This is a genomic window from Aquirufa sp. (assembly GCF_044342065.1).
Classification (GTDB): domain Bacteria; phylum Bacteroidota; class Bacteroidia; order Cytophagales; family Spirosomataceae; genus Aquirufa.
Window position 1 is genome coordinate 1 of record NZ_JBIIQN010000001.1, and the last position, 57671, is coordinate 57671.

Genomic DNA, 57671 nt, shown 5'->3' on the forward strand with positions numbered 1-57671 from the left:
TGTTCTTTTTAGGAATTTTATTGGCGATCGGGGCTTTGGAGTCCTTTGGCTTTTTGGGTCAACTCGCTACGTACCTGGAGTCAAGTCTTGGCAATCAATTTGTCATTGTAACAGCCATTGGCATTGCTTCCTCAGTGGTCGATAATGTGCCTTTGGTAGCTGCGGCAATGGGGATGTATCCTTTGGCTAATTTTCCCATGGATCACGCCATGTGGGAGTATTTAGCTTTTTGTGCTGGAACCGGTGGAAGTATTTTAATTATTGGATCTGCAGCCGGGGTTGCCGTCATGGGGATGGAAAAAATCGACTTTATTTGGTATGCCAAACGCATTGGCTTTTTAGCGCTTATTGGCTATCTTGCAGGTGCTGCAACCTATTTGTTGCTACATTAAAATGCATAACTCAATCGGGCGGCATAGAAGTTTGGCGCAACGATAGGCTCCCATTGAAGCGTTGTTTTTTTTACTGATTTCTGGAGTTTGGGATATAACCAATAGGCAAATTCTGCTGAAGCAATCCCAACCGCGGCTCCCATGGCCACATCGCTTGCCCAATGTTTATTGTTGGCCATTCTTAATGCTCCCGTCGCTGTGGCAAGTGCATACCCACCGATTGCAATCGCAGGATATTTTTTACCATAAACACGATCAAGCATTCGGGCGCCAAAAAATGCCGTTGTTGTATGCCCTGAGGGAAAGCTGTATTCCGTGCCATCCGGTCGAATTTCGTTAATGCTTCGTTTTAGACCTTTGGTAACGATGGCATAGGTTCCTGTGCCGATTAAAAAGGTAGCGAAAGTCTCTTTGCGTTTATGTTCATCTTTTAGACCTGCTACATGTAGACCGATATTAAGTAAGGTAGGGCTATATTGTAAGATATTATCTGCGGAGGATTTAAATCCAGCAAAGTGTTCTTGGTAAATTTCCCGCTGCGCTTCTTTGGCAAAATCGGTATATAAAATGGCACTTATACCGGTTAAACCGGCCACGTAATACAAGGATTTATTTTGAGCCAAGCCACTTAGGCTCAGGCACAAAAAGAAAATGCAAAGAAATTTATTTTTCATTCAAGAGGTTTTGAATCGTTTGTTCAAACTCATGAATCCAGTCTGTATAATAAACACCCGTTCCAGGTCCTGAAAACCCGGTATGTATTTCACGCACTTTCCCTGTTTTGTCTAAGATAAAGGTTGTCGGGTAACCATTGATTTTATGTAACATCGGTAGCACCTGAGCTATCGTTTCATCGTTCGGTTGGCCGGCAAAAAGGATTTCATAATCTACACCTAAACGCTTCTTGAAGTTTTCAATTTTAGGACCAGAGATGCTTAATTCTGGTGAATATTCAAAGGCTAATCCAATGACTTCTACTCCTTGATCTTTCATTTTTTTATAAAATGGAGAAAGGTAGCGGGATTCATCTAAGCAGTTAGGGCACCAGGATCCCATCAGTTCGATAACCACAACTTTATTCTGGTAACGATCATCTAAAAGGCTTATGATTTTTCCGGCTGGATTTGGTAAACTAAAGTTGATGCGATCAAATCCCGGCTTCAAATACGTTAATTTTTTAAGATCTGGTAGGCTAGCCTTGTCGTCTTTGATTGCTGTAAAGTTTCTTTTCCCTGCCAAACCTGCAAAGTGTAGACCTTCAATTTGATTGCCAATTAATTTACTGCGGAATTGCATGATGCCACTTCCATCAAAATAGCTTAACAGTAAACTATCTCCACTGACGTTCCCTTGCAAAAAGCGATAATCCCCGCTTGTTTTTAACACCGTTCCGGTTACCTCATTCCCTTTTTGATTTAATAGCATTACTCCTGGGCTATGATTATTCTCGTCCGACCAAAAATCTGCTGCATATTTTCCGGTCAAATTGATTTTTGATGGAGACAAGTTTTCAAAACGGTCTTTACTGCCGGCTTTGGCTTGAAATGGGATTCGAAACAATAACTTTCCATTACGTTTTTTTTGCCAAAACCCGATTAAGGTCTTGCTGTCTTTCACATGACCAATTAATTCAGAGTCGTATAATTCAAAAGGGACAACGATTGAATCGCCGCGAAAATAGGCATCACCTTGTGTTGCGATTTCAGATCCATTTTGAATACGGATATCCACTTTGGTTTTTGAGGCCTGAGCGCCTACGATGAAATTGAATGGAAGCTTCCCACCAAAATGATCAAGTTCTCCCCGCCAAGGTCCACTTGTGGGTACTTGGGCCAGGCAAAAACTACTGGAAAATATCGCTAATATTAATGTAAAGATTGATTTCATAAATCGCATTTATTTTTACAAAGATAGGGGATAAACTTTGTCACAAAAAAATCAGCTTTGTATTAAAAAAGCCTATGCTTGCCAACAGATAATTTGTAAATTTGAAGAATGTCTGAAAGTACATATCACACCTCGGTTTTATTGCATGAATGTTTGGCTGGTTTAGCGATTAAGCCGGATGGAATATACGTGGATGTAACGTTTGGTGGAGGTGGACATTCAAAAGCAATTCTCGAAAAATTAGGGCCAAATGGTAAATTGTTTGCCTTTGATCAGGATCCAGATGCATGGAAACAAGCGGATTTAATTGATGATGAGCGCTTGACTCTGATTACAGCAAATTTCAGATACCTTGAAAAGTATTTGCGCTTACAAGGGATGAAGCAGGTTGATGGAATTTTAGCGGATTTTGGGGTTTCATCATTCCAATTGGATGCAGCAGCGCGTGGATTTTCTACCCGTTTTGATGGGCCGCTCGACATGCGTATGGGACCATCCGCTCCATTATCGGCAGCAGAGATTTTAAATACCTATTCGGCAGCTGATTTACAGAAGCTTTTTGGTATGTATGGCGAAATAAAGAATGCGAAAACCTTAGCTTTGGCAGTTGTGCAGGCCAGGACGCAAAAACCCTTAGAAACCACGGGGGAGTTTAAGGAGATTTTATTTAAATTAGCTCCGCGCAACAAGGAGTTCCGATATTTTGCTCAGGCTTTTCAAGCGATACGCATTGAAGTCAATCAGGAATTAAAAGTTATCGAGGAATTTTTGGAACAAACTCCTAACGTTTTAGTGAATGGGGGCCGATTATGTATAATTTCTTTTCATTCTTTGGAAGATCGGTTGGTGAAAAATTTTATCCGAACAGGGGATTGTTTTGGTAAGGAAGACAAGGATCTTTTTGGAGTGGTACATAAACCCTTGGAAAGTGAAATTCGTAAACCCATAACGGCCTCAGAAATTGAATTGAAAGAGAATCCAAGGTCAAGGAGCGCAAAATTGAGAATCGCAAGTAAAATATAACATGGCAAATGCAGTAAAAAGTAATTCGAATGAATCCAAGACAAAATCGAAAGGTGGTATCATGGATTTATTATTTAACATCGATTCCTTAACGGGGGGAGAACTGCCCTTCGATTTGTTGAAAAAGATTTTCTTTATTTCAGGTCTCATTATGGTCTACATTTATTACACCATGATGGCTGAGAGTAAAATACATCGAATAGAAAGTGTAAAAATGGATTTGGAGGAGATTAGGGCTGATTATACCACACAGAAAGCCGAGTACATGAAGGTGGGCAAGCAAAGTTATTTGGCGCTCGCCATGAAGAAATACAATTTGGAGTTGAGTTTAACTCCACCGATTAAATTAGTAGCAGATAAAGAAAAAGAGCAATAGAAATGGCGAAGTCATCAACCCAGAATATTCGGCAGATTATCACCAAGCGGTTCAACATTTTCTTTATTTTAATGTTATTCGCCTTTATTATACTCCTTGTTTTCCTTGTTAAGTTGGTATTTGTGGATGGACCATCGTTAAAATTAGATGCATCAGCAAAATATTTAAAGGAGCGTTCGATTCCGGCAGTCAGAGGAAATATATATGCGAGTGATGGCAGTCTATTGGCCACGTCTCTTCAAAAATATCGATTAGGAATGGATTTTTCGGTTTTTAAAACCCCGAAAATGAAAGAAACGTATGAAAAGAATTCACGTGCATTGGCGGAACATTTAGCGGCTTTTTATATGGATCGCACAGCTGATGAATACTTCTACATGATGAAAAAAGCGTTTGATACAAAAACGAGGTTTATCATAATTAACAAGCGCTTATTGGATTTTCAAGAACGAAAAAAAGTCCTAACCTTTCCCATTTTTAATTTACATCCTAATAATCCTATTAAAACAGGGGTCGTTTTTGAGAAAAAGGATGTACGTTATGCGCCTTTCGGGCAGACGGCTTATCGGACAATTGGTTATTTCAAAGATAAAAACAAGGTTGGCTTAGAAGGCGCATTCGATAAAGAGCTGTCGGGTATACCGGGGCACGGTATTTTTGAAAAAATGGATAAAAACTTGTGGCGGCCTGTGGATGGAAGTAAAGAAGTTCTGCCCCAAAAAGGCTTGGATATACATACGACCTTGGATGTGGATATTCAAGACATCGTAGAGTTGGCATTAATGAAATCACTGGATGCCTACAAAGGGGATTATGCGACGGCTATTGTTATGGAGACAGCAACAGGTGAGATAAAAGGTATTTCCAACTTAAAAAAGGATGCGAATTCACCTACGGGTTATTCAGAAGCCCAAAATTTTGCTATCGAGGTTTCTGACAATGATCCAGGTTCTGTGTTCAAATTACCTGCTATGATGGCCATGTTAGAGGAATCAAATATGCCATTGACGGAGAAAGTGACTACAGGTGGGAAATATACGATTTTTAATAAAACTATGACGGATTCGCATGATTATGGAACCTTGACGGCCCAGGCAGTAATCGAGCGGTCGTCTAATATTGGTATGATTAAATTGATGCAACGGGTTTTTGGTTCTAAGCCGAGAAAATGGTATGATTATTTGAGAAGTTTTCACATGCTGGATCCGTTGGATTTTCAAATCAAACCCGTAACAGCAAAACCCAAATTTACGGTTCCAGAAAAATGGGATAAGATTACATACATGTGGACCTCGGTAGGTTATTCATCCAATACCTCACCGCTCCATATTTTAGCTTTTTATAATGCGATTGCCAACAATGGTTATTGGGTTCAGCCCATTATCGTGAAGAAAGCAACGCAAGGGGAGGAAGTGATAATCGATTATACGAAACTGCAGAAACGAGATGCTAAACCGATATGTTCCAAGGAAACGCTCGAAAAACTTAAGATTATGTTAAAGGGTGTAGTAGAAAGAGGAACGAGTGATAATTTATATGGTACCGTATACGGTATTGCTGGAAAAACAGGAACAGCGCAGCGGCATCCAAAAGGGCAGTATATTTCAGGTACGTATTACGTTTCATTTACGGGGTATTTCCCGGTCAATAACCCCAAATATACGGTTATGGTGGCGATGGATTATCCAAAAGGTAGTGCAGAATCAACCTATGCTCGTCAAGTTACCGCTCCCGTTTTTAAAGATATTTCAGAACGCATTTATGCCCGTGACGTAAAATTGCAACGTCAGTTGACCGGCTATCTACCCGACTCATTGAATAATGCTTCGTTGCGTCATTTGATTCATCCTTTGGATCATGGGATTTTATATTCGAATTTTGGCTTCCCAAGAATCGAGGAAGATGGTCGTTGGCTTTCCTTTCAGTTAACTAAGAAGGATGTAAAGAATTATGGAGTCAGTTTTGTGCCGAAAAAAATACCTAATGTGGTTGGAATGAATTTACGAGATGCACTTTTTGTTTTAGAAAATCAAGGATTGAAGGTGCGTGCTAATGGATTAGGGTTTGTAAAATCACAATCTATTCCTGCCGGGTCTCCACTTCAAAAGAATGCACTCATAAACATTCAACTTCAATAGTATGGAACATTTGTCTTCGCAGCTAATTGCATCTGTTGACAAGCTCCAACAAGTTGGAGAGGATCAAGCAATAAGCCATTTATGTTTTGATTCTCGTCAGGCTAAACCGGGGTCTTTATTTTTTGCCATTCCTGGGACCCAAGCAGATGGTCATCAGTTCTTGCCACAGGTTTTTGCCCAAGGATGTACTGCCTGCGTAGTTGAAATAATCCCCGAAGTTATTCCTGACGGTGTGTGGCTTTTGCAAGTACGCGATTCTAATGAGGCAATGGCTCAGGTAGCATCTGTATTTTATGGGAACCCTTCGGCGCACCTTAATTTAGTAGGGATTACGGGAACCAATGGAAAAACGACGAGTGTAACCTTGTTATTCGAACTATTTAAATCCTTAGGCCATCGATGTGGATTGATCTCTACCGTTCAGAACAAGATTGAGGATCGCATTATTCCTGCTACGCACACGACACCAGATGCTTTAAATTTAAATGCGCTTTTAGCTGAGATGCGGTCTGCGGGTTGTACCCATGTTTTCATGGAAGTTAGTTCACATGCTGTCGTTCAAAAGCGCATTTTTGGGCTAACATTTAAAGGTGCCATTTTTTCAAATATCACACGAGATCATTTAGATTTTCACGAAACATTTGATGCCTACATAAAAGCAAAAAAAGGGTTTTTTGATGCATTACCGAAGAACGCATTTGCTTTAATTAATGTGGATGATAAGCGCGGTATGGTGATGTTGCAAAATACCAAGGCGACGAAATCGAGTTACGGCATTCTTGAATCCGCCGATTTCAAAGCCAAGGTTAAAGCCAACGTACTCTCGGGTTTGCAATTGGAATTGGATGGTCAAGAGATACATGCGCAATTGATCGGACAATTTAATGCTTATAATTTGTTGGCGATATATGCGACAGCCATCCTATTGGGCGAGCAAAAAGAGGAGGTTTTGATTGCATTATCAGGACTTAAAACGGCTACAGGACGTTTTGAACAAATGCATGGACCTGATCAAAAAATGGCAATTGTTGATTATGCTCATACCCCCGATGCGCTTGAAAATGTATTGAAAACCATTCAAGCTATTCGACAAAAGCAGCAACATATCATCACGGTAGTAGGCTGTGGGGGCAATCGTGATGCAGGCAAAAGGCCCATTATGGCTGCTATTGCGGCACAATATAGTGACCACGTGGTATTGACTTCGGATAATCCCAGGTTTGAAGATCCTGAAATAATTTTAGATCAAATGCAAGTTGGGATTACCGCAGAAACTAAATCACATATTGTTCGTATATCGGATCGGAAACAAGCCATTCTAGAGGCTATTCAGACGTTGGCACATGCCGGGGATATCATCTTGGTTGCAGGTAAGGGGCATGAAACCTATCAAGAAATTCAAGGAGTAAAGCATGATTTTGATGACAAAAAGGTCATTGCAGAAGCATTTGCGAAAGTTTGATTTAGCCGTAAATTTTTGCAAATTTGCTAATTCGTTGATTTTTTCACCCACTCCACCAGCAAGGCATGTTTTATTACCTTTTTGAATACCTCGATAAAACCTTAAACATTCCGGGTACTGGAGTTTTTCAATACATCACATTTCGTGCGGTTGCTGCCGTAATTACATCCTTAGGTATTGCCGCGATATGGGGAAAGGCGGTTATTTATCGTTTGCAGCGATTGCAGATCGGAGAAGAAATACGCGATTTAGGTTTAGAGGGCCAAATGGCAAAGAAGGGAACCCCAACAATGGGTGGGTTCATCATTTTGCTCTCCCTATTAATTCCAACGCTTTTGTTTGCCAAAATTACCAACGTATATATCGTCTTGTTATTAACCTCGGCCGTTTGGTTAGGTGCTGTTGGCTTTGCTGATGACTACATTAAGGTATTCAAAAAGAACAAAGATGGTTTATCAGGCAAGTTCAAAATTGTAGGCCAAATAGGCTTAGGGATAATTGTTGGTCTGACCATGTACTTTAATCAACACATTAAGGTACGTGAATTCGCAGCTAATGGGACTTTTGTTGATCACAAATCACTTCTTACCACGGTTCCTTTTATGAAAGGCAACTCGTTTGATTATAACATGTTGTTGCCTGATTTCTTACCGGATGAATACGTCTGGATTGTGTATGTTTTGGTGGTGATTTTTATAATTACTGCTGTTTCAAACGGCGCTAATATTACGGATGGAATTGATGGTTTAGCTGCAGGGACTTCAGTGATTATTGGAATTGCGCTGGCGATATTGGCTTATGTATCCGGAAATAAAGTGATTTCACAGTATTTAAATGTGATGTTTATTCCAAATTCTGGGGAGTTGGCCGTTTTTTGTGCGGCGTTTGTTGGGGCTTGTATTGGATTTCTTTGGTATAATGCATATCCCGCTCAAGTTTTCATGGGCGATACGGGAAGTTTGATGCTGGGCGGTGTTATTGCAACACTCGCTATTGTGATTCGAAAAGAGATGCTTATTCCCATTTTGTGTGGAATCTTTTTGATTGAAAATTTGTCGGTGATTATGCAGGTAGGCTATTTTAAATATACCAAAAGAAAGTATGGAGAAGGTCGACGAATCTTTTTGATGTCGCCTTTGCATCACCATTTTCAAAAGAAAAATTATCACGAAGCTAAAATTGTTACGCGCTTTTTAATTGTAGGCATCATTTTAGCCGTTATATCATTAGTAACTTTAAAATTACGCTAAGCGTATATCCGTTTTGAGTCAAATTCGCCTTTATCCTCGTTCACAATCGTTTCAAGAAATCATCCCGTTACCCTCCTCAAAATCAGAGAGTAATCGAGCGTTAATTATTAACGCGTTGGCAGGAGGAAGCATCGATAACTTATCAAATTTGGCGGAGGCTCGAGATACACAAACCATGATTCGCCTTTTAGCGGATGACGCTAATCCGGTTGCGGATGTTTTAGATGCAGGTACAACCATGCGGTTTTTGACGGCTTATTATGCTATAATGGGTTCGTCCAAAAAAATGACAGGAACTCCTAGAATGTGCGAACGCCCTATTGGAATTTTAGTTGATGCATTACGCGCTTTAGGAGCATCGATTTCATATGAACATAATGAGGGCTATCCTCCATTGAAGTTATCAGGCTTTCACTATGCCGGTAAGCGTGAATTAACAATCCGAGGGGATGTAAGTTCACAATTTATTTCAGCAATTTTGATGATTTCGCCCTTATTGCCTGATGGTATATTACTGCATATAACAGGTTCTTTAGGTTCGAAGCCTTATGTTGAAATGACCTTGGCTCAAATGGCTCAATTTGGTATTCAGGCTACTGTTTCCTGGGATAAAGGATTAATTGATATTCCTGCTCAAAAGTACACCGCAGCCCCTTTCGCTGTAGAGTCAGACTGGTCGGGCGCAAGTTATTGGTATTCAATGGTGGCTTTATCACCATTTGAGGATAGCACTTTGGAATTATTGGGCTTGAAAGAAGAATCGCTACAAGGCGATGCCGCTATTCGCGAAATTATGTTGCCGCTGGGTGTAAAAAGTACCTTTACGGGTCGAGGGTATTTGTTGACGAAATGTGAAGCTGTTTCAGAATTAGCTTGGGATTTTACGGATTGCCCAGATTTAGCACAAACGATTAGTGTGGTTGCGGCGGCCAAAAATATTGTTTTGCAATTAACGGGAATAGAATCACTCAAAGTGAAGGAAACCGATCGAGTTTTAGCCTTACAAAATGAGTTGAAAAAATTAGGTGCAGCATTACGTGAGATTAAGACAAATGAACTTTACAGGGTTTCAGGTTCATTTAGCTCTGAAGGGATTGTTCCCGAAATAGACACCTATGATGATCATCGAATGGCAATGGCGTTTGCACCCGTCGGTCTTTTACGGGAAATTGTTATACACGAACCGACTGTTGTGGCAAAATCCTATCCAAGTTTTTGGAATCATGTGGAATTGTTGTTGAAATCATCGACCAACTAATTTCCTTTTTTTAGCTGTTAAAATTCTTTTTTTTGCGTAGAATTGTAAATGCTGCCGAGTTCTTAATACGCGGGCTACGCTACCATTATAAACAACTCAAACTATGAAACAGATTTTACTATTGGCATTATTATCACCTTTGGCTTTATTGGGTCAAAAAACGTTTTTATACTGCGGTAAATTGGTCGATGTAAAGGCCGGAAAAGTTCTAACTGCCTACACCATCGTGGTAGAAGGCAAAAAGATTCAACATATTCAACCAGGTTATCTTCCTGCAGGAAAAACAGATCGAATCATTGACTTGAAAAACAAAACGGTTTTACCTGGATTGATCGACATGCATGTACACATGGAAAGTGAAACCAACCCGAACGCATATCTAGATCGATTTACAAAAAATCCAGGAGATGTGGCGTATCAGGCACTGGTACATGCGAAGAAAACGCTAAATGTAGGATTTACCACCGTGCGCGATTTAGGTGGAACGCACGTTGTAATTAGTTTGCGTAATGCTATCAATAAAGGTACCGTCGACGGTCCACGTATATTTACTGCTGGCGTGGCAATTGCCACCACAGGTGGTCATGCGGATGATGCAAATGGACTTAATGAAACATTTAAAAAGGATTTAGGCCCAGAGGATGGCGTTGTGAATGGATTGTCAGATGCTGCTAAGGCTGTTCGCCAACGGTATAAGGAAGGTTCAGATTTAATTAAAATTACAGCTACCGGGGGCGTACTAAGCTATGCAAAAGATGGCATGGGAGCTCAGTTCACGGAAGAGGAAGTTCGAGCCATCGTTCAAACAGCTAAGGATTATGGTTTTAGAGTGGCGGCGCATGCGCACGGTGCCGAAGGCATGAAACGAGCAATTTTGGGTGGTGTTAACTCCATTGAGCACGGCACCTACATGACGCCTGAGGTGATGGAATTAATGAAAGCGCATGGAACGTATTATGTTCCTACTATTATCGCGGGACGTTCTGTGGCAGATTCAGCCAAAATACCCAATTACTACCCAGAAATGGTGAAGAAAAAGGCAGAATCCATTGGACCAATCATCCAATCAACTTTTGGTAAAGCGTATAAAGCAGGCGTAAAAATTGCGTTTGGCACTGATGCAGGTGTTTTTGGCCACGGGAAAAATCTAAATGAATTTTTGTTGATGCATGAAGCTGGCATGCCAGCAATGGAAGCCATTCAATCAGCGACAGTTGCTGCTGCCGACTTGTTAGGACAATCTGACTTGATTGGGTCGATTGAAGTAGGTAAGCTCGCAGATATCGTTGCAGTTGATGGTGATCCAACTCAACATATGGAGGACATCTTAAAGATGAAATTTGTGATGCGAGACGGTAAGGTTTACAAACAAGAATAACTAAAAAGCCCGAATGAAAATTCGGGCTTTTTAGTTAAGTATATCTGCATTTTAATTAATGCTGAACGGCAAGCACTTTATTTTTTACTAACTCAAATCCACCAAAGAAAACAGCAGAGAAGAAAAATTGACTTATGATTGCATTCTTTAAAAATGGCAATGCTGCTGCATAGCAACTTAATAAACCGGTGATATCTTTGGAATATACTACGGCGTTACCCACATGAAATCCATAGCCTATGGCATCACCTGCCCAAACCGCAAAGTTTGAAAGAAGAAAAAATCCAATGACGCTCATGACATTTGCGCCCATGAACGTGCTTAGGTTTGAAATGCGAGAACCCATCAAGGCAATTAACGCAAACAAGCTTAAATGAATTATATCGATTCCCCATGAAAATCCGTCGAAATATTGTGGATAAACCAGGTTATTTAAGATTAAATTCGAAATCCAAATAGGAACAATGGACCAAATGATTGCTTGAGAACGATTTAATGCATAAGCGCCGGCAAATAGTGCCATTGAACTTACAGGAGAAAAATTAGCCCATGATGGGTTTAATAATATTAAAAATCGACTGGCTACTGCGAGGGCAAGAAATCCCAAGAGGACCATTGTGCGCTTTGTCATTTGATATTTCTTTGAGTGGGAAGCTAAATAATTTCCAAAGGTAAAACAAAAGCCGTAATTTTATCTATTCTATTTCAATTTATGTATAAAGCTTTGCCGTCAATTGGACTTTTGGGTGGTGGACAGTTAGGTCGAATGTTGCTTCAAGCGGCGATTGATTTGGACATCAAGGTTTCATGTCTTGATCCAGATGCCGAGGCCCCCTGTCATGAATTGGCTCATTTATTTAAGCAAGGCTCTTTTCAAGACTATAATTCGGTTTATCAATTCGGGAAACATTTCGATGTAATTAGTATTGAAATTGAACATGTAAACATCGAGGCGCTGGAGCAATTGGAAAAAGAAGGGAAGCAGGTTTATCCTCAACCACATATTTTGCGGATGATTCAAGATAAGCGGCTTCAAAAGCAATTTTTTCAAGATCATGGATTTCCTACAGCTCCATTTGTGTTAACTGAAAAACAAGCTGACATCACCTCACATGCTGATTTTCTACCTGCTTTTCATAAACTTGGCAAGGGAGGGTATGATGGCAAAGGGGTACAGCGTATATCATCTATAGCTGATCAGTCGAAGGCATTTAATGCTCCAGGTTTGCTAGAAAAAGCAGTAGATTTTGAGAAAGAATTGGCAGTAATTGTTGCAAGAAATCCACAGGGTGAAACAAAAGCTTTTCCAGCCGTGGAAATGGTATTTCATCCCGAACATAATTTGGTTGATTTTTTGTTCTCTCCAGCTTTTATTTCCCAAGAAATTGCATCGAAAGCGGAAAAAATGGCATTGGAATTAATTGAAAAAATGGGGTTAGTTGGCGTATTAGCTGTGGAAATGTTTTTAACTTCCTCAGGTGAAATTTTGATTAATGAAGTAGCCCCAAGGCCTCATAATTCTGGCCATCAAACAATACGCGGGAATGAAACCTCCCAATATGAGCAGCATTTACGGGCGATCTCCGGCCTACCTTTAGGAAGTACAAAAGCCCAAGGGGTTTCGGGTATGTTGAATTTGCTAGGTGCTGCTGGTTTTAATGGCCCAGTCAAATATGAAGGTTTGGGTGATGCTTTAGCAATTCCAGGGGTATATCCCTTTTTGTACGGCAAAAAAATAACAAAACCTTTTCGTAAAATGGGGCATGTAACTATTTTAGGGGATTCAAAGGAAGCTATTATTGCCAAGTCTAAAAAAGTAAAAAACCTAATCCGTGTGGTTAGCTAAATAATAAAATATGGTAGGAATCATCATGGGAAGCAGCTCTGATCTGCCTGTAATGCAAGATGCAATTCAAGTTTGTAAAGATTTTGGCATTGCCTATGAAGTTGATATTGTATCGGCGCATCGAACCCCTGTTAAAATGCTCGAATATGCACAATCAGCAAAATCAAGAGGTGTTCAAGTAATAATTGCTGGCGCAGGAGGAGCGGCACATTTACCTGGCATGGTAGCCTCCGCTACAGTTTTACCTGTAATCGGTGTTCCAGTAAAATCATCAAACTCATTGGATGGCTGGGATTCGATACTTTCGATTTTGCAAATGCCCAATGGCGTGCCTGTCGCCACTGTCGCATTAAATGCTGCTAAAAATGCAGGTCTTTTGGCAATGCAAATGATTGCCCTTAGCGATGTATCTCTATCCTCGAAATTAGAACTTTACAAGGCCGACTTAATTGAAAAAGTTGCTGAAATGAGTCAAAAAACGCGGAGTTTATAATAATTTCAAATTTATGAAAGAAAGTAATTCATCTAATTTGCCTCTAATAACCTTAATTGTGTTATCAGTGACCGTAGTAGCTTTATTGTTTGTAGGATACGAACATTTTTTAGCGCCTGATACAACAATTTTAGCCAAAGCTGAAAAAGTACAACAAGAAGAAGATGACTTGCCCATGGAGGATATTGCTTCTCCTACCGTACTTCGGGATTCAACCGTAAGTGATTCATCAAGCGAGGAAGAACCGGTAGATCAAGCTGCATTGGACTTAGAGAGACAAAAAAAAGAGGCCGAAGCTGAAAAGGTTCCCGATGTGGAGGTTGATGAGCCTGAAGGCAAATCGTATACGTATCAAGCTGATCCAAATGAATCAGCGGAATCTATTGCCAAGCATTTTGGGATGACTGTCGACCAACTGAAATCCATGAACCCTTCAGGTGTAAAAGGTGGAGGGAAAGTAAAAGTGAAAGTTCAAGCCATACACATTGTTGGCAAAGGGGATATATTGCGTGTCGTTGCTGAAAAGTATAAAATTTCAAAAAAGGCCCTTATGGACGCAAATCATAAAACAGAGGATGTTACGATGCGAGGAGAGGAGTTGGTGATACCGCTTAAATAATGCGTGTTCTACTCTTTTTATGTTTTTTATTTCTTTGGTTGCCTGTCGAGGCACAAATTGATTCTGTTCGGTTAACATGTTTGCCTCAAAAAATCGAATCCTTACAGGCACCCGATTTACTTTGGATGTACCGCCAGCGAGATACCTTGCCGAATCACAGTGCATCAGGCGACTTAAATCTGGTAATTGATGGCCAATTTGCCAAGCTAACTGATAGTACAAGTTTGCGTTATTTGGCGAGTCTACGGGTTGATTATCCAGCTTTGGATTCGATATGGTTACCTGTCTTACGTTCAGAGGTATTCGCATTTGAAGTTCAAAAGGATAGTTTGAAACATCGGATTGGACAAATGGGGTGGTCGATGCGTTTTTTGCAGGCTGTGAGAAATTTGAAACGCCAACAGGAGTTGAAGAATTCAGGGAGATCTCAGGTTTATTTATCTTTTCATAATTTTAATTTAGCTGCTGATGTGGGATTATATGTCCGAAGAAAGTATCTAAGGATATCGCCCAGATACACACGTATGGGGCAAGAGGCGAAACAACTCGGAATGTTTTGGGGAGGTGATTTTGTAGGATTTCCAGATCCGGGTCATGTGCAGCGATTTATCAATAGTGCAGATTTAGTCAGTAAATTTCCTGCATTAGCTTTTGAATTTGAAAAGTACAGAGATCATTATCAATCCATTGTTTACAGAAATGCGAATCGATTAAACAAGGTTCGTGACACGAAGGCTTTACTAATGACTTTAGATAGCTTGAAAGTGGGTAAGGTTTGTGCCTGTCAAATAGCGATTATGCCAAAGGAAATCACAACCACCAGTGATTATGCGCTTGTCGAAGTGAATAGTACGCAAAATTGGGTTTTTATAAAGCCTAGGCAAGGAAATGGATACTTTTACGCCTTAGGTCGATGGGCATTTGTGCCTAAAAAGTAAGGTTATATCCACGTAAAAATTCGTCGATTTTCATGCGCTTTTTGCCTTCCATTTGCCATTCTAGGATCTCGATATAGCCGTCTTGGCATCCTACGCGTAAAAAGGTTTTTTGGTCTGTATCCCAAATCCCAATTCCTAAATCAGGAATCACTTCAGGATGAAACTTAATATGAACTAACTTGCAATTTTTCCCTTGGAATGTCGTGTGTGATCCTGGGAATGGATACATACCACGTACCAAATTGTATATTTCTGATCCCGTTTTGGACCAATGAACTTCACCCATGGCTCTATTCAGTTTCGGGGCTGGTTTCATGGCCATGGTCTCATCTTGTGGGATGGGCTGAGTTTTACCTGCCTGAATGGCATGAGCAGTTTTAACAACAAGGTTGGCCCCCTTTTTCATGAGTCGGTCATATACGTCGCCTGTGGTATCATCCGGGTAAATGGGTTCTGTTTCTTGGAAAAGAAGATCTCCAGTATCTATTTCATGTTGCAAGAAAAATGTAGTAACACCGGTTGTGGTTTCCCCATTAATTACTGCCCAGTGAATAGGAGCCGCTCCCCGATAATTAGGAAGTAAAGATCCATGCAGATTGAAGGTCCCCATAAGAGGTAAATTCCATACGACCTCTGGCAGCATACGAAAGGCAACGATAACTTGTAGGTCAGGTTTATATAGCTTTAATTCTTCTATGAATGTGGGATCCTTCAGTTTTAGTGGCTGGAGAACTGGAAGCCCAAGCGTTTCGGCATATTGTTTAACAGCGGATGACTGTAATTGCTGGCCTCGTCCGGCAGGTTTATCAGGAGCAGTGACAACTGCTACTACATCAAAATTTGCTTGAATGAGTGCCTCAAGGCTTGCAACTGCAAAATCAGGGGTGCCAAAAAAAACGATACGCATAGAAGATGGGGCTGGTTGAAAATGTTTTTTGATTGTTGTAAAACATTTTTTGTTTACCTTTGTGGCTTACCAAAACTGATTTTGTGTTAGCAAAGCAACATTTATTTTAGTTCCGAATCCGAAACAAAACTACAAATAATTTAAGTAGAACGGTCGGAGGCCGTTCTATTTTGTTTTTAACACATGCACTAACTTCTGTTCCATTATGGCAAAGTTTCAATATTATACGGCAGAGGCCCTAGATAAGTTAAAGGCTGAACTACATCATTTAAAAATTCAAGGTCGCTCTGATATGGCAAAACAAATCGCGGAAGCCCGAGACAAGGGAGATCTGAGTGAAAATGCAGAATATGATGCTGCCAAGGATGCTCAGGGCTTATTGGAGTTAAAAATATCGAAGTTGGAAGAAGTAGTTTCCAATGCTCGAGTGCTCGATGAGTCAACGATTGATTTAACGATTGTTTCGATTTACTCCATAGTTGAGATTCGAAATACAAAGAATAATGCAAAGGTAAAATATACCATTGTCTCTGAAGAAGAGGCTGATTTACGTGCGGGTAAGATTTCGGCATCTTCTCCCTTTGGTAAAGGATTGCTTGGCAAGAAAGTAGGCGAGTTGGCTCAAATTCAAGCACCGGCTGGACATATGGAATTCGAGATTTTATCATTGGCTCGATAGTCGCACATATAATTTTTGAAAGCCTCCTTTTGGGGGCTTTTTTTATGCCCTAGGCCCAAAAATGGCAGAACCTACCCGGACCATGGTTGAGCCTTCCTGTGCGGCCAGTAAGTAATCTCCTGACATTCCCATGGAGATTTCTTGCCAAACTACTCTTTGGGAATCCAATCCTATTTCCTCAGATTTAAACAAATCAAAAAGGGCTTTAAGTTGTTTGAATTCCTTTTGGATTTGGGACGTATTTTCCGTGAAGGTAGCCATTCCCATAAGACCAACAAGTTGAATATTGGCTAAATTTACTAACTCTGGATTCTGAAGGATATCGATCGCTTCTTGTTTGTCTAATCCAAATTTTGTGTCCTCCTGAGCGATATATATTTGAAGTAAGCACGGTATCACCCGATTATGTTTCTCTGCTTGTTTATTGATCTCTTTTAAAAGACTGAATGAATCAACTGAATGAATCAGGTGAATAAAAGGTGCAATGTATTTTACCTTATTGGTCTGCAAATGGCCAATTTGGTGCCATTTAATATCATTTGGTAACTGCGCCTGTTTGTCGACCATTTCTTGCACACGATTTTCTCCAAAATCACGAATGCCACAGGCATGTACATCTTGTAACTCTTTGATACTTCGTGTTTTGGTTACCACAATTAAATTGCATGGGTATGCATGTAATTCGGCTTGAATTTTAGCTACTTCTTTCGATATGGACATCGTGTATAAAATAATTGTGATGTAAAATTAATTTATTATTTTTGATTCTTCGGTGCGGCATAAGCTTGCGGCAGCAAATTACATAACATCAATGCAATCAGATTCGATAGGTTCTAGAGAAAAACGATTGGAACGCCTGGTCTACCTTTTGGCCTTTTTGGTATTCCTATTGGCTGGAATGCTGTACATTGAAAAGTACCAACCTGATTTTTGGAAATTAGGACAATCACAAGAGACTTTTGTTGAGAATGCTAAGGAGCGATTAGATTCCATCTCGAAACAATTACAGGTTCGTATGATTCAAATTAAACGCTTGGGCGGCCGCGTAAATGAACTTGAGAAGGCGCGTTTACAGATATTAGGAGATCAAAAAGAGCTAGCAGAACATCCTGAAATGGGACCAGAGGAGTTTCAGAAAAAATTGGCATATTATTTACGTTTATTGGGGTTAAAAGACCAAGAAATCAAAAAATTACGTCGTGAAAATGTATTCTTGTTGGCACGAAATGATTCTTTAAGTAGAGAAGCAAAATTGTTGCAAGATGGCCTTTCAAATGTGCAGAAAGCGTTACGTGATTCAAGTGCTACTTTTGGTATCGAGAAAAGAGAATTGAATGAGCGTTCGCGTGTTTTGGAAGTAAGAAACCAAGAGTTAGCGGAAAAAGTATCAGTTGCAGCTGCCTTACGAGCAGAAGGGGTTAACGTTTACGCAATTTCGTCCCGCGGAAAAGAGTCCGGAATGCAAGGCCAGAAAGCCAAGCGAATTGATAAGATTCGGGTTATTTTTCATCTGCAAAATAACTCTTTGGCAACACGTGAAATCAAAACGATTTATTTGCGGATTATTGAACCTACTGGCAATACCTTGTCCGATTACGCGTTAGGTTCGGGTACGGTCTTATTTAAAGGTAAGGAATTAGTATACACCGCCAAACAACGTATTTTTTACGAGAACAATCACCAATCGGTGGAATTTATATACCCGCGATCTACTCCGTATCGAGAGGGCAAACATGAGATCGAGCTTTATGCAGAGGGATTTCTCATAGGCTTGGGGACTTTTGAGGTACGATAATCCTAATTTATTTTTGGCTAAGTTTTTGATTGTTAAGTATTATTCATACTTTTGCAATCCAAATTTTTTTTAAGTTTTTAAACAACAATTTTGTATGCAATTAAAAAACTACGAGACGGTGTTCATTTTAACTCCCGTTTTGTCTGAGCAACAGACAAAGGACGCCGTTGAAAAATTCAAAAAATTATTGGTAGATAATGGTGCTCAAATCGTTCATGACGATGCTTGGGGCTTACGCAAGTTGGCTTACCCAATCCAAAACAAGCATACCGGTTTCTATCAAATATTTGAATTTGCAGCGGATCCTCAGTTAATCGCGAAATTAGAGCTTGAATACAAGCGCGATGAAAAAGTAATTCGTTTCTTGACTACCGCGTTAGATAAGCACGCGGTATTGTACAATGAGAAAAAGAGAAAAGGTTTAGTAGGTAGAAAACCAGAAAAAACAGAAGCATAAGATGACATTAGTTAACGAACCTGTAGATAAAAATAGTAATCGCAAAAAATATTGCCGTTTTAAGAAAGCGGGCATTAATTACATTGATTACAAGAACCCAGACTATTTATTGAAGTTGGTGAATGAGCAAGGTAAAATTTTACCTCGTCGTATTACGGGAACTTCTTTGAAATTCCAACGTCGTGTAGCGCAAGCAATTAAGCGTTCACGTCACCTAGCCTTGATGCCTTATGTGGCGGATGGTTTAAAATAAACTGGGGGTAACCTGATAAACATTTGATTGTAAAAATAAGATGGAAATTATATTAAAAACGGATATTGCTGGGTTAGGATATAAGAACGACGTTGTAGCGGTGAAAGCTGGTTATGGTCGTAATTACTTAATTCCACAAGGATTTGCTGTGATGGCAACTCCATCCAATCGTAAAGTATTAGCTGAGAACGTAAAGCAAGCAGCGCATAAAGTGGAGAAAATCCGTCAAGATGCGTTTGAATTAGCTTCATCTATCGGCGAGTTGTCATTAACCATCGCAGCGAAAGCGGGTGATAGTGGTAAAATCTTCGGACGTGTAACGAGTTTACAAATTTCTGAGATGTTGAAAGAAAAAGGATTCGATGTTGATCGTAAGAAAATTTCTTTTGACTCAGAGGTAAAAATGACTGGTGATTACACAGCTACTTTAGATTTGCATAAAGAAGTGAAACACAAAATTTCTTTTTCTGTAGTAGGCGAGTAATTTAGTGTACGTTAGATAAGTTTAAAGGTCGTATTGGTTTTCTAATACGACCTTTTTTTGTATTTTGCATTCAGATTAATGCAATATGAAATATTTGATTTTGGCTATAGGATTATTAACTTTTCATTGGGCACATGCTCAGACGAAGGTTTTGTTTCCACACAATCGACAGATATTTCAACGTGATAAGTCAAATCAAGCCGTCTTTTCTGTATTAGGCAATTGCCCAGTCCAAGCAAATAAAGTTCAGGTTAAGTTAGTATCGCTTAATGGAGGTGAAAAAGAATCCACTCAATGGGAAGATATCTCTCCTCGACCTGCTGGCGGATTGTTTAATGGACGTATAAAAGCCAAGGGGGGATGGTATACCTTGAAAGTCAGGTCATTTAAGGATCAAATTTTACTGGACTCTGCACAGCTTTTGCGTGTAGGTGTAGGAGACAATTACCTTATTTCTGGCCAATCAAACGCGCAAGGCACCATTCGTAAATCAAACGAACAAGGTGCTACGGACGATCGAGTTAATGTAGCAAATTTTTACACCAAAGATGTAGCTTCTAATCAAGGAGGTAATTATCAGTTTTTAGGAGAGCAAAGCTTAGATTTTCCAATGAATCAATTTGTTCAAATGGACAGCTTATCAACCAGTGGTCCCATTGGATTATCGCCTTATTACTGGGCAGCTTTAGGTGATAGTTTGGTAAAAACGTATCAAGTACCTGTGTGTTTTATTAATACCGGCTGGACGGCTACTTCCATTCGAAATTGGGTTGAATCAGCAGAAGGTCTATCCTCAACCAATCCATGGGCATCCGTATTATCCTATCCTAAAGGATTTCCTTATGCAAATTTAAAGCGAGCCCTGGAAGTTTATGGTAAAAATATGGGGTTTAAAGCAGTGTTATGGCATCAAGGTGAAACAGATAGTAATTTCGATATGCCCAAACAGGCATATCAAGATTATTTAAAGAAATTAATCCAATATGCCCGTAGAGATGCAGGTTTTCCTATACCTTGGGTAATCGCTGAGGTGTCCTATTTTTCAGCCCTTACAGAAGCGGGTTGTACAACGGGAAAAATTAATATGGATATTATTCAAGCCCAACGAGATATTTTGAATTTGGATGATTTGCCAAATGTTTATTCTGGGCCTAATACGGATAGTATTGAAGTGCCACGCAAGGGTGATAATCTGTCTTTATGTGTCCATTTTACCAAAGATTCCTATCAAGAACTAGCTAGTAAATGGTTGACCAAAATAAAAGACCTAAACAAAAAGGAAGTAAATCCGATGGTTGCGGAAAATCTACCATTAGTATCTCTTTATTGTGACAAGGATTCGACACTTTGTGTAAAAGGGATACCAGCTATTACAGGAAAAAAAATAGAGTGGCTTACTTCAGATGGAACCTATGTAAATTCGGCAACAGATAATCAATCTTTAGTGGCCGGAAAGTATCAACTGGTCATTACAGATTCACTTCAGCAAAAGCAAATCACCCCCGTTTTTCTTCTTCAGCCGATTGTGAAACCAGATGTGCCAACAGTTACGGTCAATGGCACGTTAATTTTTTGTCAAGGTCAACAAGTAAATTTGGAAGCAAAAGCGCAGTATGCCAATTTTTATTGGAGTTCAGGACAGCGAGTGAGTTCAATTTCGGTAAATACGGAAGGTACATTCAACGTTTTTACACAAGACGATTTAGGTTGTAAGTCAAACAATTCCGCTACACTTACAACAAAGGTCTTCGCTAATCCAAGTACACCGGTAATTAGCCAATTAAGTCCTTACTTTATAACCGGAGGAGTTAAATTATTCGATGTAGATTTTAACTGGTCGCTCAATAATTTGCCTATCAACTCAGAAAAGGGTGTTAATCTTCGGGTTAATCAAGCCGGAACCTATAAGGTATTTGCTTCCAAATCATATCCTAACGGGCCTAAATGTATTTCTCCAACGGTTGAGATTAATTATGTTTTACCAGCTGACAAAGGATTATCAGTATACCCTAATCCCGCAATAAGTTCGGTTACGATTCAGTCAAAGTCAAACTTAATGGGTGCTTCATTTTCATTGTATTCCTTGGATGGCAGATTGGTATTGGATGGAACAATTAAAGAAGATGGGGCTTTTGGATTTAAAGTAGATTCTTTATCTGCTGGTTGGTATAAGTTGGTGGTTAAGCCACGATCAAATGAAGTGTTACAACAAACGCTAATTATTGGGCAATAAAAAAAAGCCACCTCAATGCAAGGTGGCTTTTTTAATCAGCTAGATATTGCTTACGCTAGAGCAGCTTTCAAGTTGGTATCTAACGCTTCCAAGAACTCTTCGGTATACAAGTAGTGCTCACCATGATTCACTTTATTTCCGTGAATACATACCGCCAAGTCTTTTGTCATTTTACCTGACTCGACAGTCTCAACGCAAACTTTCTCCAATGTTTGGCAGAAGTTAACTAACGCCATATTGCTATCTAATTTACCTCTAAATTCTAACCCGCGCGTCCAAGCAAAGATTGATGCAATTGGATTCGTTGAAGTCGGTTTCCCAGCTTGATGATCACGGTAGTGACGTGTCACCGTTCCGTGTGCAGCCTCCGCTTCCATTACTTTTCCGTCTGGCGTAATCAATACGGATGTCATCAATCCCAAAGAACCGAATCCTTGAGCAACGGTATCTGATTGTACATCACCATCGTAGTTCTTACAAGCCCAAACAAAATTGCCATTCCATTTCAAGGCTGAAGCAACCATATCATCGATTAAACGGTGCTCGTATACAATTCCCGCAGCATCAAATCTTGCTTTATAATCGTTTTGATAGATTTCTTCAAAAATATCCTTGAAACGACCATCATATTTCTTCAAAATGGTATTCTTTGTTGATAAATACAATGGCCATCCTTTACTCAAAGCCATGTTGAAACATGAATGCGCAAAACCTTTTATTGATTCATCCGTATTGTACATAGTTAATGCAACCCCATCACCTTTGAAATTATACACCTCAAATGTTTGTGGCTCACCCCCTTCTTCAGGCGTGAAAGTAACGGTTAATTTACCTTTACCTTTCGTTACGAAATCAGTAGCTCTGTATTGATCTCCAAACGCGTGACGACCAATCATAATCGGTGCTGTCCAATTGGGTACCAAACGAGGTACATTAGCACAAACGATAGGCTCACGGAAAACCGTACCATCCAAAATGTTACGAATTGTGCCGTTTGGTGATTTCCACATTTGTTTCAAATCGAATTCTTTCACCCGTGCTTCATCTGGTGTGATGGTTGCACATTTGATACCAACTCCATATTTCTTGATGGCCTCAGCTGCCTCAATCGTTACTTGATCATTCGTTTCATCGCGATACTCTACACCTAAATCGTAGTATTTGATATCAACATCCACATAAGGCAAGATCAATTTATCTTTGATAAACTTCCAAATGATGCGAGTCATTTCGTCCCCATCAAGTTCAACGACCGGGTTGGCCACTTTAATTTTTTCCATTTTGATATAGATTTTTTATAAGCTTTCTACTAATCGGGCTTAGGCTCGATTAATCTTGCAAAGGTAAATAAGGAATTCTTTTTTATTAATGATTTTGAGGTAAATTTGAGGGATTGACTCAATATTTTTTATGGAAACGGTAATTAAGATTTCATGTCAGGATGAAAAAGGTCTCGTGCATAAAATCACAGGCATTTTATATGAGAAATTATTGAATGTCACCCGCACCAATGAATTCGTGGATGAGGCATTTAATCAGTTTTTTATGCGGATTTCTTATGTTGGCGATTGCGATGTTCAGCTTCTTAAAAAGGAATTGTTTGCCATTTTGCCAAAGGCCGCTCGGGTTGACATCATTCCTCCATCCTTGAAAGAGGTCGTATTATTGGTAACTAAAGAACATCATTGTTTAGGGGATTTGTTGATTCGATCTCAATTCCAAGATCTTCCATTTAAGATTTCCGCTGTCATAGGCAATCATGCTGTTTTACAAGGCCTATGCGAACAATTTAACATGCCTTTTCATTTGATCAGTGCAGATGGATTATCGCGCGAGGATCATGAAAAACTTGTGGAGGCTCAAATTGACGCATATAATCCAGATTATATTGTGTTGGCCAAATACATGCGGATTCTAAGCCCTGATTTTTCTGCCAAATATTTAGGAAGGATGATCAACATTCATCATTCCTTTCTGCCAGCTTTTGTGGGTGCTAAGCCTTACCAACAAGCCTTTGATCGAGGGGTTAAGATTATTGGAGCTACTGCTCATTTCGTAACGGACGACCTCGATGAAGGACCTATTATTTGCCAAGATATCGTGGCAGTGAACCATAGCTTTTCGGCTAAAGAGATGGCCAAAGCAGGTAAAGATGTGGAAAAGATTGTCTTGGCGAATGCCTTGAAGATGGTTTTTGAGGATCGTGTTTTCATGCACCGGAATAAGACCATTATTTTTGATTAAGAATTTGCTTCAAATTGCGTAAATTGCAATCCTTTTTTATCATACTATGTTTGAAAATTTAAGTTCCAAGTTAAGTACCGCTATGCGGACCCTCAAAGGAAACGGACGCATTACCGATGTGAACGTTGCCGCGACTGTCAAAGAAATTCGACGGGCGTTGATGGATGCCGATGTCAACTACAAGGTAGCCAAAGAAATAACGGATCGCATCAAGGATCAGGCCATGGGTCAGAAAATCTTGATAGCTGTTGAACCAGGCCAATTGCTAGTTAAAATTGTTCAGGAGGAATTAACCCAATTAATGGGTGGTACTAAACAGGATATTAATCTTAAAGGAGACCCTGCTGTGGTTTTAATCGCAGGTTTACAAGGTTCTGGGAAAACGACATTTTCGGGGAAACTAGCCCAGCATATAAAAAAAGGCGGCAGGAATGTACTTTTGGTAGCATGTGATATTTACCGACCAGCTGCGATTGACCAATTGAAAGTATTGGGCGAGCAAGTAGATGTGGAAGTTTACGCCGAACCAGAAAATAAAAATGCGGTCTCGATTGCAGAAAACGCACTGTCTTATGCTCGTAAAATGGGCAAGAAAGTTGTGATTGTCGATACAGCAGGTCGTTTAGCTGTGGATGAGGCCATGATGAATGAAATCGCCGCAGTAAAAGAAGCAATTCGTCCCACGGAGATTTTGTTCGTTGTAGACTCCATGACAGGTCAAGATGCGGTGAATACGGCGAAAACATTCAACGATCGCTTGAATTTTGATGGGGTTGTCTTAACCAAATTGGACGGGGATTCACGTGGTGGAGCTGCGCTCTCCATTCGCCAAGTAGTGGATAAACCCATTAAGTTTATCTCTACCGGTGAGAAAATGGAAGCGTTGGATTTGTTTTATCCAGATCGGATGGCAAATCGTATTTTGGGCATGGGTGATGTGCTTTCCTTGGTGGAACGTGCCCAACAAGCCTTTGATGAAGATGAAGCAGCTCGGTTAAACAAGAAGATTCGTCAAAATAATTTTTCATTCGAAGATTTTTACACGCAATTACAGCAAATCAAAAAGATGGGAAACATCAAAGATTTGATGGGTATGGTTCCTGGTATGGGACAAGCTGTGAAAGATGTTGATATTTCCAATGATTCATTTAAGCCGATTGAAGCAATTATACAATCTATGACCTTGAAGGAGCGTCAGAATCCTGATATTTTGAACCCTACCCGCAAGAATCGTATTGCCGCGGGGTCTGGGACATCAATCCAACAAGTGAATGGTCTTTTAAAGCAATTTGAAGACATGCGTAAAATGATGCGCATGATGAACAAAGTGCAAGATGGTAAAATGAAAATGCCGAACATGGGTAACATGTTCAAGCGATAAATGTGGCATAGCCTTGATTCTATTTACGAATCAAGGCTCCCAATTCTTTCTCAAAGCGCGTGATCAATCGATCCATTGTCGCATCGATAACTTTATCCGTCAGTGTTTGTGTCTCATCCTGTAGTATGAATGAAACCGAATAAGATTTCTTGCCTTCGCCAAGATTCTTACCCACGTAAACATCAAAAACTGAAATATTTTTCAATATATCTTTTTCCGTTTGTTCAGCCACCCGTTGAATAGCTTGCAAACTAACCGTTTGGTCTAATACCAATGATAAATCGCGGCGCACCTCTGGGAATTTGGAAATCTCCTGGTATATGAAATTGCCTTTCTCTTGTTTTACCCAGAAATCCCAATCAAAATCGGCCATGAATACCGCTTGTTTAACATCGAATTTTTGAGCTAACTTAGGTTGAACCAAACCCAAGGTCACACACGGCTTTTTGTTAACGCTAATCGTTAATCCGTAGGCGTATACATTGGATTGTTCAATAACCGATGTCTCATGTTGCGACACACCTAATTGCTTCATTGTGGCAATTACTTGCGCATACATGTGATGTAATTCACTTTTTTGAGGGACATGTGACCACGTTTCCCCTTCTAAAAGACCAGTTGAATAAAGTGCCAAATGGCGCTTTTCGATAAACTTTTCACCCTTCTTATGGTATGTTTTTCCAAATTCGAAAAGCTTTAAGTCTTTTTGACGGCGGTTGATGTTATGCGCCATCACCTCCAAACCATGGAATACCAAGTGCTGGCGCATGACGCCTAAGTCCTCCGACAAGCGGTTTAAAACTTCAACGGTATCGAATGCCAAGTCTTTTGAAATTAAGCCATGGTATTCACCTTTCGTTAATGAATTACTGATGATTTCTTGAAAACCTTTGGCAGCTAAACTTTGGCCGATACTGAGCTGCACTTTTTCTTTGTCTAATGCAGGAAATTCGGAGATAAATTTGGCACTTAAGTTCTCCGATAATGGAATATTATCCAATCCGTGAATACGTAAAATTTCTTCAATGATATCTGCTTCACGAGTTACGTCTACGCGATAAGCAGGCGCAATAGCGAGAAAACCTTCCGCCGATTTGTTTTTTAGTTCAAAATCCAAAGCGATTAAAATCTCTTGTATACGCTCTGCGCCAATTTCAATGCCGATAAGCTTGCTGATGCGCGCATAGGTCATATGAATTTCAGCCAAGGCCGCTTTCTCTAAATAGATATCAACTAAGTCTGAAGTGATTTGCCCGCCTGCAACCTCCTGAATTAAGCATGCCGCATACTGAATTGCAAAAGCCTTCGCTTCAATATCCGTTCCACGTTCAAAGCGAAAAGAAGCATCTGTTTTTAGGCTATGGATTTGTGCTGCCTTACGAATACGTTCAGGTTTGAAATAGGCAACTTCTAAATAAATCCGTGTGGTTGAATCTTGAATGGATGAATTTGCTCCCCCCATGACGCCTGCCAAACCGATAGGACCTTCTGCATCACAAATCATGATTTCTTCACCCGACAAAGTTCTTTCTGTGCCATCCAAGGTGGTAAATTTTGCCCCCGTTTTAGCTTGTTCCACAATCAATTTTCCACCACGTAATTGGTTCCAATCGTAAGCATGCATCGGTTGGCCTAAGCCATGGCAAATGTAATTCGTCACGTCCACGATATTATTAATTGGGCGTAAGCCAATGGCCGACAATCTTTCTTGTAACCAAGCGGGTGATGGGCCTACTTGAACGCCATCGATTGTCAAACCACAAAAGCGGGTACATCCCTCGTCTTTAATTTGTACATCAATGGGGAATGCATTATTAGCCACTTTAAATGCAGAAACATCCGGAAGTTTCACCTCGATACCACTGACCGCTTTGATATCACGCGCAACACCCCAGTGTGAGGCTGCATCTGCACGGTTTGGTGTTAAGCCAATTTCCAAAACTAAATCTGAATCGATTTGAAAGTACGCTGCTGCAGGTGTACCATTTGCCAATGTGGTCTCCAGAATTAAGATTCCATCATGGGAAGTTCCTATGCCGATTTCGTCTTCTGCACAGATCATACCTTCTGAGGGCTGGCCGTACACTTTACGTTTTTCAATCGTAAATAGTGCTTTTCCTGTAGCATCATACAAAGTTGTGCCTGGCGTTGCAACGATAACTTTTTGGCCAGCAGCAACATTATTGGCACCACAAACAATGGTTAAAATTTCATCTAGCCCTGCATCAACAGTTGTTAAACTGAGCGTCTTTTCTTTTACTTCAAATTTTTCACAGGTTAACACTTCGCCAATAACGAACCCGCGTAAACCACCAGGGATTTTATCGTGTGCTTCAATGCCCTCTACTTCTAGGCCTGTATTTGTTAATAAAACATCGAGCTCTTCCGCTTGGCCTTGTTTGGGCAAGCGAGCCAAATCGATGAAATCACGTAACCAATTAATCGAAATCTTCATGTTGCTGAATTAGCGGGATAACTTCATTTTATAATCCACAGAAACCTTCCCGCGGGTAATTTCACTTAACTTATTTTTAATCATTCGCTTTTTAACCACGTTGAGGTGATCCGTAAAGAGAATTCCCTCAATATGATCATATTCATGTTGAATGATTCTTGCGGCAAAACCTTCGAAAACGTCCGTTCGTTCTTCCCCGCGTTCAGTCCAATAATGTATTTTCACATATTCTGGTCTGAAAACTTCTCCTCTAATACCGGGAATGGAAAGGCATCCTTCTTCAAATCCCCATTCTTCCCCTGTTTCATCCAGGATAGTTGCGTTCACAAAAACCTTTTTGAAATCGACCAAAGATGGGTCAATATCTTCATCTTCTTCTCCTTCGTTCATTGGGCGTCCATCCACGACAAATAAGCGAATATCCATTCCAATTTGTGGGGCAGCTAATCCAACACCGCTTGCAGCGTACATGGTTTCAAACATGTCCTCAGAAAGCTTGACTAAATCAAGGGAGTCGAAATCAACGGGCTTTGCCACTTTTCGAAGGACCGGGTCACCGTAAGGGATGATGGGATATATCATGATATTAATTAATCAAACGGCAAATTTAACGAAAAAACGGGAAAAGTGTGGAATTTTTAAAAGCGAATGGGCTCCCATGATATCCTTATTTTTTTGTAATTTGCGCAGATTATTCAACCTAAGCTGTTTTTGTAAAGATTATACCGTATGAATCGTAACTTTTTTAAAGCACATCCTTGGCATGGCATTCAGATTGGTGATCAAATGCCCGAACAAGTAACGGCATTTATTGAAATCGTACCTACGGACACGGTGAAATATGAAATCGATAAAGAGACAGGCTATTTGAAAATAGATCGTCCTCAGAAATTCTCTAATATTGTTCCAGCCTTATATGGCTTTTTGCCTCAAACGTACTGTTCAGATGGTATTGCGGAATTAGCTCGAAAGTATTCAGGAAAGGATATAAAGCAAGGTGATGGTGATCCATTGGATATTTTAGTGCTTTCTGAACGCGCCATTACGCATGGTGATATTTTATGTCAGGCGATCCCCATTGGTGGAATTCGTATGATTGACAAGGGAGAGGCTGATGATAAAATTATAGCAGTGTTAAAGGATGATCCCATTTATGGAAAATGGCGTGATATTTCAGATGCACCCAAAGACATTGTTCAACGCTTACGTCATTATTTTTGGACATATAAAATGCTGCCGGGTGAAACTACTTCCTCTGCGGTTGACATCGATGATGTGTATGGCCGGGATGTGGCACATGAAGTGATTAGACAATCACGTGAGGATTATCGTAAAAATTTTGGATAGTTATTTGACCGCTGGTCATAATTGCATGCTTAAATTAAATAAAGGACTAGATATTCGTATCTACTTAAATTATAACTATGTGGCAATTTGTTAAATATTCGCTGGCAACGTTGGTTGGCATCTGTATGTTTTTTGTGTTTGTTTTATTACTTGCTGCCGGCATTGGTGCGGCAATGAGTGATTCAGAAGTCGAATATAAGGTTAAAGAACAGTCTATTCTTCATTTAGATCTAAATCGGCCCTTTGTGGAGAATGCTTCTACTGAGGATAATCCTTTCGATGACATTCCTAATCCATTTTTCTCTAGTACGGATAAATTGGGGTTAATTCAGGTTTTATCAGCGCTTGAACGAGCTCAGGTGGATTCCAATATTAAAGGGGTTTACCTCGATGTTAGTTTCCCTATGGCAGGTTATGCTAAATTAACGGAAGTCCGCAATGCCTTAGCGAAGTTTAAAAAATCAGGTAAATTTATCTACGCTTATGCAAATTCGTATTCTGAAAAAGGATACTATGTAGCATCAGTTGCTGATGTCGTATACCTTAATCCGGCAGGTCTATTGGATTTTAATGGGGTAAGTGTTCAGTACATGTTCTTTAAAAAGGCATTTGAAAAGTTGGAAATTGAACCGCTCGTTTTTCGTGTGGGTCAGTTCAAATCAGCCGTTGAGCCATTCATTCGCGAGGACATGAGTCCTGAGAATAAAATGCAAACCTTGTCCTTTATTCAATCAGTAAATAAAGAACTTTTCCAAAAGATCTCTGAAAGTCGGGGAATTTCAGCTGCAAAATTGAATACCATTGCGGATAGTTTGCAAGCTTTCGACCCCAAAAATGCAGAGCGATTGGGTATGGTGAAACTTGGGTATTTCGATGAATTTGAAACAAAATTAAAGTCTTTAACGCGAAAAAAAACCTCTGAGGATTTGACGCTTGTGAAGTTGTCAGATTATTTGAAAGCCAAGAATCCAATTCCCGAAGTTAAGGGGACAAATAAAATTGCGGTTTTGGTAGCTGAGGGAGAAATCGTGGGTACCAAAGGAGGGGATGGAAGCATTGGCTCAGATGATTTTATCAAAGAGCTAAAGAAACTTCGTGATAACAAATCAGTCAAGGCAATCGTATTACGTATTGATTCCCCCGGCGGATCTTCGTTGGCGTCTGATTTAATGTGGCGCGAAATTGAACTTACCAAGAAAGTGAAACCTGTCATCGCATCCATGTCTGATTATGCGGCCTCTGGCGGGTATTATATGGCGATGGGTACGGATGTTATCGTTGCCCAGCCTACCACGATTACAGGATCTATTGGAATTTTTGCTCAATGGTTAAACCTAGATAATTTTTTTAAGAATAAATTAGGCATTACGCAGGATCATGTGAATACGCACGCGCATTCAAATTTCATGTCTTCGCCAAGTGCATTGACCGACTTTGAGAAATCCGTAGTTCAAAATATGGTGAATCAAGGCTATGCTTCATTTACATCAAAAGCCGCTCAAGGTCGTAAGATGTCTTTGGTGAAATTACAATCATTGGCTGGGGGGCGTGTTTGGACAGGTATTCAAGCAAAGCAAATTGGATTAGTTGATGAATTGGGGGGCTTAGATCGTGCGATCGAAATAGCGGCGGATCGAGCGAAGTTAACACCATCAAACTACAAGGTGGCGGTTTATCCCAAAGCTAAATCATTTATTGATGAAATAGTGTCAACGGCCTTCTCTGAATCATCAATGGAATCTCGTTTTGTTCAGCAAAATATGCCTTGGACTAAATCAATTTGGGAATTAGACCGTATGAAGAAACGTGAAGGGTTTTTGGCAATGATGCCATTTATGATGGAATTGGACTAGAATATATAGATATGGAGATTAGAAATAATTGGACTCGCGAGGAAGTTGAACAAATATTCAACCAACCTTTTTTAGATTTAGTTTATCAGGCTGCGTCGGTACATCGGGCATATCATGATCCGAATGAGGTTCAGATTAGTACCTTGCTATCAATTAAAACAGGGGGGTGTCCAGAGGATTGTTCTTATTGTTCTCAAGCAGCTCGTTATCATACCAATGTTAAAGTTCAAAAGTTACTGCCTTATGAGGAAGTGATTCAAGCGGCTGTTCGCGCTAAAGATAATGGAAGTTCTCGTTTTTGTATGGGGGCAGCTTGGCGTGAAGTACGTGATAATAAAGATTTTGATCGTGTGTTGGATATGGTTAAGGGGGTAAATTCTTTAGGTATGGAGGTTTGTTGTACTCTCGGTATGCTCTCCGAAGAGCAAGCACAAAAATTGAAAGATGCCGGATTGTATGCTTATAATCACAACATTGATACAAGTGAAGAATATTACGAAGATGTAATTTCAACGCGTACCTATGATGACCGCTTAGAAACTTTAGGTAATGTACGTAAAGCTAAATTGTCTGTTTGTTCAGGTGGTATTATTGGCATGGGGGAGAGTACTGCTGATCGCATCGGCATGTTGTTGACCTTAGCAAATTTGCCCGAACATCCAGGATCGGTTCCTGTAAATAATTTAGTACCTGTAGAAGGAACGCCTTTTGAAAATCAAAAAACAGCCTCTGTGTGGGATTTAGTTCGCGTAATTGCGACAGCACGTATCCTGATGCCAAAATCTGCCGTGCGTTTATCTGCTGGCCGATTGGAATTGAATTATGAAGGCCAGGCTTTCTGTTTTATGGCAGGAGCAAATTCGATTTTTTCAGGAGATGTGTTGTTAACAACACCAAATCCAGATGCAAAGTCGGATAAAGAATTATTCCAAATTCTTAACATTAAGCCCAAGGAGGCATTTAAAGATGAAAAGAAATCAGGGATTGAATTTAATCAAATTCCGAGTGCTCAAGGCCTTGAGCATACCCATTAAAAGATAAGCGCTATTCTGAGAGGTTTAGCGCTTTTTTCATGCGGTAATGTTGAATTTCACCAAATAGCAGATACGATTCTTGTTCGATGTGATATCCTAGGCTTTTGTAAAATGGTACGGCATTTTCACGTGCTTCTAATACAATTTCATTCCATCCTTTCGATTCTGCTTGCTCTTCTAATGCATGCATAATGGCTTTACCTACGCCTTTGCCTTGTTGGTCTGTTGCCACAGCCACACAACGTACTTGACCCTGATTGCTTGCTGATTCATGCATCCTAGCTACCCCTAAAACTTCATTGTTCGCAATGGCCATGATGTGGATTGCATCTTGTTCATCCGTGAGTATTTCAGATCCAAGTGGTTGATTCCATGGTTCACGTAATACGCTGTAGCGAAGTGCAAAATAGGCCTTCCACTGTGCTTCTGTCTGTGGGTTGATGAGTTCCATAAAAATAAACGCTGCCGGGATTATTTCTCCGGCAGCGTTGGCAAATTAATCTTTAAAATCTTGATTTTAAATAATCAAGCAGGTTATTTCGCAAAATTCACAGCGCGCATCTCCCGGATTACCGTTACTTTAATTTGACCTGGGTATTGCATTTCTTTTTCAATTTTTTGTGAGATGTCAAATGAAAGCATTGATGCTTTATCGTCGCTTACATGCTCAGAATCTACCAGGATACGTAATTCGCGACCTGCTTGAATGGCATAACATTTTTGAACACCTTGGAAGGATGTTGCCAAATCTTCCAAATCACGTAAACGCTTCATGTACGATTCCATCATTTCGCGACGAGCCCCTGGACGAGAGCCTGAGATGGCATCGCAAACTTGAATGATAGGAGAAATCATGGATGTCATTTCACATTCATCGTGGTGAGCACCAATAGCGTTACAAACTTCTGGGTGCTCTTTGTATTTCTGCGCTAATTCCATTCCCAATAGTGCGTGTGGTAATTCGGGCTCTTCGTGCCATACTTTACCAATATCATGAAGTAAGCCTGCACGTTTGGCCAGTTTCGCATTCAAGCCTAATTCAGCTGCCATGGTAGCGCATAATTTAGCTACTTCACGTGAGTGCTGTAATAAGTTTTGACCATAAGAGGAACGGAAACGCATACGGCCGATCATTTTAATTAATTCAGGGTGCAATCCATGAATTCCTAAGTCAATTACCGTTTTCTCTCCGATCTCAATAATCTCGTCATCGATGTTCTTCTTGGTCTTATTTACTACCTCTTCAATGCGGGCGGGGTGAATACGTCCATCTTGTACCAAACGATGTAGTGACAATCGAGCAATCTCCCTGCGAACTGGATCAAAACCCGAAATGATGATTGCTTCAGGGGTGTCGTCAACAATAAATTCAACCCCCGTTGCAGCCTCTAAGGCACGGATGTTTCGACCTTCCCGACCAATAATCTTGCCTTTGATGTCATCGGATTCAATATTGAAAACAGACACGCAGTTTTCAATGGCATTCTCTGCAGCTGTTCTTTGAATGGTTTCAATGACTACTTTTTTAGCTTCTTTCGTTGCGGTTAATTTCGCTTCCTCGATGGCTTGTTTCACTATAGAGCTTGCTTTTGATTCTGCCTCAGCTTTTAAGGCATCTATGAGCTGCTGGCGTGCTTCGTCTGCTGAAAGATTCGCAATTTTCTCCAACTGACCGATTTGCGTGGCAAGCATAGCTTCTGCCTCTTCACGTTTCTTTTCAACGTCTTCGAACTTCTTTCGGTAGTTTTCTTCTTTTGACTGAATGCTTTGTTTTTGCGATTGCAACTCTTGATCGACAATACGTTGCTGCTCTTGTTGTTGCGTCAAAATGCGTTCTTTTTCCCGTAATTTTTGCTCATTTTCTGAAAGAATTCCTTTTTTCGCTTGGGTTTCTTCTTCAAATTCGCTTCGCAAACGCAAGAAGTTTTCTTTGGCTTCAAGCATGCGGTCTTTCTTTAGGTTTTCTGCAGCAAATTCAGCATTTTTTAGAATTTCTGCCGCTTTTCGTTGAGCTTCTTCTTCGTGATTCTTATTTGATTTGGAAGAAAAAGTCTTCCCCACAAACAAGCCACCAGCTGCAGCAACGATGGAAACAATAATGGATATAATGGTCATATAAATTGTTAGTTTATGAACATCGGCTCCAAAAATGACTGAAAGAAAAGGGTAATTATAGTTGGAATTCATCCACGAGCGCTAATAACTGCTCGTTCTCAGCATGAACATTGTTGCTTAATGATCTTGTTTCCGTCTCGAATTTCAATCCACACATAGCTAAATCCAATGCCACAAGGGCCATAATTTTACTAGGATCAGAACTATTTGTCTCTTTCTCGTAATATTTTACAAGTCGGTTAACCAAATTTGCCGCTTTTCGCACACATGACTCCTCCTCTTCACTAACCTTTAGCGCGACATTTTGAATGCCTAAAAGGAGATTGCAAGGTAGTTTAGTACTCATGGTTTGCGTAATTGCTCAATACAATGATCTATACTTACTATATATTCGTCTAACTTTTTCTTCAGTTCAGCTTTAGCTGCCTCTGTATCTTCTGTATTAACTACAAGTTTACCAATTTTATCTGATTTTTTAAAGCTTTTCTCCAATTCTTTTGATTGGCTTAGGGCATCTTGTAATTCTCGCGTTTTTTCATCGAGTTTTGTTTGTAATTCTACATTTGTTCTCTCTAGTTCGCTAATTTTTCCAGCATTTTCTTGTAAACGCGCAACCATCAAACTGACTTTCAGTTTGAGTTGAAGGTATTGCGTTTTCAATTCTTGCTTCATATTAAATGATTAATTTGGGCTTTCCTGTTTTCCATGAAAACTCACGGATAAGCAAATAGCCTAACAAAAATAACACTGCGAAATTTTGATTGATTAACTCCGGCAGTGGACTTATGGTGGCTAGGGCTTTCGCGCCATAAATAAGTATTGCTCCTAACAAGATATAAAATAAATCACTTTTCCAGCGGTAGGGTGCAGGAGAATATTTTTGACCTCCCCAATAACACAATCCGGCCATCACCATACTCGATGCTAAAAACGAATAGGCGCAAGCCATGTAGCCGAATATTGGGATGTATACGATGTTGCCAACTAACGTGACAGCTAAACCCAGTAAGGTAATTACTGTACCAAAATAGGTTTTATTTGTCTGCTTAAACCAAACGGATTGTGTGTAGTAAATGCCTAAGAATAGATTGGCCAACAATAAAACGGGGACTATATTCATGCCTTCCCAATAGATGGCTCTTCGTAAAAAGAGTGTTTTAATCCAAAACAAATTACACGAAACGCCTACCCATAATACGGTGCAAACAATCACGAACCAGTGCGTGATTAATGCCAAATTTTCCTTGCTGTTTTCGGCTGTTTTTTTACCAAGAAAGAAAGGCTCGGCTGAATATTTGAATGCTTGAATGGCTAAACTCATGAAGACGGAAAGTTTGTAGCAATTCCCATAAATCCCCAAAGCATCTTGCGAGGTTTTACCCGGGTAAAATCCGCTCGGGAGGTAAGATTCTAACAATAAACGATCGAACATCAAGTTGAACATGGCTGCCAAACTCATGAACATAATGGGATAGGCATACACCCAAAGAGCTTTAAATTCAACCCAATCCCAGCGCCATCGATAAGCCTTAAATTCGGCTGATAGCCAATAAAATAAACTTGCATTAGCTAGTAAATTGGCTAAAAATATATACCCTGCTCCAATTCCAGGACTGTATAAATCGCGTAAAAATTGAGGTGCTTCCATGGCCAACTCACCTGTTTGTAAAGGTTTTAATAGCATGAGGAAGAATAGATTTAATCCCACATTGATCAAAATAGAGACGATTTTAGCCTTGACAAATGTCCGTATTTTATTCTCTAATCGAAGTTTCGCAAAGGGAATCGCCGTTATGGCATCAATGGCTAAAATCAACGCAAGCCAGTTTAAAAATATGCCTTTACCTGGATAACCGAGTTGGACCATAATGGGGTCCGCAAAGAGAAAGAGGAATATGGTAAAACAGCCCGATGTGACGATGATTGCTGTCATGATTAATTCGTAATATTTCTCGGGAGCTTCTTTGGCAAAACGAAAATAAGCCGTTTCCATGCCATAGGTGTAGATGATATTGGCAATCGCTACGTAGCCATATAGTTTGATATTCACACCTAATTCTGCTGGGAGAAATGCCCAGGTATGTACAAAAACAAGTAAAAAATTGAGGGATCTTCCCAGAATGGTACTAAAACCATACGAAAGAGTTTCACCTGCTAATTTTTTCAGAATGGACATAATTGTATATTTGCCAAAATTCAAAGTTACATAATTTGTTAGGACCCTTTGGGTATACATCAAAAAATTGTAACAAAACCATATCAAATGAAAAATATCCTTGCCTTTTTAGGCCTCTTTTTAGCAGTAACGCAAATTGCAAACGCTCAATCAATTTCTTATTACCCGTTTAATTCTCAGTTGGCTGTTTCTTCAAATCCCACCAACATCGCATGGGCTGAGGTACGTATGCAAATGAATTCAGCAACCTCAGCTATCACTTCTGAATTTGGACCTATGTTGACGGTTTATAAGAATAAAGACGCGGTATTTTATGCGGGCGGCGGTGTGAACATAGGCTGGTTATCCAATGTATTTAATCAGTCCTCTTTGTTAAAAGGTTATTATGGTAGTGTAGGAGTTCGTGCCTATCCATTTACCTCTTTACCACATTTAGGATTGAACTTTGAAATTACGCCATATACAGATTCCAAAGTGCAGACTGGATTGTTACGTGCTTGGCTGGGAGTAAATTACCATTTTGGCAAAAACAAATTGAAATAATTACTCCTTTTGATAGCCGATGGTCTGGTAAAACTGTTCTGAATAGCTATCGCTTAAAGGGATATGATTTTCCCCAATCTTGACTTTTTGATTTCGAATCGATTCGATTTTTTTCAAAGAAACGATGTAGGATTTATGTATCCGTAAAAAGGAATCTGAAGGAAGTCTCTCGCTGATGAGTCTCATAGTCATCCGACAAACGATTGGAAATTTTTGGTTTTTGAGGTGAATTTTAATGTAATCCTTCAATCCCTCAATATATAAAATATCTTCTAGCATGATCTTCATTAAAGAATAGTCGGCGTGAATGAAGATATACTCGGCTTTCGCCTCGGGTTTGCTGACACTTTCCAACAGTGCTTGTTTACTTTTATAATAATCCAAAGCCTTGTGGCTAGCCTTCAGGAATCGTTCAAAAGAAATTGGTTTAAGCACATAATCAATGACATCCAAATTAAAGCCTTCCAAGGCATATTGCTGATAAGCTGTCACAAAAATAACCATAGGCTTTTGGGTCAAGCCCTCTAAAAACTGCACTCCAGTCAAGCCTGGCATTTGTATATCAAGGAATATCAGGTCAATTTGATTGTTTTGTAGGTAATCTATGGCCTCAAATGCATTCCTGCATCGAGCTTCTAACTTTAGGAATGGTACTTTAGCTATATTATCCTCAACTAAGTCTAAAGCTAAACTTTCATCATCTATGGCGATGCACTTTAAGATCGTACTGGAGATTTCTGAAAAATGTTCCTTTTCTTCCATAATTTCTAGCTATGCGTGATAAGTAAATCTACGATATAGGTATTGTCGCTATCTGAGATTGTTAACTCATGGTGATCAGGATAGAGTAATTCTAATCGCCTACGGACATTGGTTAATCCAATTCCTGAACTTTCATCTTTTCTTTCCGCCGGTTGGTGACTGATTTTGTTTCTGACAACAAAATGCAAGCTTTGAGCATTGTCTTCCAATTGAATATTGATACTAGGTTTTTCAATCATCCCTACGCCATGTTTAAATGCATTTTCAACGAAAGGAATTAAAAGCATAGGTTCAATGGTCCCACTGGTACTATTAATCTCAGATTTGAACTCAATTTCAATATCATTACCAAAACGAAGTCTCTGCAATTCGATATAGGATTCCAAATAATTCGCCTCTTTACTAATGGCAACTTTTGAATCCGTAGTTTCATAAATCATGTAGCGCATCAGTTCAGATAACTTGATCACTACCGGCTCAACACGTTCTGGTTTTCTACGAGATAGGGATACGATGCTATTTAATACGTTAAACATGAAATGCGGACTAATTTGCGAACGTAAGAAAGAAAGTTCCGACTTTAATCGCTCATTTTCTTCCTCCTTTTTTTCTTCTTGTTCCTTCAGGTTGTCTGAAAGAAATCGGTAGCTTATTCCAATGGCGATAATGAAAAGGTACTGAAAAATAATACGCAAAAAGGTGAATCTTTTCATACCACCGCCCCGTGGTCTTTGTGGAGGTATTAAATCCTTGAAAAGCGAATCGAAAATGAGATCATTTAAGCCGACCATTATGAAATAACCTATGACAAGAAAGCCGAGGTATGCCAAAATGTTATGACGTTTTAAAACCTTTGGGATTAAAATTTCTGTATTTATGTAGAAGATGGGGATATTGGCTAAACCAAAAACGAAGAAGAATAAATTCCATTGAAAATGGCGCTGAACTTCTTCAGGGTTTTGTGATTGCGAGCTTGGGCCTAACAAAATGGGTAACGCTAAAAGACAAGCCCAAAACAATAAATGCAATAAAATGGGCTTAGATAGTAACTTGGATTTAGCCATGAATTCACGAATTAAGATTCGAAGTAAACAATTTGCAAAATAAACTTGGCAAATATGCTACGTGTATCCTGTTTGTGTCGATGAAATAGTTCATATTATTTTATTAGATTTGTTTCAAGAACCTATTTAACCTACACATGCGCAAAATAATATTGCTTTGCCTCTTATCGTGGACTAGCTTCGCCCAGCAACAGCTTACCTTAAATGACCTTAGTGCATTTCAGAAACCCAGTAGTAATTGGACAATTGAAGGAGCTGTTCAGGCAGCTTATGCTGATACATCTTTGCAGGTGGCGACCGGACAGGGGATTCTAGTTAACACTTTACGAAACGGTAAATACAAGCGATCAGATGATTTAATTTTTGGATTTTCTCATGGGGACATTCATTTGATGTTTGATTTTATGTTGCCAAAGAAAGGGAATTCCGGTGTTTATCTTCAAGGGCGTTACGAAGTTCAATTGGCTGATTCTTGGGGAAAAAAGAAATTGAATTTTGGTGATTGTGGGGGTATTTATGAGCGCTGGGATGATGCGAGAGGCAAGAGTAACGAGGGATTTGATGGATACGCGCCTAGGCAGAATGCATCCAAAGCACCAGGACTATGGCAAAGTATGGAAATTGATTTTCAAGCACCTCGATTCGATGCCAGTGGGAAGAAAATTCAAAATGCCATGTTCAAAAAAGTTATTTTAAATGGCATTTTGATTCATGAAAATATCGAAGTTTTGGGGGTAACTCGTGGGGCTGTTTCTCAGCAAGAAGTTGCTTCTGCTCCGATCTTAGTTCAAGGTGATCATACACAAGTTGCCTTTAAAAATTTGCGGTATGAAACCTATGATAAACCATCCGTTCGTATGGGTCCCGTAACGTATGATTATTATACAGGGAAATTTACAGAGCCCGTGATAGGGTCGGCAAAAATAGTGGAGTCTGGGAAACTTGAAAAATTAACTTATAAGGTAATCAAAGCCAAAAATGATTATTTGATACATTATCAGGCAGATTTAGAGGTGCCAGAAGCTGATCGGTATGAATTTCAGTCATATTGGACTGGATCTGGTGTGGTTAAAATTGATGGTATTGCATTGAATCAAGGAGCTCATTGGTACTCGGAAAAGGTTTCAGCAAATGTAAATTTAGCGGCAGGGAAACATCGTTTGGAAGTAATACAAATTAAAGATTTTCCTTGGGGGCCTCAAGCTTTGGGCTTATTTGTAAAACGCCTTGGTTCACATCCAGTCGCTCTTCATGAAAGAACCTCTTTAGTAGATCCAGAAGCCGTGGGGATGATTGAAGTAAAAGCTAATGCTGAACCTGTTTTTCAGCGCTCTTTCGCTTTTCATGAAGGCAAGAAAAAGATGTATGTTATTCAGGTTGGAGATCCATCAGGCATGCATTACTCATATGATATCAAACAGGGAGCTTTGCTGCAAATGTGGCGAGGCCCTTTCTTGAATGCCACGCAAATGTGGGAAAATCGAGGGGAGCCACAAACATCGGAGCCTCTGGGTGTAGCTGTTACTTTAGATGGTCAATTTCCATTGGTTTTGGATCATCAAGCACAAGCGGATTCGACGGAATTGGTCTACAAGGGTTTCCGAGTTTACGATGGTAGGCCCATTTTTATGTACCATTGGCCAGCTGCAAATTTGCATATTGAGGATTACCTGAGGCCTAATGCTGCTGGTACTGGCCTACAGCGAACTTTGACCTACAAATCGACGAGCTCGATGCAGACTGCTACTGAGTTAGTGCTTGGGAATAGTTACCAGGGGATAGCTTCGGTGAGTAATAATATAATTGGCCTACAAGGGCAATCGTATTTTGTTCAGTGGGATGGTAGTAAAGCGGAGGTTTTAAGCCCAAAACAAGGTTTAAAGCAAGCACGCATTCCGGTGCAAGGAAATGAAATTTCGTATCAATTGATCTGGTAAGCTGATGAAAAATATACACTATACTTTCGCAATATTATTTATTTCTTTGGGTGCTTTGGCGCAGAAATTGCCGACGAAAACAGAGCAAGATTTTTATGAAATTAAGACGCTTCCCATTCCCAAGGAAATTTACCTTGAGGCAGGCGGATTAGCCACCATGCCTGATGGTCGACTGGCTGTTAGTACGCGTCGTGGAGAGATTTGGATCGTAGAAAATCCATATCAAATTTCGAATCACCAAGTTCATTACAAGCGTTTCGCTTCTGGGATGCATGAGGTGTTAGGGTTAGCTTATCGTAACGGTGCTTTTTATTGCTCTCAACGAGGGGAGTTGACCAAAGTAACCGATACGGATCGTGATGGAGTAGCTGATTTGTATGAACCAATTTACCAATTCGATATTTCTGGAAACTACCACGAATATACCTATGGCCCTGTTTTTGATAAAAATGGCGATATGTTAGTGACTCTTAACCTAGCTTGGGTTGGATTTGGGGAAGGTAAATTTGCCAAGTGGCGTGGCTGGTTGGTGAAAATACATCCAGACGGAACTTTGGAGCCATTTGCTGCTGGTTTACGTTCACCTGCGGGCTATAGCATAAATCAAGAAGGTGATATTTTTTACGGCGAGAATCAAGGCGACTGGGTTGGCTCTGGCCGTGTAACGCATTTGGCAAAGGGTGATTTTGCAGGAAATCCAGGGGGCTTAAAATGGGCCAAGGAGCCTAATAGTCCATTCCGTTTAACTTTGGAAGAAATTCAGGACAATGGCGCACCCATGTATGAGGCCGCGGCGAAAGTGAAGAATTTGAAATTACCAGCGGTATGGTTTCCGCATGCTATTATGGGTATTTCAACATCCGATATCATTCAAGATACGACACGTGGCAAGTTCAGTCCATTCCCAGGTCAGTATTTTGTGGCTGATCAAGGACAGTCAAAAATCATGCGAATGGGGTTAGAAAAAGTGAATGGAGTGTATCAAGGATTTTGCATCAACTACCGCGAAGGATTTCAATCGGGGATTTTACGTGAGCGATTTGGATTAGATGGGTCTATGTTTGTCGGTATGACTTCACGTGGGTGGGGGTCTACAGGAAAAGATGAATTTGGTCTACAACGATTGATTTGGAACGGTCAAATGCCGTTTGAAATCCAGGATATTCAGGCAAAACCTGATGGTTTTGAGATTAGTTTTACGCAGTCGGTGGATGTTAATTCGGTAAAGAAAGCAGCTTCTTATGCATTGAGATCATATATCTACAAATACCAGCACCAATATGGAAGTCCCATTATTGAGTTGAAGAGCTTGAAGATTTCAGGCATGGAGGTTTCGGCTGATAAACGCAAAGTACGATTGGTGATTGATGGCTTACGTCAGTACTTTATTCATGAGTTTAAATTGGAAGGTATTCGTAACGAATCTGGTGACCCATTGTTGCATGAAACAGCTTACTATACCTTAAATCAAATACCTTCAGGAGGGAAATTACTTATTCAGGCTACTAATCGTTTAGCAGAAACGCAAGAAGTTAAAAAGGTTGTTGAGAAGCCTGTTAAACCTGCTAAATCAACCATAATTTCGGATGCGGAGGCGACAGCATTGCTAAAGAAGCATACTTGTTTGGCTTGCCATGCGAAAGAAGCAAAGGTTGTTGGACCGTCTTATGTCGATATTGCAAAACGGAATTATACCGATAAGCAAATTTTGGATTTGGTTTATAAACCCAATCCCCAGAACTGGCCAGATTATGCAACGGAAATGGCTCCGATGAGCCATGTTCCCAAAGGAGATGTTCTTAAGATCGCTTCTTGGATTAATGGACTTCGAAATAAAGCTTTGTTAAATCATGACTAAACAAAAAAGGGACGTTCACACGAGCGTCCCTTTTTTGTATTTAAATCAACTTATTTTTTCGGTTGAACAGTTCCTTGAATAAACAATTGTATTTGTTGAACCTCACCATTATTAACGACGGTAATCGATTTATTAAAGTTCCCCGGACGCCCACTTGAGTTGTACGAAGCGGTTACTTTCCCCGATTTTCCTGGCATGATTGGCTCACGTGTCCACTCTGGAGTTGTGCAGCCACAAGAAGGCTGAACGTTTGAAATAACTACAGGGGTTTTACCGGTATTCGTAAACTCAAAACTGTAGGTAGCTTGAGTACCTTCTACGATTTTACCAAAATCATGTTTTTCTTTTTTGAATTTGATTGCACCTTGTGCATTTGATTGGAATGCGAATCCAATAATCAACGCGAGTACGCCTAAATATTTTTTCATGGTAATGATTTATTTTATTTTCTAAGGTAGCAAATCTAAAACAATGTGAAGATTCGGCAAAAGAAATGTTCCAGTTTTTCTAAATTAATTGACTTAGGACATATTTGACTGCCGATTATTTTATTGTATTTTTACACGTTAAATTTAACAGGAGACCATTGGCTTCACTGAATCATTATACTTTTTCTGATCCTGCTATTTCATTTAATCCTAATAAGGTATTGGATGATTACCGACTGGCCTCGCTTAGTCGAGCATGTAGTCTACTGGTGCGAAAAGAAGTATTTTCAGGAAGAGCAAAATTTGGTATTTATGGGGATGGAAAGGAGTTGTGCCAACTGGCATTAGCTAATTCCATGCAACCTGGAGATTATGTTTCAGGTTATTACCGTGATCAAACGATTGGTGTAGCGATCGGGGACCTAACTTGGCCACAATATTTTGCGCAGTTATACGGACACCCTGATATTCAATTCGACCCCCATTCGGGAGGTAGACAAATGAATAATCACCATGCAACACGCTGGTTGGATGATGCGGGGGAATGGATTGATCAAACAACCCGCTATAATTCTGTTGCTGGAATTTCGTCGACGGCATCTCAAGCGCCCCGGGCCTTGGGGATAGCCTATGCCTCAAAATTGTACCGCGAACGCGCTGATTTAAAGGAGCACTCCATTTTGTTTTCAAAGGGTGGTCAAGAGGTTTGTTTTACAACCATTGGTGATGCCTCTACCTCGGAGGGGATGTATTTAGAGTGTATCAACGCGGCAGGTGTTTTACAGGTTCCAATTGTTTTTTCGGTATGGGATGATGGATATGGAATTTCAGTCCCCATTGAATTTCAAACCACTAAATCTTCTATTTCAAAAGCTTTGGCGGGGTTTCAGCGGACGCCAACTGAAAAAGGTTTGGAGATAATTCAAGTGAAAGCTTGGGATTATCCTGGCTTAATTGAGGCCTATCAAAAGGCGGCAAAATTAGCGCGTGAAGAAATGGTTCCTTGTCTTGTACATGTCATTGAATGTACGCAACCACAAGGCCACTCAGCATCTGGTTCGCATGAAAGATATAAGTCCTCCGATCGACTTCAATTTGAACATGAGGCTGATTGTAATGTGCATTTTGGCTCGTGGATTGTTGCCCAAGGGATTGCGTCGGATGAAGAATTAAAAGCGATTGACTCCGATTCGACTCTTTTAGCGAGAAAATATCAAAAAGAGGCCTTTTCTGCTTATATGGCAGCGATTGATGTCGATAAAAAAGCTTTTTTACGTATCGCCAAAAACCTGTATGATTCAACCAATGAGCCTGGTTTATTGGAACCTATTTTAGCCGAGTTAAATGAGTTGGCTTATCCGATTTTTAGTGATTTAGTTCGTGCGGGTCGAAAGGCTTTGCGCGAATTTAGGTTCTTTCAGGGGCCGGCTGTTAAATTACTTCGTAAGTGGTTAGCCGAATTGGAGGCGCGCAATCATCGTCGATTTAGTTCACACCAGTTGAGCGAGTCAAAAGACAGTCCTTTGTTAGTTCAAGAGGTGAAAGCGGTATACGATAAGGAGCCTTTGCTAGTGGATGGTCGTGAAATTCTGAATAAGAGTTTCTCCAAATTTTTAGAGGATCCTCGGGTCTTTATTTTAGGGGAAGATGTAGGTCAAATAGGTGATGTCAATCAAACCTTAGCGGGTTTGCAAGAAAAGTTTGGGCCATTAAAAGTGACTGATACTGGAATTCGTGAAATGAGTATTGTAGGCCAGGGCATTGGAGCTTCCATGCGTGGTCTGCGACCTATTGTTGAGATACAATACTTGGATTATATTTTTTATCCTTTTTGTCTGCTATCGGATGATTGGGCATGCTTGCATTATCGTACTGCTGGGGGCCAAAAGGCGCCTATGATTGTTAGAACGCGGGGGCACAGATTAGAGGGAATTTGGCATTCAGGAAGCCCGATGGCAGTTCTTTTAAATGGTTTGCGTGGAGTGCATTTTTGTGTACCACGTAACATGACGCAGGCGGCTGGGATGTATCGAACTTTACTGGCTGGTGATGATCCTGGCTTAGTGGTAGAATGTTTAAATGGATATCGATTAAAGGAACCAATGCCTGCTAATTTGGATGAATTGGTTGTGCCATTGGGGATTCCGGAAATTTTGTGTGAAGGGAATGATTTGACCATTGTTACCTATGGGTCAATGTGTCGTATTGTGATGGAGGCAGCGGGGGCATTGGCTGAGATGGGGATTTCAGTAGAAGTGATTGATGTACAGACTTTGTTGCCTTTTGATCGGCATCATCATATTTTGACGTCCATTCAGAAAACACATCGCGTATTGTTTGCAGATGAGGATATGCCAGGGGGTGCATCAGCCTATATGATGCAAGAGGTCTTAGATAAGCAAGGTGCATTTAGCTGGTTGGATAGTCCAGCCCGTTGTTTGGCTGCTCGTCCGCATCGTCCAGCATATAGTTCAGATGGAGATTATTTTTCTAAACCCAACGTGGAAAATGTTGTGGATACGGTTTATGAAATGATGCGAGAATCAGACCCCTCATCATTCCCAGCAATTTACTTTTAAGATGTCTACGATAAGAACATATTTTCAAGGGATTTTCGAGGTGATTCAAAGTACCCGGAAAGGAATGGCTTTGACGTGGAAGCATGCCTGGAATGCTCGCAAACAGCGAACGGTTCATCAGATTCAAGATACGAATTATTTCAGTCAGCCCGATGGTATTGTCACCTTGGAGTATCCAGCTTTGCAGATTCCCACCCCTGTAAATGGGCGGTACCAGCTGCATAATGAGATGGACGATTGCATTGTTTGTGACAAATGTGTGAAGGTCTGCCCTGTGGATTGCATTGATATTGAGCCAATTAAAGCTACGGGGTTAATTGGGCACGCCTCGGATGGCTCCCCGATTCGTTTATATGCTGCTAAGTTTGACATAGATATGTCAAAATGTTGTTTTTGCGGTTTATGTACTACGGTATGTCCAACGGAATGTTTGACGATGACATCTGAGTATGATTTTTCTGTTTTTGAGGTCAAAGAGCATAATTTTTCATTTGCTAATTTGAGCCCAGTGGAGGCGGAAGAGAAGCGTAGATTGTATGAACAATTTGTGGCTGAGAAAGCGGCGATGAAAGAGCTTGATAGTCAAGCGTCGTCAGGCGCTAGTCCGGATGAAAATAGTCTGAAGTCCGAAGAACCATCGGCTAAACCCAAGCCTGCTTTTAAGCCGAGTTTTAAAAAAGTCGCTAATCCGGATGAAAATAGTCTGAAGTCCGAAGAACCATCGGCTAAACCCAAGCCTGCTTTTAAGCCGAGTTTTAAAAAAGTCGCTAATCCGGAGGAAAATAGTCCGAAGTCTGATGGTCCAGCTTCCGATGTTCAGGATTCATCGTCCACAGACCAACTTCCAACGCCCAAATGATGACCCCAATAATCTGTGCTTTTTTGGTTTTGGTATTGATTACTTGTGGTAGTTCATTGGTCATGCTTTGGACAAAAAATATTTTACACGCAGCTTTAGCGATGTTCATGACGATGCTTGGGTTAGCGGGTTTATATGTACTGGCCTATGCCGATGTTATGGCCGTATCGCATTTGATGATTTATGTTGGTGGTGTGCTAATCCTCATTTTATTTGGCATTATGCTGACAAATCAAAAAAGTCGAGGAGATAAACGTCAAAATGATTTAGTGACAGAAGAATCGTCACGATTTTGGCCCATACTTTTAGGTAGTATACTATTTGCTGGGTTCGTGTATATTTTTTCATTAGGCAACTTTAGTGGCATAGAAATAGCGAATTCTTCCTCGAAATTAAGTTATGTGGGCTTAGCCTTATTAACCGAGTATGCCATGCCCTTTGAGTTGGTAGGAATATACCTTTTAATCGCACTTATTGGTGCGACATACATTGCGAAAAATCATGAATGAAATACCTTTAATTTTTTTCTTGTGGGCTGGGGCTTGTTTATTTGCAACAGGTTTTAGTATGTTGCTACTAAAGCGCAATGCCATTTTTATTTTGATGGGGGTAGAGTTAATGTTGAATGCGGCGAATTTGAATTTGATTGCATTTTCAAGACAAGATGCTTCAAACCAAGGATTAATGTTGGGAATTTTTGTTTTGGCTGTAGGCGTATGCGAAATGGCTGTGGCTTTAGCCTTGGTGATTCAGGTTTACCGCCAACTACAACATATTGACATAGGTCGTTTCAAATCGCGAAACTAGGCTTTTTCATCTAACCATTTTTTAATTTGCTTTCGAAGGTTTGGCGTTTTTGATTTACCTACAACTTTTTCGAGATCTTCGATAGGGGCTTCGTACATGTTTCGAATTGTACCAAAGTGTTTTAACAATTTTTGAGCGGTCAACTTTCCGATTCCTTCCAATTCTTCGAGTTGGCTTACCAAAAAGTTTTTGCTACGTCTATTTCGGTGGGCTGTTATGCCAAATCGATGCGCTTCATCACGTAATTGTTGAATCAATTTCAGCGATTCTGATTTCTTATCTATGTATACAGGTAAACTATCTTCTGGGAAATATATTTCTTCCAAACGTTTGGCAATGCCTATGATGGGGATCTGTCCATATAAGCCGATAGCTTTTAAAGCATCACAGGCGGCGCTCAGTTGGCCTTTACCTCCATCCACAATAATTAAATCGGGCAGTTCTGCCTCTTCTTCTAACAGCCTCGTATAGCGGCGAGTGATGACTTCGTACATGGTTGCAAAATCGTCGGGGCCTTCAACCGTTCTCGGCGTGAAGAGTCGGTATTCTTTTTTAGCAGCTTGCGCTTGGATGAAACAAACCATGGCAGAAACAGGATTGGTTCCTTGAAGGTTAGAATTATCAAAGCATTCGATGCGTTTAGGTAATTGTGTTAGGCGTAGATCATTTTTTAAGGTAAGCATGATTCGCATCTTGCGGTCTCCACCACTTTCTTCTGTGGCTTTTCTGTCGGCCTTTTCTTTCCGAAAGTATAATACATTTTTGAGTGACATGTCCAATAGTTTTTTCTTGTCGCCCATTTGGGGTATTGTATTTTTCGCACCCTTGAATTCGATAGCCATCGGGATATTCGTTAAAATCTCTTTGGCTTCGCTATGAAACTGATCGCGTTTTTCCCAGATAAGCATCGTGAGCAGTTCCGATTCATCTTCATTTAACTTTTTCTTAACTTCCCAAGTTTGAGATTGTAAGATGGTCCCATTGATTACTTTCATGAAGTTAATGTAGGCTAAAGATTCATCGGACACTATGGTAAATACATCTACATCATGGATCGAAGGATTTACCACGGTCGATTTGGCTTGAAAGTTTTCGAGTAACTCCCATTTTTCTTTCCATTCTTGAGCTTCTTCAAAAGCCATACGCGTGGAGGCTTGTTGCATTCGTTCGACAAACATACTTTTAGGTTTTTGGTAGTTCCCTTTTAGGATGTCTGTAATTTGCTCGATATAGGTTAGGTAGTCTGATTCGGTCTGCAGCATTTCACATGGACCTTTGCAGTTTCCAATGTGATATTCAAGGCATACTTTAAATTTCCCTTGCTCAATATTGCTGGGCTTTAGTGCGAGCGTACAGGTTCGTATGGGATATAGTTGATGAATCATTTCCAAAAGCCCATTCATTGCTTTAGGATTAGCAAATGGCCCAAAGAAGGTTCCGATTGAATGATCAATACGCCGCAAGGTAATCAAGCGCGGGAATGGCTCATGAGTCAGGCAAATAAAAGGATAGGTTTTATCATCACGTAGCAGAATGTTGTATTTGGGTTGGAATTGCTTAATGAGTGTATTCTCCAAAAGTAGCGCATCGAACTCTGAATGCACAATCGTGAATTCTATTTTACAAATTTGCTGTACGAGCCTTTTTGTTTTGGTATTGTGGTTTTGAATACTTGTAAAGTAACTACTGACCCGATTCTTTAGGTTTTTCGCTTTACCTATATAGATAATAACCCCATGTTCGTCAAAATAGCGATAAACACCCGGCTGGCTGGGAAGGGAAGCTAAAATGCTTTTAGGTTCGAATTGAGACATGGGTCAAAATTAGGGAATATTCTGGAATCCGCTTTTGGATTTTTTGGACAATTGTAAATTTTAGACAAAGTGCAATTTTATAACCTTTAGTAGGATTATTAATCTATTTCTTTAATGCATTTGTAATCGTTTACATGACACATTGGGCAGTTTTTGAATTTTCTATTGTATTAATATGATTAAATAAGGGCGCAAAAATGAGCTTTTGCGGGATAAATGACATTTTTGCTAAAAAAAGTTAAAAAATATCTTAAAAATATTTGCAAGAGTAATGGGCTTTATACATATTTGAAGGATTGGAACAGCATAGAACAGTTGTCAATTTGTATGATTCCAATAAAGTGAACGATTAGCCTTTAAACCTATTTATTGTATTATTTAAAGATGAACTTTTAAACCTATTTAAATGTATAAAAATGAAATCGATTATTAAACCAAAAAAGAAAGGAGACCCATTATTGTAAAAAAAAACCGCGTATCTTTTATTAAATCTAATTTAGAAAAACTAATTAAAACGTATTATGAAAAACAATTTTTACCAAAGTCTTCGAAGCTTCTTATTGCTCGCGATTGTGATGCTAGGGAGTTTTTCGTCATTTGCACAGGATCGTAAGGTAACAGGAAAGGTTACTGATGCGAACGCTGAAGGAATCCCAGGAGTAAGTGTTGCTGTTAAAGGAACAACTACTGGTGCTACTACGGATGCTAATGGTGCATTCTCAGTTACCGTAAAATCGGGTAACGCTGTTTTGACAATTTCAGCAGTAGGTTACAAAACAAAAACGGTTTCAGTTGGATCTCAATCTTCTATCGCTGTTTCTTTAGATGAAGATGTATCTCAATTGAGCGAAGTAATCGTTACTGGTTACTCAGTTACAAATAAAAAGGAGTCTACGGCGGCAGCTTCGATCGTAAAAGCGGCAGATTTGCAAATCGCACCAACGGGTAACGTTGAGCAGATGTTGCAAGGTCGTGTAGCAGGGGTTACCTTGATTACAAACGGTCAGCCGGGAACTAACTCAATCATTCGTGTTCGTGGTTTTGGTGCCTTTGGTGGTAACGAGCCATTATACGTAGTGGATGGGGTTCCAGTAGGTTCAACTGATTTCTTATCTCCAGATGATATTGAGTCAACAACGGTCTTGAAAGATGCTGCTGCTGCTTCTATCTATGGTGCGCGTGCTGCTAACGGTGTAATCGTTTACACAACTAAGCAAGGTTCACGTGGCAAGAAGGGTTTGAGCATCACATACAATGGTATGTATGGTGGTACAGATCCTAACGTAGCAGGTGCTCCTCAAATGTTGACTCCACAAGAGCAAGCAGATTGGACACACGTAGCATACCGTAACAATGCGGCAGCAAATGGTACAGCAGTTGCTTACACGCACCCACAATATGGTACTTCTGCACAAGCTACGATTCCTACTTATTTGCATGCAAATGGTGCTAACGCGGTTAACAATGTTGACTTAGCTGCAATTACTGCTGCGCGTGCTGCGAATCCAGAGAACGTTTTCTTAATCAAAGCTAACAAGGCTGGAACTAACTGGTACGATGAAATTACTCGTCTAGGTGCTACGCAACGTCATTCATTAGGATTTTCTGGTGGAACTGAGGCTGGTCGTTTTTACTTAGGTTTATCAGGTCAGCAACAAGATGGTATCTTGATTCAAAATGATTTCAAGCGTTATTCTGTTCGTTTCAACTCTGAGTTTAACTTAGGTAAGAAAGTGAAAATAGGTGAAAACTTACAGTTCACTTACCGTTCAGTACGTGGTCAAGCAGGTGGTAACAACGGTTTAGGTGTTGCTGGTGATGAGTCAGTAATCTTATCCGCTTATCGTATGCCTACGGTTATTCCGGTATTTGATGAGTTTGGTTCATATGCATCTACGAAGGCAGCAGGTTTTAATAACCCACGTAACCCAGTTCGTCAAATTGTATTGAACAACTCAAATGATGATAACTTCAACGCAAATGCAGTTGGAAATATTTATCTTGATTATGAGCCAATCAAAGATTTGACAATCCGTACAAGCTTAGGTGGTCAATACAACAACTCAGCATTTAAAAACTACAACTACCGTTACTTAGGTGATTCAGAGCCAGAGGCTTCGAATTCATTCTCTGAGGGTTCTTCTTATGTTTTTTCATGGGTATTGACTAATACAGTTAATTACAAATACCAGTGGAGAAAGCACGGTGTTAAGGTATTAGCTGGTTTAGAGGCTTTGAATACAGGAGCTGGTCGTTCAATTAGTGGTTCAGGTATCAACCCATTCTCAATGGACTTGGATTTCGTAACATTGAACTCTGTACAATCTCCAGTAGTTAACTCGAACTTGTTCTCAGGTGTTAATTTCTACTCATTATTCTCTAAGGTAGATTACAACTTTAATGAGAAGTACTACTTCACAGGGGTTGTTCGTCGTGACGGATCTTCTCGTTTCGGTTCATTGAATCGTTACGGTATCTTCCCTGCATTCTCTGCAGCATGGCGTGTTACTTCAGAAGAATTCATGAAGGATCTTCCTGCTATCACCGATTTGAAAATCCGTGGTGGTTGGGGTACAATGGGTAACTCAAATAACGTGAACCCAGCTAACCAGTTCTCTTTATATGCGGCTGATCGTGGTAATTCTTTTTACCCAATCGATGGTCAATCTTCAGGAGCTAACGAAGGTTATTTCCGTTCACGTATCGGTAATCCGGCTGCGAAGTGGGAGACTGCTATAACATCTAATATTGGTGTTGATGCAACCTTGTTAAACGGTAAGTGGGAGGTAGTGTTTGATATTTGGAGAAAAGATACAGAGGATTTGTTATTTAACGTTCCACTTCCAGCGGTTGTTGGACCATCTGCTTCTGCTCCATCTGTTAACGTTGCAAAAATGCGTAACCAAGGTATTGATATGCAAATTATTAACCGTGGTAACATAACTTCTGACCTTAAGTATGAAGTAACATTGAATAACTCATTCTTGAAAAACGAAATTGTAGCATTTGCTCCAGGTATCACCAACTTACTTGGTGGTTCATTCCGTGGAATTAATCCAATTCGTATGGAAGTAGGTCGTTCATTGTCTTCATTCTACGGATACCAAGTAATCGGTTATTTTGCGTCTAAGGAAGAAGTTAATGCTGCACCAGAGCAATCAGGTAAAGGTGTAGGTCGTTTCCGTTATGCAGATATTAACGGAGATGGTAAGATTACTCCTGCTGACCGTACTTACTTAGGATCACCAGTACCTACTTATACAGGTGGTGTGAACTTAGGTTTAACATACAAGGCGTTTGATTTGAATATGTACCTATATGCTTCAGCTGGTAACAAAATTTGGAACCAATCGAAGTGGTTTACTGATTTCTACGGAACTTTCGAAGGATCGGGTAAAGGTGTACGTGCAAAACAATCTTGGACTCCAGCATTGGGTAACGCTGCTGAAGCACCAATTTGGGAATCAGCATCAAACATCTCTACTTCAGCTGCTGAGAACTCTTGGTACGTAGAAGATGGTGATTATATCCGTTTACAAAATATCTCTTTGGGATATCAAATTCCAAAGAATGTTATTTCAAAAATCGGAGTTAAGAATGCGAAGTTGACACTATCGGCTAACAACTTGTTGACTTTCACTAAGTACAAGGGATTAGATCCAGGTGTTGGTGGAGCTGCAGATACAAGCTTTGGTATTGACGTAGGTAACTACCCAGTTACTCGCTCATTCGTAGCTTCGATCAACTTGAATTTCTAATTTAGCGAAAGCCAATTTTAAAAATTAAGAACATGAAAAAATATCAGATTTTAAAGCGATTAAGTTTAGTTAGTGCGTCGGCATTCATGTTGACATTCGCTTGTAAGGATCAGTTTTTAGAGGTAGCGCCAACGGCTTCATTAGCTCAAGCGCAGTTATCTTCTAGAGCTGGTGTAGAGGGTGCCTTGATTGGTACTTACGCACAGTTAGCAGGTAAAGGATTTTCTCGTTTAGCTGCACCAAATAACTGGGTATGGGGATCTATCCGTGGTGGTGAGAGTAACAAGGGTACTGACCCGGGTGACTACTCGAACATTAACGTTATGCAACGTTATGAAGTACCAGCGGTTGATGGTGATTTGAACTCAACATGGCAAGCAAAATTCGAAGGTATTGCGCGTGCAAATGCGACAATCAATTTAGCAAATGGTTCGAAAGAATTATCTGCTTCGGATAAAACGCGTGTTGTTGCTGAGGCTCGTTTCTTACGTGGTCACTTTTATTTTGAGTTGAAAAAATTATTTGGTTCTGCACCATATGTTGATGAAACTCAAGATTACGGTAAGGGTATTGAGAAAGTTGTAGCTACAGCTGATTTGTATCCAAAGATTGAAGCTGATTTTAAATTTGCTTATGACAATTTGCCTGAGACATCGTCTTCAGCTGGTCGTGCAAATAAATGGGCAGCTGGTTCTTACTTAGGTAAGGCTTACTTATTCCAAGGCAAATTTGCTGATGCAAGAGCAATTTTTACAACAGTTATTGCTAATGGTAAGACTACGAATGGTAAGAAGTATGGTTTAGTACCTAGATTTGCTGAAATCTTCAACGCGGAGAATGACAACAATGAAGAGGCTATCTTTGCGGTGCAATCTGCAATGAATACGGGTAACGTGAATAATGCGAACGGTTTTGATGACTTGAACTACCCATACAACACGGGTTCTGACGGTCCAGGTAACTGCTGCGGATTCTTCCAACCATCTTTCTCGATGGCAAATGCTTACCGTGTAGATGCATCAGGTCTTCCATTGTTGGGAGAGCAAGCTGATGGTACTCCTGATTATAACTTAGCTTCAAATGCAGTTAAGCATGATTATGGTGTATCTTCTTCTTCACCATTTACTGAAGATGCTGATCCATTAGATCCTCGTATTGACCACACTATTGGTCGTCGTGGAGTTCAGTACTTAGACTGGATCGAGCATCCAGGAGCTAACTGGATTCGTGCTCAGCCTTATGCTGGTCCTTATTCACCTAAGAAACACATCTATTACAAGCGTCAAGAAAATACCTTGACTGATGGATCTTCTTGGACTCGTGGATATGCGACAATGAACTTCAACATCATCCGTTTTGCGGACGTATTGTTGATGGCAGCTGAAGCTGAAATCGAAGGAGGAAGTTTAGCAACAGCTTTAGGTTACATCAACCAAGTTCGTGCTCGTGCTGCAAATCCAGCTGGATTTGTTAAGAATGCGAAAACAGGTGCTAACGAAGCTAACTACGTAATTTCTACCTATACTACATTAGGTGATCAAGCAAATGCACGTAGAATCGTTCGTATGGAGCGTTTATTGGAGTTAGCAACTGAAGGTCACCGTTTCTTCGATTTAGTTCGTTGGAATGGCACGACGCCAGGTATTGCAAGCAAAACATTGAACGCATACTTGAAGCACGAAGCTCGGTTGTTAGTAACTAAGTTTGGTGGCGCTTCATACACAGATACGGATGCATTGTTACCAATACCTCAAGCGCAAATTGATATTCAAGGTACTGCTGTATTAAAGCAAAACCCTGGTTATTAATCGATTGATTTTATTTATAGAAAAGGTGGGGAGAAGTCCCCACCTTTTTTTATTTTAGTAGTTCAAAGATTAAGCTCATCATGTATACAAGATTACTTTTTGCCTTTATTATTTTATTCTTTTTTGCTTCCTGTAAAAAGACAAGCACTTTCGAGCAATTATCTGGTGATGATACCGGTATTCATTTTTCAAACACCATCGCGGAAAACGATACGTTAAATATTTTGAAGTATGAATATCTATACAACGGTAGTGGAGTAGGGATGGGTGACTTTAATCAAGACGGCCTTTTGGATATTTTCTTTTCTGGTAGTCAAGCGAATGGAGCACTTTACCTAAATAAAGGCGAAATGAAGTTTGATGACATTTCAAGAGCCGCGGGCATTGATACCAAGAGTCGTTGGTGTTCAGGTGTGTCTATTGTGGATATCAATGGAGATGGACTTTTAGACATTTACGTATCCGCAACGATGAAAACGTCTTTACTTGATCGAGAAAATATGCTTTTTGTCAATCAAGGTGTCAAAAATGGTATCCCATCCTTTAAAGAAATGGGTGCAGCATATGGAGTGAATGATGCAGGTCACAGTGAGCATACTGCCTTTTTTGATTACGATCGAGATGGGGATTTGGATATGTATGTCTTAACGGATGTCATTGACCAATTTCCTTCTTTATATCGTGCGAAAGTTACGGATGGCTCTTATCCTAACACAGACCGACTGTATCGTTGTGATTATTCAAAAGAAAAAGGTCATCCCGTATACACCAATGTTTCTAAAGAAGCTGGCATTACTCTTGAAGGCTATGGTTTAGGAATCAATATCTGTGATATCAATCAAGATAATTGGCCGGATATTTATATAACCAATGATTATGTTTCTGATGATATTTTATACATCAATAATCACGATGGTACCTTTACGGATCAAGCCAAAACCTATTTTAAGCATACCAGTTTAAGTGCTATGGGTAATGACGTGGCTGACATAAACAACGATGGCTTACAAGATATCGTTGCTTTGGATATGTTACCCAAGGATAATGAAAGGAAGAAACAATTAGCTCCCCCAAACAGCTATCAAGCGTATCAAAACTCAGATTTGTACGGTTACACCTATCAATACATGCGAAATACGTTGCAAGTTAATGCAGGAAAGAGCGATGCAGGTAGTCCACTGCCATTTCATGAAATGAGTTTATTGGCTGGTGTCTCTGAGACCGAATGGAGCTGGTGTCCATCGTTAGCCGACTTTGATAATGACGGTTTCCGTGATTTGTTAATTACGAATGGATTTCCGCGAGATGTTACGGATCGTGATTTTATGTCCTATCGTGCAGATGCTCAGAAACTAGCCTCTGATGCCATTTTGTTGGAACAAATGCCGGTAATTAAGGTAAAAAATTATGCCTTTAAGAATAAGGGAGGCCTAAAGTTTGATGATGTAAGTGCTGCTTGGGGCATTAATGTGCCATCCTTTTCTAATGGCGCTGCTTATGGAGATTTAGATAATGATGGAGATTTAGATTATGTGGTTAATAACATCAATGATGAGGCTTTCGTGTATCGAAATAGCACGTTTGAAGAGGCTCCTGAAAAGGCCCGTTTTTTGCGTGTGAGTTTTGAAGGGAAGGGTTTAAATAAGCAAGGAATTGGGGCTCGCATTGAAGGGCTTTTTGCCGATGGTACCCATTTTTATTATGAGAACAATCCTTATCGAGGGTATTTATCCAGTGTTGAGCCCATCGCACATATTGGCCTTGGTGCTAGACAAAGAGTAAAAGAATTACGCGTTATTTGGCCAAATGACTCTATGCAGGTAATTAAAAACCCAGGTGTTAATCAGGTAATCAAGGCGTCTATCACAAAAGCGAACCAAACGTATCAAACACTATTTACCCAGGAGAAGTCATTGTTCTCCGAGATTAGTGATGCTGTACAGCTGACCGACGTTCATAAGGAAATGGATTTTATAGACTTTAACTTCCAGAGCACCACGCCCCATAAAATGTCGCAGTTAGGCCCTGGAGCCTCAGTAGGAGATGTGAATGGCGATGGCCGCGAGGATTTGTTTGTAGGCGGTTCTAAATTCTATTCGGGAACTTTTTATCTCCAACAAGCTAACGGAACCTTTACTAAAAATTACTTGGAAGGGGCGTATGATGCTCCTAAAAAATTAGGTGAAGACTTGGGGAGCTTATTGATAGACATGGACTCTGATGGAGATTTGGATTTGTATGTTGCACGGGGGGGGACAGAGGAAAAAGTTGGGTCAGATACTTCACAGGACGTTATCTACGTAAATGATGGGAAAGGGAAGTTTACATTACAAACATCTGCTCTTCCATTATTTACAGAAAGTAATTCGGCTGTTCGAGCTTCTGATGTTGATCATGATGGTGATTTAGATTTATTCGTGAGCGGGCGTAATGTTCCATTTCAATATCCGAAAGGAACGGTGTCCCGTTTACTGCGTAATGATTCGAAGTCGGGTGGTATCAAGTTTGTCGATGCGACGGCCCAAGTAGCCCCTGAGTTATTACAAGAGGCAATGTATTGCGATGCGGTTTGGACGGATTACAATCAAGATGGTTGGCAAGATTTAGTAGTTGCCGGCGAGTTTATGCCGATTCAGATTTTTCAAAATACGAAAGGTCATTTGAAAAAATTAACGGATACCGGTTTAGAGCAGTCAACAGGTTTATGGGGTTCTATTACTGCTGCTGATTTTGATCAGGATGGTGATATGGATTTCGTCGCAGGTAATATGGGTAAAAATACGCTGCTTCGCGCCAATGTTAAACAACCCGTAGATGTTTTACATGGTGATTTGGATGGTAATGGCGTCTATGATGTTTTTCCTTTTGTTTATTTCCAAAATGCTGAAGGCATTGCTATTTCAGCACCTTTATTTGGCAAAGATGATACACACAAGCAAATGAATTCGACAAGGGCTCGATTTGTATATTACAAGGATTTT

Annotated in this window: 49 protein-coding genes and 1 pseudogene (1 of these 50 running past the window's edge); 33 read left to right on the plus strand and 17 right to left on the minus strand. The window is 40.1% G+C overall.

What is annotated here, in order from left to right; genetic code table 11:
- Positions 1-392, plus strand: a pseudogene (locus ACIQZ2_RS00005) (sodium:proton antiporter); the annotation flags it as partial.
- Here ACIQZ2_RS00005 and ACIQZ2_RS00010 read toward each other — a convergent pair.
- Both ACIQZ2_RS00010 and ACIQZ2_RS00015 read right to left on the minus strand, forming a co-directional pair.
- Positions 389-1066, minus strand: a complete 678-nt coding sequence (locus tag ACIQZ2_RS00010; RefSeq protein ID WP_395766774.1) for a phosphatase PAP2 family protein — start codon at positions 1064-1066, stop codon at positions 389-391. The pseudogene ACIQZ2_RS00005 and the gene ACIQZ2_RS00010 sit on opposite strands and share 4 nt — an antisense overlap.
- A complete protein-coding gene (locus ACIQZ2_RS00015) occupies positions 1056-2279 on the minus strand; it encodes a peroxiredoxin family protein (RefSeq protein ID WP_395766775.1) in 1224 nt (407 codons plus the stop codon). The genes ACIQZ2_RS00010 and ACIQZ2_RS00015 overlap by 11 nt, the downstream gene beginning before the upstream one ends.
- Positions 2280-2387: 108 nt before the next feature.
- Between ACIQZ2_RS00015 and rsmH the strand changes: the two genes are divergently transcribed.
- From rsmH to ACIQZ2_RS00050, 7 genes are all read left to right on the plus strand, one after another.
- Positions 2388-3302 (plus strand): 16S rRNA (cytosine(1402)-N(4))-methyltransferase RsmH, encoded by a 915-nt coding sequence (gene rsmH, locus ACIQZ2_RS00020; protein WP_395766776.1) that lies wholly within the window; start codon positions 2388-2390, stop codon positions 3300-3302.
- A gap of 1 nt (position 3303) precedes the next feature.
- Positions 3304-3678 (plus strand): FtsL-like putative cell division protein, encoded by a 375-nt coding sequence (locus ACIQZ2_RS00025; RefSeq protein WP_395766777.1) that lies wholly within the window; start codon positions 3304-3306, stop codon positions 3676-3678.
- 2 nt (positions 3679-3680) lie between these two features.
- Positions 3681-5816, plus strand: coding sequence for a penicillin-binding protein (locus ACIQZ2_RS00030; RefSeq protein ID WP_395766778.1), 2136 nt, complete (start codon positions 3681-3683; stop codon positions 5814-5816).
- Position 5817: 1 nt separating this feature from the next.
- Entirely contained in the window at positions 5818-7278 is a 1461-nt protein-coding gene (locus tag ACIQZ2_RS00035) for a UDP-N-acetylmuramoyl-L-alanyl-D-glutamate--2,6-diaminopimelate ligase (RefSeq protein WP_395766779.1), read from the plus strand.
- A gap of 65 nt (positions 7279-7343) precedes the next feature.
- Positions 7344-8528: a phospho-N-acetylmuramoyl-pentapeptide-transferase gene (mraY, locus tag ACIQZ2_RS00040; protein ID WP_395766780.1), complete on the plus strand. Its 1185-nt coding sequence runs from the start codon at positions 7344-7346 to the stop codon at positions 8526-8528.
- A 13-nt stretch (positions 8529-8541) separates the two neighbouring features.
- Positions 8542-9786, plus strand: a complete 1245-nt coding sequence (locus tag ACIQZ2_RS00045) for a 3-phosphoshikimate 1-carboxyvinyltransferase (protein ID WP_395766781.1) — start codon at positions 8542-8544, stop codon at positions 9784-9786.
- Between the two features lie 103 nt (positions 9787-9889).
- The gene (locus ACIQZ2_RS00050) at positions 9890-11164 is read left to right on the plus strand and encodes an amidohydrolase family protein (RefSeq protein WP_395766782.1); all 1275 of its coding nucleotides are present in this window, start codon (positions 9890-9892) and stop codon (positions 11162-11164) included.
- Between the two features lie 55 nt (positions 11165-11219).
- Here ACIQZ2_RS00050 and ACIQZ2_RS00055 read toward each other — a convergent pair whose 3' ends face one another.
- On the minus strand, positions 11220-11795 hold the full coding sequence (locus ACIQZ2_RS00055; protein WP_395766783.1) for a DUF6580 family putative transport protein: 576 nt from the start codon (positions 11793-11795) through the stop codon (positions 11220-11222).
- Between the two features lie 81 nt (positions 11796-11876).
- On the opposite strand from ACIQZ2_RS00055, the gene ACIQZ2_RS00060 reads away from it, so the two are divergent.
- Genes ACIQZ2_RS00060 through ACIQZ2_RS00075 form a run of 4 tightly spaced genes read left to right on the plus strand, consistent with a single transcriptional unit; the run spans position 11877 to position 15060 of the window.
- Entirely contained in the window at positions 11877-13010 is a 1134-nt protein-coding gene (locus tag ACIQZ2_RS00060) for a 5-(carboxyamino)imidazole ribonucleotide synthase (protein WP_395766784.1), read from the plus strand.
- Positions 13011-13020: 10 nt separating this feature from the next.
- Complete coding sequence (gene purE, locus ACIQZ2_RS00065) at positions 13021-13503, plus strand: 5-(carboxyamino)imidazole ribonucleotide mutase (protein ID WP_395766785.1); 483 nt, start codon at positions 13021-13023, stop codon at positions 13501-13503.
- A 13-nt stretch (positions 13504-13516) separates the two neighbouring features.
- Positions 13517-14122 carry a LysM peptidoglycan-binding domain-containing protein gene (locus ACIQZ2_RS00070; protein WP_395766786.1) on the plus strand — a complete coding sequence of 202 codons (606 nt, stop codon included), beginning with the start codon at positions 13517-13519 and terminating at the stop codon, positions 14120-14122.
- Positions 14122-15060: a M15 family metallopeptidase gene (locus tag ACIQZ2_RS00075; RefSeq protein WP_395766787.1), complete on the plus strand. Its 939-nt coding sequence runs from the start codon at positions 14122-14124 to the stop codon at positions 15058-15060. Before ACIQZ2_RS00070 ends, ACIQZ2_RS00075 begins: the two co-directional genes overlap by 1 nt.
- Here ACIQZ2_RS00075 and fmt read toward each other — a convergent pair.
- The gene (gene fmt, locus ACIQZ2_RS00080; RefSeq protein WP_395766788.1) at positions 15050-15967 is read right to left on the minus strand and encodes a methionyl-tRNA formyltransferase; all 918 of its coding nucleotides are present in this window, start codon (positions 15965-15967) and stop codon (positions 15050-15052) included. The two genes, ACIQZ2_RS00075 and fmt, sit on opposite strands and share 11 nt — an antisense overlap.
- Before the next feature lie 205 nt (positions 15968-16172).
- On the opposite strand from fmt, the gene greA reads away from it, so the two are divergent.
- On the plus strand, positions 16173-16646 hold the full coding sequence (greA, locus tag ACIQZ2_RS00085) for a transcription elongation factor GreA (RefSeq protein ID WP_395766789.1): 474 nt from the start codon (positions 16173-16175) through the stop codon (positions 16644-16646).
- Positions 16647-16688: 42 nt separating this feature from the next.
- On the opposite strand, the gene ACIQZ2_RS00090 is transcribed toward greA, so the two are convergent.
- A complete protein-coding gene (locus ACIQZ2_RS00090; RefSeq protein ID WP_395766790.1) occupies positions 16689-17366 on the minus strand; it encodes a YggS family pyridoxal phosphate-dependent enzyme in 678 nt (225 codons plus the stop codon).
- A gap of 52 nt (positions 17367-17418) precedes the next feature.
- Here ACIQZ2_RS00090 and ACIQZ2_RS00095 point away from each other — a divergent pair, with 52 nt between their 5' ends.
- The 5 genes from ACIQZ2_RS00095 (at position 17419) to ACIQZ2_RS00115 (ending at position 21868) form a co-directional block, all read left to right on the plus strand.
- The gene (locus tag ACIQZ2_RS00095) at positions 17419-18441 is read left to right on the plus strand and encodes a hypothetical protein (RefSeq protein WP_395766791.1); all 1023 of its coding nucleotides are present in this window, start codon (positions 17419-17421) and stop codon (positions 18439-18441) included.
- Between the two features lie 94 nt (positions 18442-18535).
- The gene (gene rpsF, locus ACIQZ2_RS00100; protein WP_315576951.1) at positions 18536-18898 is read left to right on the plus strand and encodes a 30S ribosomal protein S6; all 363 of its coding nucleotides are present in this window, start codon (positions 18536-18538) and stop codon (positions 18896-18898) included.
- 1 nt (position 18899) lies between these two features.
- Positions 18900-19151 carry a 30S ribosomal protein S18 gene (gene rpsR / locus ACIQZ2_RS00105; protein WP_377983693.1) on the plus strand — a complete coding sequence of 84 codons (252 nt, stop codon included), beginning with the start codon at positions 18900-18902 and terminating at the stop codon, positions 19149-19151.
- Positions 19152-19191: 40 nt separating this feature from the next.
- The gene (gene rplI, locus ACIQZ2_RS00110; RefSeq protein ID WP_395766792.1) at positions 19192-19635 is read left to right on the plus strand and encodes a 50S ribosomal protein L9; all 444 of its coding nucleotides are present in this window, start codon (positions 19192-19194) and stop codon (positions 19633-19635) included.
- An 85-nt stretch (positions 19636-19720) separates the two neighbouring features.
- Complete coding sequence (locus ACIQZ2_RS00115) at positions 19721-21868, plus strand: sialate O-acetylesterase (protein WP_395766793.1); 2148 nt, start codon at positions 19721-19723, stop codon at positions 21866-21868.
- Between the two features lie 50 nt (positions 21869-21918).
- Here ACIQZ2_RS00115 and ACIQZ2_RS00120 read toward each other — a convergent pair whose 3' ends face one another.
- Positions 21919-23148 carry an isocitrate dehydrogenase (NADP(+)) gene (locus tag ACIQZ2_RS00120; RefSeq protein ID WP_395766794.1) on the minus strand — a complete coding sequence of 410 codons (1230 nt, stop codon included), beginning with the start codon at positions 23146-23148 and terminating at the stop codon, positions 21919-21921.
- Positions 23149-23278: 130 nt separating this feature from the next.
- On the opposite strand from ACIQZ2_RS00120, the gene purU reads away from it, so the two are divergent.
- Together purU and ffh are read left to right on the plus strand one after the other, a co-directional pair.
- The gene (purU, locus tag ACIQZ2_RS00125) at positions 23279-24112 is read left to right on the plus strand and encodes a formyltetrahydrofolate deformylase (RefSeq protein ID WP_395766795.1); all 834 of its coding nucleotides are present in this window, start codon (positions 23279-23281) and stop codon (positions 24110-24112) included.
- Positions 24113-24158: 46 nt separating this feature from the next.
- Positions 24159-25493 carry a signal recognition particle protein gene (ffh, locus tag ACIQZ2_RS00130; RefSeq protein WP_395766796.1) on the plus strand — a complete coding sequence of 445 codons (1335 nt, stop codon included), beginning with the start codon at positions 24159-24161 and terminating at the stop codon, positions 25491-25493.
- A 19-nt stretch (positions 25494-25512) separates the two neighbouring features.
- Here ffh and pheT read toward each other — a convergent pair whose 3' ends face one another.
- Complete coding sequence (gene pheT, locus ACIQZ2_RS00135; RefSeq protein ID WP_395766797.1) at positions 25513-27948, minus strand: phenylalanine--tRNA ligase subunit beta; 2436 nt, start codon at positions 27946-27948, stop codon at positions 25513-25515.
- Positions 27949-27957: 9 nt separating this feature from the next.
- Positions 27958-28530, minus strand: coding sequence for a peptide deformylase (gene def, locus ACIQZ2_RS00140; protein WP_395766798.1), 573 nt, complete (start codon positions 28528-28530; stop codon positions 27958-27960).
- A 147-nt stretch (positions 28531-28677) separates the two neighbouring features.
- On the opposite strand from def, the gene ACIQZ2_RS00145 reads away from it, so the two are divergent.
- The 3 genes from ACIQZ2_RS00145 (at position 28678) to bioB (ending at position 32182) form a co-directional block, all read left to right on the plus strand.
- Positions 28678-29295 carry an inorganic pyrophosphatase gene (locus ACIQZ2_RS00145; RefSeq protein WP_395766799.1) on the plus strand — a complete coding sequence of 206 codons (618 nt, stop codon included), beginning with the start codon at positions 28678-28680 and terminating at the stop codon, positions 29293-29295.
- Positions 29296-29372: 77 nt separating this feature from the next.
- Positions 29373-31148, plus strand: a complete 1776-nt coding sequence (gene sppA / locus ACIQZ2_RS00150; RefSeq protein ID WP_395766800.1) for a signal peptide peptidase SppA — start codon at positions 29373-29375, stop codon at positions 31146-31148.
- An 11-nt stretch (positions 31149-31159) separates the two neighbouring features.
- Entirely contained in the window at positions 31160-32182 is a 1023-nt protein-coding gene (gene bioB / locus ACIQZ2_RS00155) for a biotin synthase BioB (RefSeq protein WP_395766801.1), read from the plus strand.
- A gap of 10 nt (positions 32183-32192) precedes the next feature.
- Here bioB and ACIQZ2_RS00160 read toward each other — a convergent pair whose 3' ends face one another.
- The 5 genes from ACIQZ2_RS00160 to ACIQZ2_RS00180 all read right to left on the minus strand — a co-directional run bounded on the left by ACIQZ2_RS00160 (position 32193) and on the right by ACIQZ2_RS00180 (position 36473).
- The gene (locus ACIQZ2_RS00160) at positions 32193-32633 is read right to left on the minus strand and encodes a GNAT family N-acetyltransferase (RefSeq protein WP_395766802.1); all 441 of its coding nucleotides are present in this window, start codon (positions 32631-32633) and stop codon (positions 32193-32195) included.
- A gap of 83 nt (positions 32634-32716) precedes the next feature.
- A complete protein-coding gene (rny, locus tag ACIQZ2_RS00165) occupies positions 32717-34297 on the minus strand; it encodes a ribonuclease Y (RefSeq protein ID WP_395766803.1) in 1581 nt (526 codons plus the stop codon).
- A gap of 55 nt (positions 34298-34352) precedes the next feature.
- Positions 34353-34643, minus strand: coding sequence for a cell division protein ZapA (locus ACIQZ2_RS00170; RefSeq protein ID WP_395766804.1), 291 nt, complete (start codon positions 34641-34643; stop codon positions 34353-34355).
- Positions 34640-34969, minus strand: a complete 330-nt coding sequence (locus ACIQZ2_RS00175) for a hypothetical protein (RefSeq protein ID WP_395766805.1) — start codon at positions 34967-34969, stop codon at positions 34640-34642. The genes ACIQZ2_RS00170 and ACIQZ2_RS00175 overlap by 4 nt, the downstream gene beginning before the upstream one ends.
- A 1-nt stretch (position 34970) precedes the next feature.
- Positions 34971-36473 carry a lipopolysaccharide biosynthesis protein gene (locus ACIQZ2_RS00180; protein ID WP_395766806.1) on the minus strand — a complete coding sequence of 501 codons (1503 nt, stop codon included), beginning with the start codon at positions 36471-36473 and terminating at the stop codon, positions 34971-34973.
- A gap of 87 nt (positions 36474-36560) precedes the next feature.
- On the opposite strand from ACIQZ2_RS00180, the gene ACIQZ2_RS00185 reads away from it, so the two are divergent.
- The gene (locus ACIQZ2_RS00185) at positions 36561-37016 is read left to right on the plus strand and encodes a hypothetical protein (RefSeq protein WP_395766807.1); all 456 of its coding nucleotides are present in this window, start codon (positions 36561-36563) and stop codon (positions 37014-37016) included.
- Here the strand turns inward: ACIQZ2_RS00185 and ACIQZ2_RS00190 are convergent, their stop codons facing one another.
- Together ACIQZ2_RS00190 and ACIQZ2_RS00195 are read right to left on the minus strand one after the other, a co-directional pair.
- Positions 37017-37778, minus strand: coding sequence for a LytR/AlgR family response regulator transcription factor (locus tag ACIQZ2_RS00190; RefSeq protein WP_395766808.1), 762 nt, complete (start codon positions 37776-37778; stop codon positions 37017-37019). It lies immediately after the preceding gene.
- Positions 37779-37783: 5 nt separating this feature from the next.
- Entirely contained in the window at positions 37784-38842 is a 1059-nt protein-coding gene (locus ACIQZ2_RS00195) for a sensor histidine kinase (protein ID WP_395766809.1), read from the minus strand.
- Positions 38843-38979: 137 nt separating this feature from the next.
- On the opposite strand from ACIQZ2_RS00195, the gene ACIQZ2_RS00200 reads away from it, so the two are divergent.
- The gene (locus ACIQZ2_RS00200) at positions 38980-40779 is read left to right on the plus strand and encodes a DUF1080 domain-containing protein (RefSeq protein ID WP_395766810.1); all 1800 of its coding nucleotides are present in this window, start codon (positions 38980-38982) and stop codon (positions 40777-40779) included.
- Between the two features lie 4 nt (positions 40780-40783).
- Positions 40784-42637 (plus strand): hypothetical protein, encoded by a 1854-nt coding sequence (locus tag ACIQZ2_RS00205; RefSeq protein WP_395766811.1) that lies wholly within the window; start codon positions 40784-40786, stop codon positions 42635-42637.
- A gap of 50 nt (positions 42638-42687) precedes the next feature.
- Here ACIQZ2_RS00205 and ACIQZ2_RS00210 read toward each other — a convergent pair whose 3' ends face one another.
- Entirely contained in the window at positions 42688-43065 is a 378-nt protein-coding gene (locus ACIQZ2_RS00210) for a DUF1573 domain-containing protein (protein ID WP_395766812.1), read from the minus strand.
- 158 nt (positions 43066-43223) lie between these two features.
- Here ACIQZ2_RS00210 and ACIQZ2_RS00215 point away from each other — a divergent pair, with 158 nt between their 5' ends.
- Genes ACIQZ2_RS00215 through nuoK form a run of 4 tightly spaced genes read left to right on the plus strand, consistent with a single transcriptional unit; the run spans position 43224 to position 47310 of the window.
- The gene (locus tag ACIQZ2_RS00215) at positions 43224-45644 is read left to right on the plus strand and encodes a thiamine pyrophosphate-dependent enzyme (RefSeq protein WP_395766813.1); all 2421 of its coding nucleotides are present in this window, start codon (positions 43224-43226) and stop codon (positions 45642-45644) included.
- Between the two features lies 1 nt (position 45645).
- On the plus strand, positions 45646-46503 hold the full coding sequence (locus ACIQZ2_RS00220) for a 4Fe-4S binding protein (protein ID WP_395766814.1): 858 nt from the start codon (positions 45646-45648) through the stop codon (positions 46501-46503).
- Positions 46500-47012: an NADH-quinone oxidoreductase subunit J gene (locus ACIQZ2_RS00225; protein WP_395766815.1), complete on the plus strand. Its 513-nt coding sequence runs from the start codon at positions 46500-46502 to the stop codon at positions 47010-47012. Before ACIQZ2_RS00220 ends, ACIQZ2_RS00225 begins: the two co-directional genes overlap by 4 nt.
- On the plus strand, positions 47005-47310 hold the full coding sequence (gene nuoK / locus ACIQZ2_RS00230) for an NADH-quinone oxidoreductase subunit NuoK (protein WP_395766816.1): 306 nt from the start codon (positions 47005-47007) through the stop codon (positions 47308-47310). Before ACIQZ2_RS00225 ends, nuoK begins: the two co-directional genes overlap by 8 nt.
- Here nuoK and uvrC read toward each other — a convergent pair.
- Positions 47307-49124 (minus strand): excinuclease ABC subunit UvrC, encoded by a 1818-nt coding sequence (uvrC, locus tag ACIQZ2_RS00235; protein WP_395766817.1) that lies wholly within the window; start codon positions 49122-49124, stop codon positions 47307-47309. The genes nuoK and uvrC overlap by 4 nt on opposite strands.
- A gap of 521 nt (positions 49125-49645) precedes the next feature.
- Between uvrC and ACIQZ2_RS00240 the strand changes: the two genes are divergently transcribed.
- From ACIQZ2_RS00240 to ACIQZ2_RS00250, 3 genes are all read left to right on the plus strand, one after another.
- Positions 49646-52882 (plus strand): SusC/RagA family TonB-linked outer membrane protein, encoded by a 3237-nt coding sequence (locus ACIQZ2_RS00240; RefSeq protein ID WP_395766818.1) that lies wholly within the window; start codon positions 49646-49648, stop codon positions 52880-52882.
- 32 nt (positions 52883-52914) lie between these two features.
- Complete coding sequence (locus ACIQZ2_RS00245) at positions 52915-54690, plus strand: RagB/SusD family nutrient uptake outer membrane protein (protein WP_395766819.1); 1776 nt, start codon at positions 52915-52917, stop codon at positions 54688-54690.
- Positions 54691-54770: 80 nt separating this feature from the next.
- On the plus strand, positions 54771-57671 hold the 5' portion of the coding sequence (locus tag ACIQZ2_RS00250) for a VCBS repeat-containing protein (protein ID WP_395766820.1). 585 nt of this gene lie beyond the right edge of the window; 2901 of the gene's 3486 nt are visible here — the first part of the coding sequence; its start codon is at positions 54771-54773; its stop codon lies off the right edge, out of view.

What these genes read in the sequence shown, in the direction of transcription:
- ACIQZ2_RS00175 (WP_395766805.1), bottom strand. Translation starts at nt 34,969, where the DNA reads ATGAAGCAAGAATTGAAAACGCAATACCTTCAACTCAAACTGAAAGTC.
- ACIQZ2_RS00190 (WP_395766808.1), bottom strand. Translation starts at nt 37,778, where the DNA reads ATGGAAGAAAAGGAACATTTTTCAGAAATCTCCAGTACGATCTTAAAG.
- ACIQZ2_RS00160 (WP_395766802.1), bottom strand. Translation starts at nt 32,633, where the DNA reads ATGGAACTCATCAACCCACAGACAGAAGCACAGTGGAAGGCCTATTTT.
- ACIQZ2_RS00210 (WP_395766812.1), bottom strand. Translation starts at nt 43,065, where the DNA reads ATGAAAAAATATTTAGGCGTACTCGCGTTGATTATTGGATTCGCATTC.
- nuoK (WP_395766816.1), top strand. Translation starts at nt 47,005, where the DNA reads ATGAATGAAATACCTTTAATTTTTTTCTTGTGGGCTGGGGCTTGTTTA.
- rny (WP_395766803.1), bottom strand. Translation starts at nt 34,297, where the DNA reads ATGACCATTATATCCATTATTGTTTCCATCGTTGCTGCAGCTGGTGGC.
- ACIQZ2_RS00145 (WP_395766799.1), top strand. Translation starts at nt 28,678, where the DNA reads ATGAATCGTAACTTTTTTAAAGCACATCCTTGGCATGGCATTCAGATT.
- rpsF (WP_315576951.1), top strand. Translation starts at nt 18,536, where the DNA reads ATGCAATTAAAAAACTACGAGACGGTGTTCATTTTAACTCCCGTTTTG.
- rsmH (WP_395766776.1), top strand. Translation starts at nt 2,388, where the DNA reads ATGTCTGAAAGTACATATCACACCTCGGTTTTATTGCATGAATGTTTG.
- ACIQZ2_RS00220 (WP_395766814.1), top strand. Translation starts at nt 45,646, where the DNA reads ATGTCTACGATAAGAACATATTTTCAAGGGATTTTCGAGGTGATTCAA.
- ACIQZ2_RS00115 (WP_395766793.1), top strand. Translation starts at nt 19,721, where the DNA reads ATGAAATATTTGATTTTGGCTATAGGATTATTAACTTTTCATTGGGCA.
- greA (WP_395766789.1), top strand. Translation starts at nt 16,173, where the DNA reads ATGGCAAAGTTTCAATATTATACGGCAGAGGCCCTAGATAAGTTAAAG.
- fmt (WP_395766788.1), bottom strand. Translation starts at nt 15,967, where the DNA reads ATGCGTATCGTTTTTTTTGGCACCCCTGATTTTGCAGTTGCAAGCCTT.
- ACIQZ2_RS00060 (WP_395766784.1), top strand. Translation starts at nt 11,877, where the DNA reads ATGTATAAAGCTTTGCCGTCAATTGGACTTTTGGGTGGTGGACAGTTA.
- ACIQZ2_RS00185 (WP_395766807.1), top strand. Translation starts at nt 36,561, where the DNA reads ATGAAAAATATCCTTGCCTTTTTAGGCCTCTTTTTAGCAGTAACGCAA.
- ACIQZ2_RS00055 (WP_395766783.1), bottom strand. Translation starts at nt 11,795, where the DNA reads ATGACAAAGCGCACAATGGTCCTCTTGGGATTTCTTGCCCTCGCAGTA.
- ACIQZ2_RS00170 (WP_395766804.1), bottom strand. Translation starts at nt 34,643, where the DNA reads ATGAGTACTAAACTACCTTGCAATCTCCTTTTAGGCATTCAAAATGTC.
- ACIQZ2_RS00200 (WP_395766810.1), top strand. Translation starts at nt 38,980, where the DNA reads ATGCGCAAAATAATATTGCTTTGCCTCTTATCGTGGACTAGCTTCGCC.
- sppA (WP_395766800.1), top strand. Translation starts at nt 29,373, where the DNA reads ATGTGGCAATTTGTTAAATATTCGCTGGCAACGTTGGTTGGCATCTGT.
- bioB (WP_395766801.1), top strand. Translation starts at nt 31,160, where the DNA reads ATGGAGATTAGAAATAATTGGACTCGCGAGGAAGTTGAACAAATATTC.
- purE (WP_395766785.1), top strand. Translation starts at nt 13,021, where the DNA reads ATGGTAGGAATCATCATGGGAAGCAGCTCTGATCTGCCTGTAATGCAA.
- ACIQZ2_RS00120 (WP_395766794.1), bottom strand. Translation starts at nt 23,148, where the DNA reads ATGGAAAAAATTAAAGTGGCCAACCCGGTCGTTGAACTTGATGGGGAC.
- ACIQZ2_RS00025 (WP_395766777.1), top strand. Translation starts at nt 3,304, where the DNA reads ATGGCAAATGCAGTAAAAAGTAATTCGAATGAATCCAAGACAAAATCG.
- ACIQZ2_RS00015 (WP_395766775.1), bottom strand. Translation starts at nt 2,279, where the DNA reads ATGAAATCAATCTTTACATTAATATTAGCGATATTTTCCAGTAGTTTT.
- ACIQZ2_RS00225 (WP_395766815.1), top strand. Translation starts at nt 46,500, where the DNA reads ATGATGACCCCAATAATCTGTGCTTTTTTGGTTTTGGTATTGATTACT.
- mraY (WP_395766780.1), top strand. Translation starts at nt 7,344, where the DNA reads ATGTTTTATTACCTTTTTGAATACCTCGATAAAACCTTAAACATTCCG.
- ACIQZ2_RS00205 (WP_395766811.1), top strand. Translation starts at nt 40,784, where the DNA reads ATGAAAAATATACACTATACTTTCGCAATATTATTTATTTCTTTGGGT.
- ACIQZ2_RS00245 (WP_395766819.1), top strand. Translation starts at nt 52,915, where the DNA reads ATGAAAAAATATCAGATTTTAAAGCGATTAAGTTTAGTTAGTGCGTCG.
- ACIQZ2_RS00035 (WP_395766779.1), top strand. Translation starts at nt 5,818, where the DNA reads ATGGAACATTTGTCTTCGCAGCTAATTGCATCTGTTGACAAGCTCCAA.
- ACIQZ2_RS00195 (WP_395766809.1), bottom strand. Translation starts at nt 38,842, where the DNA reads ATGGCTAAATCCAAGTTACTATCTAAGCCCATTTTATTGCATTTATTG.
- uvrC (WP_395766817.1), bottom strand. Translation starts at nt 49,124, where the DNA reads ATGTCTCAATTCGAACCTAAAAGCATTTTAGCTTCCCTTCCCAGCCAG.
- ACIQZ2_RS00030 (WP_395766778.1), top strand. Translation starts at nt 3,681, where the DNA reads ATGGCGAAGTCATCAACCCAGAATATTCGGCAGATTATCACCAAGCGG.
- ACIQZ2_RS00070 (WP_395766786.1), top strand. Translation starts at nt 13,517, where the DNA reads ATGAAAGAAAGTAATTCATCTAATTTGCCTCTAATAACCTTAATTGTG.
- rpsR (WP_377983693.1), top strand. Translation starts at nt 18,900, where the DNA reads ATGACATTAGTTAACGAACCTGTAGATAAAAATAGTAATCGCAAAAAA.
- ACIQZ2_RS00180 (WP_395766806.1), bottom strand. Translation starts at nt 36,473, where the DNA reads ATGTCCATTCTGAAAAAATTAGCAGGTGAAACTCTTTCGTATGGTTTT.
- ffh (WP_395766796.1), top strand. Translation starts at nt 24,159, where the DNA reads ATGTTTGAAAATTTAAGTTCCAAGTTAAGTACCGCTATGCGGACCCTC.
- ACIQZ2_RS00050 (WP_395766782.1), top strand. Translation starts at nt 9,890, where the DNA reads ATGAAACAGATTTTACTATTGGCATTATTATCACCTTTGGCTTTATTG.
- pheT (WP_395766797.1), bottom strand. Translation starts at nt 27,948, where the DNA reads ATGAAGATTTCGATTAATTGGTTACGTGATTTCATCGATTTGGCTCGC.
- ACIQZ2_RS00010 (WP_395766774.1), bottom strand. Translation starts at nt 1,066, where the DNA reads ATGAAAAATAAATTTCTTTGCATTTTCTTTTTGTGCCTGAGCCTAAGT.
- purU (WP_395766795.1), top strand. Translation starts at nt 23,279, where the DNA reads ATGGAAACGGTAATTAAGATTTCATGTCAGGATGAAAAAGGTCTCGTG.
- ACIQZ2_RS00090 (WP_395766790.1), bottom strand. Translation starts at nt 17,366, where the DNA reads ATGTCCATATCGAAAGAAGTAGCTAAAATTCAAGCCGAATTACATGCA.
- ACIQZ2_RS00075 (WP_395766787.1), top strand. Translation starts at nt 14,122, where the DNA reads ATGCGTGTTCTACTCTTTTTATGTTTTTTATTTCTTTGGTTGCCTGTC.
- def (WP_395766798.1), bottom strand. Translation starts at nt 28,530, where the DNA reads ATGATATATCCCATCATCCCTTACGGTGACCCGGTCCTTCGAAAAGTG.
- ACIQZ2_RS00240 (WP_395766818.1), top strand. Translation starts at nt 49,646, where the DNA reads ATGAAAAACAATTTTTACCAAAGTCTTCGAAGCTTCTTATTGCTCGCG.
- rplI (WP_395766792.1), top strand. Translation starts at nt 19,192, where the DNA reads ATGGAAATTATATTAAAAACGGATATTGCTGGGTTAGGATATAAGAAC.